48 protein-coding genes and 4 tRNA genes (1 of these 52 running past the window's edge) are annotated in these 56654 nt (G+C 67.9%); 27 read left to right on the top strand and 25 right to left on the bottom strand.

Going from position 1 to position 56654, the window contains the following annotated elements:
* From AC5P56_RS07720 to ahpC, 3 genes are all read right to left on the bottom strand, one after another.
* Positions 1–448: the 5' end (the start) of a LysR substrate-binding domain-containing protein gene (locus tag AC5P56_RS07720; protein WP_014646003.1), read on the bottom strand. Its footprint begins 515 nt before the window's first position; only the first 448 of its 963 coding nucleotides appear in the window; the start codon lies at positions 446–448; its stop codon lies beyond the left edge, outside the window.
* 85 nt (positions 449–533) lie between these two features.
* Positions 534–2126 carry an alkyl hydroperoxide reductase subunit F gene (ahpF, locus tag AC5P56_RS07715; RefSeq protein ID WP_014646004.1) on the bottom strand — a complete coding sequence of 531 codons (1593 nt, stop codon included), beginning with the start codon at positions 2124–2126 and terminating at the stop codon, positions 534–536.
* A gap of 224 nt (positions 2127–2350) precedes the next feature.
* On the bottom strand, positions 2351–2914 hold the full coding sequence (gene ahpC / locus AC5P56_RS07710; protein WP_005408159.1) for an alkyl hydroperoxide reductase subunit C: 564 nt from the start codon (positions 2912–2914) through the stop codon (positions 2351–2353).
* A gap of 322 nt (positions 2915–3236) precedes the next feature.
* On the opposite strand from ahpC, the gene prmC reads away from it, so the two are divergent.
* Genes prmC through AC5P56_RS07695 form a run of 3 tightly spaced genes read left to right on the top strand, consistent with a single transcriptional unit; the run spans position 3237 to position 5256 of the window.
* Positions 3237–4094: a peptide chain release factor N(5)-glutamine methyltransferase gene (gene prmC / locus AC5P56_RS07705; RefSeq protein WP_495231524.1), complete on the top strand. Its 858-nt coding sequence runs from the start codon at positions 3237–3239 to the stop codon at positions 4092–4094.
* 48 nt (positions 4095–4142) lie between these two features.
* Entirely contained in the window at positions 4143–5084 is a 942-nt protein-coding gene (gene pip / locus AC5P56_RS07700) for a prolyl aminopeptidase (protein WP_495231523.1), read from the top strand.
* A 31-nt stretch (positions 5085–5115) separates the two neighbouring features.
* A complete protein-coding gene (locus tag AC5P56_RS07695; protein WP_154583309.1) occupies positions 5116–5256 on the top strand; it encodes a hypothetical protein in 141 nt (46 codons plus the stop codon).
* 142 nt (positions 5257–5398) lie between these two features.
* On the opposite strand, the gene AC5P56_RS07690 is transcribed toward AC5P56_RS07695, so the two are convergent.
* Positions 5399–6283, bottom strand: a complete 885-nt coding sequence (locus AC5P56_RS07690) for a LysR family transcriptional regulator (protein ID WP_014646007.1) — start codon at positions 6281–6283, stop codon at positions 5399–5401.
* A gap of 105 nt (positions 6284–6388) precedes the next feature.
* Here AC5P56_RS07690 and AC5P56_RS07685 point away from each other — a divergent pair, with 105 nt between their 5' ends.
* A complete protein-coding gene (locus tag AC5P56_RS07685) occupies positions 6389–7807 on the top strand; it encodes an MFS transporter (RefSeq protein ID WP_032956978.1) in 1419 nt (472 codons plus the stop codon).
* A gap of 136 nt (positions 7808–7943) precedes the next feature.
* Here AC5P56_RS07685 and AC5P56_RS07680 read toward each other — a convergent pair whose 3' ends face one another.
* Genes AC5P56_RS07680 through AC5P56_RS07665 form a run of 4 tightly spaced genes read right to left on the bottom strand, consistent with a single transcriptional unit; the run spans position 7944 to position 10798 of the window.
* Positions 7944–8741: an N-formylglutamate amidohydrolase gene (locus tag AC5P56_RS07680; protein WP_032956976.1), complete on the bottom strand. Its 798-nt coding sequence runs from the start codon at positions 8739–8741 to the stop codon at positions 7944–7946.
* Positions 8734–9288, bottom strand: coding sequence for an NUDIX hydrolase (locus tag AC5P56_RS07675; RefSeq protein WP_049408489.1), 555 nt, complete (start codon positions 9286–9288; stop codon positions 8734–8736). Before AC5P56_RS07675 ends, AC5P56_RS07680 begins: the two co-directional genes overlap by 8 nt.
* On the bottom strand, positions 9285–10220 hold the full coding sequence (locus AC5P56_RS07670) for a 5'-3' exonuclease (RefSeq protein ID WP_014646011.1): 936 nt from the start codon (positions 10218–10220) through the stop codon (positions 9285–9287). Before AC5P56_RS07670 ends, AC5P56_RS07675 begins: the two co-directional genes overlap by 4 nt.
* Entirely contained in the window at positions 10217–10798 is a 582-nt protein-coding gene (locus AC5P56_RS07665; RefSeq protein WP_014646012.1) for a nitroreductase family protein, read from the bottom strand. The genes AC5P56_RS07670 and AC5P56_RS07665 overlap by 4 nt, the downstream gene beginning before the upstream one ends.
* Positions 10799–11129: 331 nt before the next feature.
* On the opposite strand from AC5P56_RS07665, the gene pacR reads away from it, so the two are divergent.
* A complete protein-coding gene (gene pacR, locus AC5P56_RS07660; protein WP_041863077.1) occupies positions 11130–13451 on the top strand; it encodes a PacR family protein in 2322 nt (773 codons plus the stop codon).
* 52 nt (positions 13452–13503) lie between these two features.
* Entirely contained in the window at positions 13504–14583 is a 1080-nt protein-coding gene (locus AC5P56_RS07655) for an NAD(P) transhydrogenase subunit alpha (RefSeq protein ID WP_262216491.1), read from the top strand.
* Positions 14584–14703: 120 nt separating this feature from the next.
* Here AC5P56_RS07655 and AC5P56_RS07650 read toward each other — a convergent pair whose 3' ends face one another.
* From AC5P56_RS07650 to AC5P56_RS07640, 3 genes are read right to left on the bottom strand one after another with little or no spacing between them, the layout of a single operon-like run.
* Positions 14704–15156, bottom strand: a complete 453-nt coding sequence (locus AC5P56_RS07650) for a DUF3106 domain-containing protein (RefSeq protein WP_014646015.1) — start codon at positions 15154–15156, stop codon at positions 14704–14706.
* A gap of 3 nt (positions 15157–15159) precedes the next feature.
* Positions 15160–15489, bottom strand: coding sequence for a membrane protein (locus tag AC5P56_RS07645; protein ID WP_032956964.1), 330 nt, complete (start codon positions 15487–15489; stop codon positions 15160–15162).
* Positions 15486–16070, bottom strand: a complete 585-nt coding sequence (locus AC5P56_RS07640) for an RNA polymerase sigma factor (RefSeq protein WP_080052964.1) — start codon at positions 16068–16070, stop codon at positions 15486–15488. The genes AC5P56_RS07645 and AC5P56_RS07640 overlap by 4 nt, the downstream gene beginning before the upstream one ends.
* A gap of 98 nt (positions 16071–16168) precedes the next feature.
* Between AC5P56_RS07640 and AC5P56_RS07635 the strand changes: the two genes are divergently transcribed.
* Together AC5P56_RS07635 and AC5P56_RS07630 are read left to right on the top strand one after the other, a co-directional pair.
* A complete protein-coding gene (locus AC5P56_RS07635; RefSeq protein ID WP_014646018.1) occupies positions 16169–16489 on the top strand; it encodes an NAD(P) transhydrogenase subunit alpha part 2 in 321 nt (106 codons plus the stop codon).
* Positions 16486–17946, top strand: a complete 1461-nt coding sequence (locus AC5P56_RS07630; RefSeq protein ID WP_014646019.1) for an NAD(P)(+) transhydrogenase (Re/Si-specific) subunit beta — start codon at positions 16486–16488, stop codon at positions 17944–17946. The genes AC5P56_RS07635 and AC5P56_RS07630 overlap by 4 nt, the downstream gene beginning before the upstream one ends.
* A gap of 180 nt (positions 17947–18126) precedes the next feature.
* On the opposite strand, the gene AC5P56_RS07625 is transcribed toward AC5P56_RS07630, so the two are convergent.
* Entirely contained in the window at positions 18127–18546 is a 420-nt protein-coding gene (locus AC5P56_RS07625) for a hypothetical protein (protein WP_046429036.1), read from the bottom strand.
* Positions 18547–18668: 122 nt separating this feature from the next.
* Here AC5P56_RS07625 and sufT point away from each other — a divergent pair, with 122 nt between their 5' ends.
* The 3 genes from sufT (at position 18669) to AC5P56_RS07610 (ending at position 22586) form a co-directional block, all read left to right on the top strand.
* The gene (gene sufT, locus AC5P56_RS07620) at positions 18669–19220 is read left to right on the top strand and encodes a putative Fe-S cluster assembly protein SufT (RefSeq protein ID WP_005415385.1); all 552 of its coding nucleotides are present in this window, start codon (positions 18669–18671) and stop codon (positions 19218–19220) included.
* 59 nt (positions 19221–19279) lie between these two features.
* Positions 19280–20374 (top strand): branched-chain amino acid aminotransferase, encoded by a 1095-nt coding sequence (locus AC5P56_RS07615; RefSeq protein WP_014646022.1) that lies wholly within the window; start codon positions 19280–19282, stop codon positions 20372–20374.
* A 469-nt stretch (positions 20375–20843) separates the two neighbouring features.
* A complete protein-coding gene (locus tag AC5P56_RS07610) occupies positions 20844–22586 on the top strand; it encodes a S8 family peptidase (RefSeq protein WP_049440131.1) in 1743 nt (580 codons plus the stop codon).
* 88 nt (positions 22587–22674) lie between these two features.
* Here the strand turns inward: AC5P56_RS07610 and AC5P56_RS07605 are convergent, their stop codons facing one another.
* From AC5P56_RS07605 to wrbA, 3 genes are all read right to left on the bottom strand, one after another.
* Positions 22675–23160: an asparaginase domain-containing protein gene (locus AC5P56_RS07605; RefSeq protein ID WP_010481766.1), complete on the bottom strand. Its 486-nt coding sequence runs from the start codon at positions 23158–23160 to the stop codon at positions 22675–22677.
* A 79-nt stretch (positions 23161–23239) separates the two neighbouring features.
* The gene (locus AC5P56_RS07600) at positions 23240–23575 is read right to left on the bottom strand and encodes a DUF2069 domain-containing protein (RefSeq protein ID WP_014646024.1); all 336 of its coding nucleotides are present in this window, start codon (positions 23573–23575) and stop codon (positions 23240–23242) included.
* The gene (gene wrbA / locus AC5P56_RS07595; protein WP_014646025.1) at positions 23572–24165 is read right to left on the bottom strand and encodes an NAD(P)H:quinone oxidoreductase; all 594 of its coding nucleotides are present in this window, start codon (positions 24163–24165) and stop codon (positions 23572–23574) included. Before wrbA ends, AC5P56_RS07600 begins: the two co-directional genes overlap by 4 nt.
* Before the next feature lie 77 nt (positions 24166–24242).
* On the opposite strand from wrbA, the gene AC5P56_RS07590 reads away from it, so the two are divergent.
* Together AC5P56_RS07590 and AC5P56_RS07585 are read left to right on the top strand one after the other, a co-directional pair.
* Positions 24243–25517, top strand: a complete 1275-nt coding sequence (locus AC5P56_RS07590; protein ID WP_288496546.1) for a YihY family inner membrane protein — start codon at positions 24243–24245, stop codon at positions 25515–25517.
* Entirely contained in the window at positions 25514–26089 is a 576-nt protein-coding gene (locus AC5P56_RS07585; RefSeq protein ID WP_049408756.1) for a TlpA family protein disulfide reductase, read from the top strand. Before AC5P56_RS07590 ends, AC5P56_RS07585 begins: the two co-directional genes overlap by 4 nt.
* A 497-nt stretch (positions 26090–26586) precedes the next feature.
* On the opposite strand, the gene ppk2 is transcribed toward AC5P56_RS07585, so the two are convergent.
* From ppk2 to hemA, 4 genes are read right to left on the bottom strand one after another with little or no spacing between them, the layout of a single operon-like run.
* Positions 26587–27369, bottom strand: coding sequence for a polyphosphate kinase 2 (gene ppk2, locus AC5P56_RS07580; RefSeq protein ID WP_032956942.1), 783 nt, complete (start codon positions 27367–27369; stop codon positions 26587–26589).
* 46 nt (positions 27370–27415) lie between these two features.
* The gene (locus AC5P56_RS07575; RefSeq protein ID WP_288496547.1) at positions 27416–29122 is read right to left on the bottom strand and encodes an O-linked N-acetylglucosamine transferase, SPINDLY family protein; all 1707 of its coding nucleotides are present in this window, start codon (positions 29120–29122) and stop codon (positions 27416–27418) included.
* A gap of 5 nt (positions 29123–29127) precedes the next feature.
* Positions 29128–30210: a peptide chain release factor 1 gene (gene prfA / locus AC5P56_RS07570; RefSeq protein ID WP_014646030.1), complete on the bottom strand. Its 1083-nt coding sequence runs from the start codon at positions 30208–30210 to the stop codon at positions 29128–29130.
* Positions 30188–31471 (bottom strand): glutamyl-tRNA reductase, encoded by a 1284-nt coding sequence (gene hemA / locus AC5P56_RS07565; protein ID WP_262225172.1) that lies wholly within the window; start codon positions 31469–31471, stop codon positions 30188–30190. Before hemA ends, prfA begins: the two co-directional genes overlap by 23 nt.
* A 63-nt stretch (positions 31472–31534) precedes the next feature.
* Between hemA and AC5P56_RS07560 the strand changes: the two genes are divergently transcribed.
* From AC5P56_RS07560 to ychF, 8 genes are all read left to right on the top strand, one after another.
* Positions 31535–33220 carry a tetratricopeptide repeat protein gene (locus AC5P56_RS07560; RefSeq protein ID WP_172601383.1) on the top strand — a complete coding sequence of 562 codons (1686 nt, stop codon included), beginning with the start codon at positions 31535–31537 and terminating at the stop codon, positions 33218–33220.
* A complete protein-coding gene (lolB, locus tag AC5P56_RS07555; protein ID WP_014646033.1) occupies positions 33217–33876 on the top strand; it encodes a lipoprotein insertase outer membrane protein LolB in 660 nt (219 codons plus the stop codon). The genes AC5P56_RS07560 and lolB overlap by 4 nt, the downstream gene beginning before the upstream one ends.
* Positions 33873–34742 (top strand): 4-(cytidine 5'-diphospho)-2-C-methyl-D-erythritol kinase, encoded by an 870-nt coding sequence (gene ispE, locus AC5P56_RS07550; protein WP_014646034.1) that lies wholly within the window; start codon positions 33873–33875, stop codon positions 34740–34742. Before lolB ends, ispE begins: the two co-directional genes overlap by 4 nt.
* Positions 34743–34753: 11 nt before the next feature.
* Positions 34754–34830 (top strand) — tRNA-Gln (locus AC5P56_RS07545).
* Between the two features lie 140 nt (positions 34831–34970).
* Complete coding sequence (locus AC5P56_RS07540; protein WP_005415400.1) at positions 34971–35930, top strand: ribose-phosphate diphosphokinase; 960 nt, start codon at positions 34971–34973, stop codon at positions 35928–35930.
* Positions 35931–36037: 107 nt separating this feature from the next.
* Positions 36038–36655, top strand: coding sequence for a 50S ribosomal protein L25/general stress protein Ctc (locus AC5P56_RS07535; protein ID WP_010481743.1), 618 nt, complete (start codon positions 36038–36040; stop codon positions 36653–36655).
* Positions 36656–36703: 48 nt separating this feature from the next.
* Entirely contained in the window at positions 36704–37282 is a 579-nt protein-coding gene (pth, locus tag AC5P56_RS07530; protein WP_069118555.1) for an aminoacyl-tRNA hydrolase, read from the top strand.
* A 223-nt stretch (positions 37283–37505) separates the two neighbouring features.
* Positions 37506–38597: a redox-regulated ATPase YchF gene (gene ychF, locus AC5P56_RS07525; protein WP_014646036.1), complete on the top strand. Its 1092-nt coding sequence runs from the start codon at positions 37506–37508 to the stop codon at positions 38595–38597.
* Positions 38598–39100: 503 nt separating this feature from the next.
* Here the strand turns inward: ychF and AC5P56_RS07520 are convergent.
* The 6 genes from AC5P56_RS07520 to AC5P56_RS07495 all read right to left on the bottom strand — a co-directional run bounded on the left by AC5P56_RS07520 (position 39101) and on the right by AC5P56_RS07495 (position 53555).
* A complete protein-coding gene (locus AC5P56_RS07520; protein WP_288496548.1) occupies positions 39101–42409 on the bottom strand; it encodes an autotransporter family protein in 3309 nt (1102 codons plus the stop codon).
* Positions 42410–42671: 262 nt separating this feature from the next.
* Positions 42672–43313, bottom strand: coding sequence for a response regulator (locus tag AC5P56_RS07515; protein ID WP_014036089.1), 642 nt, complete (start codon positions 43311–43313; stop codon positions 42672–42674).
* Positions 43310–46537: a hybrid sensor histidine kinase/response regulator gene (locus tag AC5P56_RS07510; protein ID WP_288496549.1), complete on the bottom strand. Its 3228-nt coding sequence runs from the start codon at positions 46535–46537 to the stop codon at positions 43310–43312. Before AC5P56_RS07510 ends, AC5P56_RS07515 begins: the two co-directional genes overlap by 4 nt.
* 127 nt (positions 46538–46664) lie before the next feature.
* Positions 46665–47885: an EAL domain-containing response regulator gene (locus tag AC5P56_RS07505; protein WP_142235466.1), complete on the bottom strand. Its 1221-nt coding sequence runs from the start codon at positions 47883–47885 to the stop codon at positions 46665–46667.
* The gene (locus tag AC5P56_RS07500) at positions 47882–50653 is read right to left on the bottom strand and encodes a response regulator (protein WP_241887127.1); all 2772 of its coding nucleotides are present in this window, start codon (positions 50651–50653) and stop codon (positions 47882–47884) included. The genes AC5P56_RS07505 and AC5P56_RS07500 overlap by 4 nt, the downstream gene beginning before the upstream one ends.
* 163 nt (positions 50654–50816) lie before the next feature.
* Positions 50817–53555 (bottom strand): TonB-dependent receptor plug domain-containing protein, encoded by a 2739-nt coding sequence (locus AC5P56_RS07495; protein ID WP_142235467.1) that lies wholly within the window; start codon positions 53553–53555, stop codon positions 50817–50819.
* A 169-nt stretch (positions 53556–53724) separates the two neighbouring features.
* Here AC5P56_RS07495 and AC5P56_RS07490 point away from each other — a divergent pair, with 169 nt between their 5' ends.
* The 6 genes from AC5P56_RS07490 to AC5P56_RS07465 all read left to right on the top strand — a co-directional run.
* A complete protein-coding gene (locus AC5P56_RS07490; RefSeq protein ID WP_495231522.1) occupies positions 53725–54744 on the top strand; it encodes a cyanophycinase in 1020 nt (339 codons plus the stop codon).
* 109 nt (positions 54745–54853) lie between these two features.
* Positions 54854–55870 (top strand): isoaspartyl peptidase/L-asparaginase family protein, encoded by a 1017-nt coding sequence (locus tag AC5P56_RS07485; RefSeq protein ID WP_495231521.1) that lies wholly within the window; start codon positions 54854–54856, stop codon positions 55868–55870.
* Between the two features lie 137 nt (positions 55871–56007).
* Positions 56008–56093 (top strand) — tRNA-Tyr (locus AC5P56_RS07480).
* Positions 56094–56117: 24 nt separating this feature from the next.
* Positions 56118–56191, top strand: a tRNA-Gly gene (locus AC5P56_RS07475).
* Between the two features lie 49 nt (positions 56192–56240).
* Positions 56241–56316 (top strand) — tRNA-Thr (locus AC5P56_RS07470).
* 41 nt (positions 56317–56357) lie between these two features.
* Positions 56358–56654 (top strand): GTP-binding protein (locus AC5P56_RS07465; protein ID WP_032956906.1); only part of this gene is annotated, 297 nt, incomplete at its 3' end.

Genomic DNA, 56654 nt, shown 5'->3' with positions numbered 1-56654 from the left:
CCGGCAGGGCCAGCAGTGCGGCGTCGAGCTTGCCTTCGCGCAGGCGGTCCAGCAGCACGTCGCTCTTTTCCTCGACCAGCAGCAGTTCCAGCTCCGGGAAGCGCTCGCGGATGCGCGGGATCACATGCGGCAGCAGGTACGGGCCGAGGGTCGGGAAGATGCCCAGGCGCACCGTGCCGGCTTCCGGATCGCGGCTGCGTCGCGCCGCCTCCTTCAGCTGTTCCACCTCAGACACGATCACCCGCGCCCGCGCCGCCGCTTCCTGGCCGGCCGGGGTCAGCATCACCTTGCGCGGTGCGCGTTCCACCAGCGGCAGGCCCAGCTCTTCTTCCAGCTTGCGGATCTGCGTCGACAGCGTGGGCTGGCTGACGAAGCAGGAGGCGGCAGCCCGGCCGAAATGCTTGTGGTCGGCCAGGGCTACCAGGTACTTCAGATCACGTAGGTTCATCCTTACACCCCAGGGGTAACGGACCGGCTGACGGCGTGGTTACCCGACAGGCAGACAATGTTCCCGGTGATCTGGGAACGGTGGATCAGGCTGCTTCAGCAACGGCACCGCTGCTGTTGCTCACCGACGAGCGGATCAGGTGGTCGAACGCACTCAGTGCGGCGGTCGAGCCGGCGCCCATGGCGATGATGATCTGCTTGTAGGGCACCGTCGTGCAATCGCCAGCGGCGAACACGCCCGGCAGGTTGGTCTGGCCGCGGTCGTCGATGACGATCTCGCCGCGCGGCGACAGCGCCACCACATCCTTCAGCCACTCGGTGTTGGGCAGCAGGCCGATCTGCACGAAGATGCCTTCCAGCTCGACGCGGTGGGCATCGCCGCCGACGCGGTCCTTGTAGACCAGGCCGGTGACGCGGCTGCCGTCGCCCAGCACTTCGGTGGTCTGCGCGCTGGTCAGCACGGTCACGTTGCCCAGGCTGCGCAGCTTCTTCTGCAGCACTTCATCGGCGCGCAGGCTGGAATCGAACTCCAGCAGGGTTACATGCGACACGATGCCGGCCAGGTCGATGGCCGCTTCCACGCCGGAGTTGCCGCCGCCGATCACCGCCACGCGCTTGCCCTTGAACAGCGGGCCATCGCAGTGCGGGCAGTACGCCACGCCCTTGTTGCGGTACTGGTCTTCGCCCGGCACGTTCATCTGCCGCCAGCGCGCGCCGGTGGACAGGATCACCGAACGCGACTTCAGTACCGCGCCGTTTTCCAGCTGCACCTGCACCAGGCCGTCTTCGCCGGCCGGCACCAGCGCACTGGCGCGCTGCAGGTTCATGATGTCCACCTCGTACTCGCGCACGTGCTGCTCCAGCGCCGTGGCCAGCTTGGGGCCCTCGGTCTCCTTCACCGAAATGAAGTTCTCGATCGCCATGGTGTCCAGCACCTGGCCACCGAAACGCTCGGCGGCGATGCCGGTACGGATGCCCTTGCGTGCGGCGTAGATCGCCGCTGCAGCGCCGGCCGGGCCACCGCCCACCACCAGCACGTCGAAGGCGTCCTTGGCGGCGATCTTCTCGGCATCGCGCTTGCCGGCGTTGGTGTCCAGCTTGGCCACGATCTGCTCGAGGGTCATGCGGCCCTGGTCGAAGATTTCACCGTTGAGGTACACGGTCGGCACCGACATGATCTCGCGCTTCTCGACTTCGTCCTGGAACAGGGCGCCATCGATGGCCACGTGCTGGATGCGCGGGTTGAGCACCGCGGCCAGGTTCAGCGCCTGCACCACGTCCGGGCAGTTCTGGCAGGACAGCGAGAAGTAGGTCTCGAACCGGTAGTCGCCTTCCAGGTTCTGCACCTGCTCGATCAGCTCGGCGGTGGCCTTGGACGGGTGCCCGCCGACCTGCAGCAGCGCCAGCACCAGCGAGGTGAACTCGTGGCCCATCGGCAGGCCGGCGAAGGTCAGGTGGATGTCCTGGCCCGGGGTGCCCAGGTCGAAGGACGGCACGCGGCCCTGGCCATCGCGCAGCACCTGCAGCGAGATCTTGTCCGACAGGCTGTCCAGGGTCTGCAGCAGTTCCAGCATTTCCTGCGACTTGGCGCCGTCGTCGGCGTGCGCGGTGATCTGGATCGGGCGGGTCACGCGCTCCAGATAGGTCTTCAGCTGCGACTGCAGGTTGGCGTCCAACATCGGTCTTCTCCTGGCTTCAGGCAAACAGAGGGCGTGGCACCGCTGTACAAGGTAGCGGACCAGCTGGGGGTAGGGGTGAACCCAAGACAGCGACCGTGGAAGGGGCTGGCTGGCCAAGGCGGGCGAGCGTTGGCTGTCTTGGGTTCACCCCCACGCCGGCGGGGGGACCGGCACGGGGATGAAGGGCGCGCCGCGGCGTGGGGCCACGGCAGGCCGGTACTGCCTTAGATCTTGCCGACCAGGTCCAGCGACGGGGTCAGGGTCTTCTCGCCTTCCTTCCACTTGGCCGGGCACACCTGGTTCGGGTTGGCGGCGGTGAACTGGGCAGCCTTCAGCTTGCGCAGGGTCTCGGACACGTCACGGGCGATCTCGTTGGAGTGGATCTCCAGGGTCTTGATCACGCCTTCCGGGTTGATGATGAAGGTGCCGCGCAGGGCCAGGCCTTCTTCCGGAATGTGCACGCCGAAAGCGTTGGTCAGCTGGTGGGTCGGGTCGCCGACCAGCGGGAACTGGGCCTTGCCGACGGCCGGCGAGGTCTCGTGCCACACCTTGTGCGAGAAGTGGGTATCGGTGGTGACGATGTAGACCTCGGCGCCGGCCTTCTTGAACTCGGCGTAGTGGTCAGCTGCGTCCTCGATCTCGGTCGGGCAGTTGAAGGTGAAGGCGGCCGGCATGAAGATCAGGACGGACCACTGGCCCTTCAGGCTGGCGTCGGAAACCTTGATGAACTCGCCGTTGTGGTAAGCGTTGGCTTCGAACGGCTGGATCTGGGTGTTGATGAGGGACATCATTTTTCCTCTTGGTGAAGGGGAGTGGGTGAATCGACAGGAGCTAGGTTACCCATTCGCTGGCGATAAGAACAATGCATTGATTGCATCTATTTGATAGATGGAGTCTATCAAAAGGCACTTAGCAGGCACTGAACCCGGCCGCTTTCATCCTGCAACTGACTGTGTGACAAGGAAAATCTCGCCGGACCGCTGCCTGGGGCCGATAGCCCCTCCTTATCCCGTCCGGAGGAAACTGAACGGATTCCGATTTTGTAGAGCCGAGCCCATGCTCGGCTGTTCCAGAAGCAGCCGAGCGTGGGCTCGGCTCTACAATTGCGGAATGCCTTTCCAAACCGAACCCACCCTGCGCCAGATCGTGGCCGACGCCAGTGCCCGCTTGGGCGGCGTCGAAGCCCGCCACGAGGCGGAGCTGCTGCTGCTGCATGTGCTGGACCGCCCACGCAGTTGGCTGTTCGCGCATGCCACCGATCCGCTGGCCGCCGCCGACCAGGCCGCCTTCGAGACGCTGTTGGCCCGCCGCGTGGCCGGCGAGCCGGTCGCCTACCTGACCGGCCGCCGCGGATTCTGGACGCTGGATCTGGAGGTCGATCCGGCCACGCTGATCCCGCGCCCGGAGACCGAACTGCTGGTCGAGCTGGCGCTGGAACGCCTGCCGCAGGACCGTGCGCTGCGGCTGGCTGACCTGGGCACCGGCAGCGGCGCGATCGCCTTGGCGCTGGCCAGCGAGCGGCCACAGGCACAGGTGCTGGCCACCGATGCCAGCCCGGGTGCGCTGGCCGTGGCCGCGCGCAATGCCGCGCGCCATGAACTGCGCAACGTCCGCTTCGCCGAGGGCGGGCACGATTGGTACGCGCCGTTGCAGGGCATGCGCTTCGACCTGATTGCGAGCAATCCGCCGTACATCGCCAGCGACGACCCGCACCTGCGACAGGGCGACTTGCGCTTCGAACCGGCCTCCGCGCTGGCGTCCGGTGTGGACGGCCTGGATGACATCCGCCGCATCATCGACGGCGGCCAGGCGCATCTGCTGCCCGGTGGCTGGTTGCTGATCGAGCACGGATGGGACCAGGGCGCGGCGATCCGCGCGCTGTTCGACGCCGTCGGTTTTGCCGAGGTGCAGACCGTGCAGGACCTGGAGCAGCGCGACCGCATCACCCTGGGCCGGCGACCGGCCTAGAATGGGGGTTCTCCTGCCCCGGCAGGGCATCACCCTGGAGCTGCAAGCATGCGTACGCTGTACCCCGCCATCACCCCCTACGACGTCGGCACCCTGAAGGTCGACGACCGCCACACGCTGTATTTCGAACAGTGCGGCAACCCGGACGGCAAGCCGGTGGTGATGCTGCACGGTGGCCCGGGCGGTGGTTGCAGCGACAAGATGCGCCAGTTCCACGACCCGTCCAAGTACCGCATCATCCTGTTCGACCAGCGTGGTGCGGGTCGATCCACCCCGCACGCGGACCTGGTGGACAACACCACCTGGGACCTGGTCGCCGATATCGAGAAGCTGCGCGAGCACCTGAAGGTCGATCGCTGGCAGGTGTTCGGTGGCAGCTGGGGCTCGACCCTGGCCCTGGCCTATGCCGAGACCCATCCGCAGCGCGTGACCGAACTGGTCCTGCGCGGCATCTTCATGCTGCGCCGCTGGGAGCTGGAATGGTTCTACCAGGAAGGCGCCAACCGCCTGTTCCCGGATGCGTGGGAGCATTACCTGAAGCCGATCCCGTCGGTGGAGCGTCATGACCTGATCTCGGCCTTCCACCGCCGCCTGACCAGCGACGACGAAACCACCCGCCTGGAAGCCGCCAAGGCGTGGGCGGTGTGGGAAGGCGCGACCAGTTTCCTGCACGTCGATGATGACTTCATCAACAGCCACGAAGACCCGCACTTCGCCCTGGCCTTCGCCCGCATCGAGAACCACTACTTCGTCAACGGTGGCTTCTTCGAGGTGGAAGACCAGCTGCTGCGCGACGCGTACCGCATCGCCGACATCCCGGGCGTGATCGTGCACGGCCGCTACGACGTGGTCTGCCCGCTGGCCAACGCCTGGGACCTGACCAAGGTGTGGCCGAAGGCGAAGCTGGAAATCACCCCGGCCTCGGGCCATTCGGCGTTCGAAGCCGAGAACGTGGACGCGCTGGTGCGCGCCACCGATGGCTTCGCCTGATCGGTAGTGCCGGCCGCTGGCCGGCAACGCCTTGCCGGGTCGTTTCGCCGCCGCCCGATGTGGCTCGCCGGCCAGCGGCCGGCGCTACCGGATAGCCAAGGCCTCGGGCCATTCGGCGTTCGAGGCCGACAACGTGGACGCGCTGGTGCGCGCCACCGATGGCTTCGCCTGATCGGTAGTGCCGGCCGCTGGCCGGCAATGCCTTGCCGGTCCGTTTCGCCGCCGCCCGATGTGGCTCGCCGGCCAGCGGCCGGCGCTACCGGTACCCAAGGGTTCTGACCCCGCCGAAACCTTCATCCACGCATGGCGTGGATTTACCAATCCCCGGCCAGCAACGCGTCGGCCAGCACCTGCAGCTTCGGCGAGTGCTGGCGCGACGGTGGGTAGATCAGCGACAGCGCGCGGCTGCGGCCTTCAAGCGGCTGCAGCACGCGTTGCAGGCGGCCGTCAGCCAGCGCGTCGGCCACCGCGAAATCCATCACCTGCACGATGCCGATGCCGGCGATGGCCGCTTCCACCAGCGGATCGCCGCTGTCGAACACCATCCGCGTCGGTGGGGTGAAGTCGCGCAGTTGGCCCTCCTGCAGGAACTGCCAGTCCACCAGCCGGCCACTGCGCAGGTTGCGCACCGCCAGGCACGCGTGATCCCGCAGCGCGGCCACATCGTCCGGTGCGCCACAGCGGGCCAGATACGCGGGGCTGGCCACCGTCACCCAGCGCAGCGGACGCAGCGGGCGCGCGACGATGCGCTGGTCGGCGATGACGCCGGTGCGCAGGGCGGCATCGAAACCTTCCTCGACCAGATCGACCAGACGGTCACTGAGCACGGCCTCCACCTGCAGTTGCGGGTGCTGTTGCAGCAACGGCGCCAGCAGCGGTACCAGCACCTTGCGCCCGAACATCGAGGGCGCGCTGATCTTCAGGGTGCCCGCGGGCGTGCAGGGACGGTCGGCCAACTGGCGTTCGGCATCCTCCAGGCCACACAGCAGCGGTGCCACCTGATCGACGAACTGGCGGCCATCCGGGGTCAGCGCCACGTTGCGGGTGTTCCGCTGCAGCAGCTTCACCCCCAGCGTGGCCTCCAGCCGGCCGATCGCGCGCGACAGGCCGGACTGGCTCAGGCCCAGCTGCCCGGCGGCGACGGTGAAACTGCGGGCTTCGGCCACCTGCACCAGCATGCGCACTGCATTGAGGTCCATCGAAGTTCCATTCATGATGAAAATCATGACAGATATGGCTGGCAGGGGGTTTATTGATTCGGTCGCATCAATGAGACTGCGCTCCCCCACCGCGCCAGACCGCCGATGCCTCCCCTCAAGTACCCGCGCTGGGCGCTGACCCTGCTGGCCACTGCCCAGCTGATCATCGCCCTGGATGCCACCATCATCTTCGTCGCCCTGCACGACATGGGCCGCGCGCTGCAGATCAACGCGCAGCAGCTGCAATGGGTAGTCAGTGCCTACACCGTGGCGTTCGGCGGCAGCCTGCTGCTGGGCGGGCGCGCCGCTGACCTGATCGGCCGCCGCCGCTTCTACCGGCTGGGCATGCTGCTGTTCGCGCTGGCGTCGCTGTTCGGCGCGCTGGCGCCGAATGCCACCCTGTTGATCATCGCGCGCGCGGCGCAGGGCATCGGTGCCGCGTTGCTGTTCCCGGCCACGCTGGCGCTGATCAACACGTTGTATGCGGAAGGCCCGGTGCGCAACCGCGCACTGGCGATCTGGAGCATGGCCAGTGCGGTCGGCCTGGCGCTGGGCACGCTGCTCGGTGGCGTGCTGACCCAGGCGTTCGGCTGGCCGGCGGTGCTGGCGGTGATCGTTCCGCTGGCCACCGCCTGTGCAGTCGCGGCCGGCGCGTGGTTGCCGGCCGATGGCCCGCGTGTGCAGGGCCGTTCCTTCGATCTGGCCGGTTGCCTCACCGTCACCGCCGGCGGCAGCCTGCTGGTCACCACCCTGGTGCAAGGGCCGGAGTGGGGCTGGACGGCACGGGCCACGCTCATCTGCCTGCTGCTTTCAGCCGTGCTGTTGACGGTGTTCGTACAGATCGAAAAGCGCAGCCGTGACCCGCTGATGCAGTTTGCGCTGCTGCGCCTGCCCGGCCTGCGCGCGGCACTCGGCCTGACCTTCGCCTTCATGAGCAGCTATGGCGTGCAGTACTACTTCCTGGCGCTCTACTTCCAGGATGGTTACGGCTGGAGCCCGCTGCAGGCCGGCATGGCCTTCCTGCTGCCGACCGTGGTGTGCACCTTCGGCATCCGCATTGCCGAACGCATGCTGCGGCGCCGTTCGCCACGGCAGGTGCTGGCCTGGGGCTTCGCGGCCGGTGCCATCGGCATCACTGCGGTGGCGCTGGCGATGCCGCATGGCGCCGGTTACTGGCCGCTGCTGCCGGGCATCGTGGTGCTCAGCGTGGGCCAGGGCATGAGCTGGACGGCGATGTGGATCGTGGCCGGGCAGGGCGTGCCGGGGCCGCAGCAGGGTGTGGCGTCCGGCATGGCCGCCACCGCACAGCAGATCGGCGGCGCGTTGGGACTGGCGGTACTGGTGATGGTGGCCAACGCCGCGCGCGGCACGCAGGAGGCAACCAGCCCTGATGCGCTGCAGGGCATGGTCAATGCGCAGTACGGCGCCGCGCTGTTCGCCGCGCTCGGCGTGGTGATCGCGCTGGGCCTGCGCCCGGCGCCGGTCGAATCGGCTGCTGCCGTCTGCCCGGTCAACGAGGCATGATTGAAGGCGCTGCCGTGGGTGGATGTGCCACGCCTGCGGTGGTGCCGGCCGCTGGCCGGCAACCTCGGGGTGGTTGGATCATTGAGGTTGCCGGCCAGCGGCCGGCACTACCGATACGGGATGGAACCACGCGCGTTCAACCCAGCGCCAGCAGCTCCGGTTGCAGCGCGCTGAAGATCCGCGCCAGCCGCTCCGCCCACGCCTGCTGCCCGGCGGCATCGGCGATCAGGTCCTGGCGGATCTCCAGTTCCACGTGCACCAGGCCGCGCCCTTCGCCATGCACCGGTACCGCGTAGTCGCTGGTACTGCTGACCGAATACGGTTCGTTGTCACCCACCACCAGGTCGCCTTCATCGCGCAGTGCCTGCAGCAGTGCATGCGCAAAGCGCGTGTCCTGGTGGTACAGCACGCCGGCGTGCCACGGCCGCTGCGTGCCGTTCATCACTGGCGTGAAGCTGTGCATCATCACCAGCAGGGTGGGGCGGCCGGCATCGCGGCGTGCATCCAGTTCCGCGTCGATGCGCGCATGGTAGGGCGCGTGGATCGCATCGATGCGCTGCTGCCGCTGTGCAGCCGACAGCCTGGCATTGCCCGGGACCACGGTGTGGTCGCTCACTTCCGGAATCAGCGTCGGCGAGGCCAGTGGGCGGTTGCAGTCGATCAGCAGCCGCGAATAGGTCTGTTCGATCGCCCATGCATCCAGCCGTTCGGCCAGTGCGCGGGTGGTGCCGGCGATGCCGATGTCCCAGCCGATATGGCGGTCCAGCTCGGCCTGGGCCAGGCCGAGCCCGGTCAGCGCGCGTGGCACCTGCTGGCCGGCGTGATCGGCCAGCAGCAGGTAAGGCGAGGCGCCCTGCGGCCGGTGGAGGGTATAGATCGCCGGGTCGTCGGCGCCCAGCAGCGCCGGCAGTACGTGCAGATCGGCGTCAGCCACGCGGGCGCCCGTCCAGGTGGTGCTCGATCATCCACAGGCCCGCCCAAAGCTTGGCATCCAGCTCATAGCCTTCGCCCATCTTCTGCACCAGCCAGGCCGCCGCCTGCGCGCGCGGAATCTCGTGCACGGTGATGTCTTCGCTGTCATCGCCGCCACCGTCGCCGATCCGGCGCAGGCCGGTGGCGCGTACGAAGGCGATCTTCTCGCTGCTGGCGCCGGAGGACGTCGGGCCGATCATCAGCACTTCGGCGTGATCGGCGGTCCAGCCGGTTTCTTCTTCCAGCTCGCGCACGGCCGAGACTTCGATCGATTCGCCGGCGTGGATGTCGCCGACCAGGCCGGCCGGCATCTCGATGGTGGGGGCCTGCAGCGGCACGCGGAACTGTTCGACGAACAGCACCTTGTCCTCCGGGGTCACCGCGATGATGATCGCGGCCAGGCCACCGGCATGGGTACGTTCGCTGTATTCCCAGGTGCCGCGTACCAGCATGCGCTGGTACTTGCCTTCATAGACGACACGCGGGGCTTCGGTGTTGCGCTGGCTCATGCGGGCTCGCTGTGGGTGGGAAGAATATCGGGTACGCCAGCGGCATCGAACAGCCGGCGGCGGGTCATCGGGCCGAAGCGCAGGGTCTGGCACAGGCCGCCGAGCAGCTCGGGGTCGGCGGTCTGGCGCAGCAGGCCGGGTTGGCTGCCTTCCAGCGGCGCGTCCAGCGCGATGGTGGTCAGCTGGCGCCAGAGCAGGGCGTGCTCGCGCTGCTCGCGCAGGCGCACCGCCATCTGGGCGGCACCGCGCAGGCGCAGGAACGGCACTTCGTCCAGGCGTTCGTACAGCGCATCCAAGCTGCCGAAATGGGCCAGCAGCACGGCGGCGGACTTGCTGCCGACACCACTGACACCGGGAATGTTGTCCACCGCATCGCCGCACAGCGCCAGGTAATCGGCAATCTGGTGCGCGTGCACGCCGTGCCGTGCCTTCACGCCGGCCACGTCCCAGCGCTGGTTGCGGGCGTAGTCCCACTGTTCGTCGTGATCCAGCAGCAGCTGCGACAGGTCCTTGTCGGCGGAGATGATCACCCCGCGATGGCTGCCGCGGTGCACGTGCAGTGCGCTGCCGATCAGGTCGTCGGCTTCGTAGTCGTGGTGGGCGAGGACGGCAAGGCCCAACGCCGCGCACAGCGCCTTGCAGTGCACGAACTGGCGCTTGAGCGCTTCCGGTGCCGGATCACGGTTGGCTTTGTAGGCCGGATACAGGCGGTGGCGGAAGCCGCTGTCGAGCGCTTCGTCGAAGGCAATGGCGATGTGCCGCGGGCGCTCGCGCTCCAGCAGGTCCAGCAGGAAGCGGGCGAAGCCGTGCACAGCATTGGTCGGCCAGCCCTGCGCGTCCTGGAACTGGTCCGGCAGCGAGTGCCAGGCGCGGAACACGTAGATGCTGGCATCGACCAGGTACAGCGACGGCGGCGGTGCCGGCAGGGTCATGCCGGCGGCGTCCAGTCCTGCAGCAGGGTCGCTGGGTCGGGGCGCTCGCGCTCGGGCACGTCGGCCTTGGCGGTGCCGATGTGGATGAAGCCGGCGATGCGTTCACCCTCGACCAGGCCCAGATGGGCCTGCACGACCGGATCGAAGGCCATCCAGGCCGTCAGCCACTGTGCGCCGAAGCCAAGCGCCTGCGCGGCCTGCAGCAGGGCGAAGCAGACGCAGCCGGCGGTCATCAGCTGTTCCTGTTCTGGCACCTTCGGGTCCGGGCGTGGGCTGGCGACCACCACGATCACCAGCGGGGCGTGGCTGAAACGCTGGCGGTCCTTCTCGAACACGGCCTCGCCGGCATGCGGGTCGCGCTGGCGGCTGCGCTTGGCCAGGAAGTCGCCCAGAGTGTGACGTGCATCGCCGGCGATCTTCAGGAAGCGGAACGGCACGCGTTTGCCGTGGTCGGGCACGCGCACGGCCGACGCCAGCATCCGCTGCAGGGTGGCCGGGTCCGGGCCGGGCTCGCCCAGTTGCCGCGAAGGCACTGAGCGGCGGGCATCCAGGGCGAGCAGGGCAGCGGGGTCGGGCATGGAGTCTGAACCGGTCATCACGGGTGTTTGATTATAGTCGGGGTGGTCAATGACGCCGTCTGTGTCGCGTCCGGCCCCTGAATACCAAACTGTGATGAACATCATGCCACTGGCGGGAAACGGACAGCCGCTTCCCCTCGCCTCGTGGGCCTTGCACGGCTTACGATACCCCTCTTGCCGGGCCGCCGGTCATGAGGTTTGAAGTGAGGACTGTTTCACTGTCCGTGACGGGCTGGCCGGCCTACCATCGACGTTCCGGTACATGGGGTGTGCCGGTCGTCGCGATGTCCATGCTGTCTGTCGTACCAGAGAAGGTGGGGAGCCTTCCCGAATGATGAGCGTGCCCACACCGATGGGATCGCCGGGCCGTGACCCGGCCCAGCTCCAGCTTGCCCGGGACATGGTCCTGCCCGCGCTGTGCCAGGCCTTCGGGGCCGCGCTGGCGCGTTTCGACGATGCCCTGTTCGACCGCGCCGGCAATGCCGGCTCGTCGCAGTTGCTGTTCCTGGACGCGATGCGCGAACTGCGCCGCCGCCGTGAGGAGATCGCTGCCGCCTTCGCCGGCCACCTGCAGCAGGCGTGGGCCGCATTGGCGGCCGGTGAGCCGCTGTCGGCCGAGGCGACCCTGTCCGGGCCGGCCGAGGATGGCCTGAGCCTGCTGGCCGAACACGTACTGGAATCGCGGTTGGCGGTGCGCAATTTCGCCACCGTGCTGCTGCGTGACTTCAAGCCGGTGCTGGCGCGGCTGGACCGCCGCCTGGGCCGGTTGATCGGCGGCGTGGAACTGGACGCCGACCACAATCCCATCAGCCCCGAACATCTGGGCGTGGCCATCCACGAGGCCTTTGCCGGCTGCGAACTGGCCCCGGAAGTGCATCTGGTGCTGATCAAGCTGTGCGAGCGCGACCTGCGTGCACCGGTCGGCCGCATCTACGAGAAGCTGGACGAGCAGCTGGCCGCAGCCGGCGTGATGTCGCAGATGGGGGCTCCGCAGCGCCCACAACCGCCGGCACCGGATCCGCGCATGACCGGGATGCTGGATGACCTGGTCGAGCATCGCCACGGCGCGGGCGTCGATCCGGGGTTCAGCGATGACGAGCAGGCCGCACCGGCTTGGGCGCAGCGCTTTGCCGCCCGCTGGTCCGAGCGCCGCGGGCATATGCAGCAGCACCTGGGCGGCGATGATGGCGCCGCCGGCGAGGCCTACGCCGGCCAGCAGGGCATGCTGCTGGAAGCGTTGCACGAACTGCTGCAGCAGACCCGCCATGTGCGTGAGGACGCCACGTCTGCGGCACAGGTGGCGGTCGGCCAGCAGCGCCCGCTCAGCCAGCGCGAAATGATGTCGGTGCTGTCGCTGCTGCAGGCCACGCCGAGCGCGACGCTGCGTGCAGCCATCGGCGAGGACGGCGAATCGCTGGCGCAGCGGCTGAAGAGCGAAGTGCTGTCCAGCGCCACCCAGCTCGGCGTCGATCCGGGCCAGACCCGGCTGGACCCGCAGGATGAGGATGCCATCGACCTGGTCGGCATGCTGTTCGACGTGATGCTGGACGAGCGTGAACTGGAAGGCCGCTCGCGCGAACTGATCGGCCGCCTGGTCGTGCCTTTCGTCAAGGTCGCCATGCTCGACCGCCGCATGTTCGTGCAGAAGACCCATCCGGCGCGCAAGCTGCTCAATTCGCTGGCCGAGGCCTGCGAGGGCAACACCGGCGAGAGCCAGGCCGAGCGCATGCTGATGGCCAAGGTCGAGGAGATCATCGAGCGCCTGGTGGCCGAGTTCAACGAAAACCTGGCGATCTTCCTGACCCTGGAAGAAGAATTCCGCGAGTTCCTGGTGCAGCATCGCCGCCGCGTGGAAATCGCCGAGCGTCGCGCCGCAGAAACGCAACGCGGCCAGGAAAAGCTGGAAATGGCCCGCACCCGGGCCGGTGCGGAACTGGATCGTCGCATCGGTGATGCCACCCTTCCGCCGGCCATTGCCGAGTTCCTGCGCCAGCCCTGGCAGCACCACCTGACCCTGGCGCTGCTGCGCGAGGGCGAAGAAGGCGCGTCGGTGGCCGAGGCACTGAGCCTCGGCGACGGCCTGCTGGAGGAAGTGGCCGAGGCACGCCGGCAGATTGTCGGCAAGCCATGGCTGCAGGCCTGGCAGCCGGTGCTGGCCAAGGTGTTTGCCAGCGTCGGTGTGCACGGCGATGCGGCTACCGGTGCGATCGACGCCCTGCACGACACGTTGCAGGGCATCGCCGAGTCGCGGCCGGAACTGCAGCGCGCGCTGCCCGAGCTGCCGCAGGTCGCGCTGCCGGCACCGCCGGTGGCCGAATCGCCAGCGGTGGAACTCAGCGGGCAGATCGATGCCGACGATTTCGACAACGCCGATGCCGACCGCTTCCGACGCATGGAAATCGGCAACTGGTTGGACTTCGTCGACAAGGACGGCAAGGTCCAGGCGGGCAAGCTGTCCTGGGTCAGCCCGATTTCCTCGCGCCTGCTGTTCGTCAACCGTCGCGGCGTGCGCTTCTGCGTGGCCTCGCCAGAAGAGCTGGCGGTGATGGTGCGGCTCGGCCGCCTGCGTGCCCACGTTGACGATGGCGCCTTCGACAGCGCCATGCAGGGCGTGATCGACCGCCTCGACCCGGGCAGCACCACCCTGCACTGAGTGCTGGCTGCCTGCTAGGATCGGGAAAACTCACCGATCAGCGGGGACCTGCATGGCCGTGGCGTTGCTGGGGATCAAGGAGACCGCGCCGGGTGAACGGCGCGTGGCGTTGACACCGGAAACCGCGCGCAAGCTCGGTGCCCTCGGCATTACGGTCTGGTACGAGGCCGGCGCCGGGCTGGCCGCCGGCTTCACCGATGCCGCCTATGACGACGCCGGCGCACGTGTCTTCGACGCGGGCCGCTGGGCCGAGATCGATATCCTGCTGTGCGTGCAGGCACCTCCTGCGACGGTGCTGGAGCAGCTCAGGCCCGGTGCCAGCGTGGTTGGCCTGCTGGCACCGGCCAACGATCCGGCGCTGGCCGCGCTGGCGGCCGATGATCGCCTGCAGCTGTTCCCGCTGCAGCAGCTGCCGCGCACCACCCGCGCGCAGGCGATGGATGTACTCAGTTCGCAGGCCGGCATGGCCGGCTACAAGGCAGCGCTGATTGCCGCCGAACGCGCGCCGCGCTTCTTCCCGATGCTGACCACCGCCGCTGGCACCGTGCGGCCGGCCAAGGTGCTGGTGATCGGTGCCGGCGTGGCGGGCCTGCAGGCCATCGCCACCGCGCGGCGCCTCGGTGCACAGGTGGAAGGTTTCGATGTGCGCCCGGAAACCCGCGAGCAGATCCAGTCACTGGGTGCGCGCTTCCTCGATCTTGGCGTGAGCGCGGCCGGTGAAGGCGGCTACGCGCGTGCGTTGACCGACGAGGAGCGCGCCGAGCAGCAGCGTCGGCTGGCCGACCACCTGCGCAGCGTGGACGTGGTGATCTGCACGGCTGCCGTACCCGGTCGGCCGGCGCCGACCATCGTGACCGCCGCGATGGTGGAGGGCATGGCCACCGGCAGCGTCATTGTCGATCTGGCGGCCGAGAGCGGCGGCAACTGTGCACTGACCCAGCCGGGGCACTGCATCGAACACCAGGGCGTGACCATCGATGGTCCGCTGGGCCTGGCCAGTCGCGGCGCGACCCAGGCCAGTGAGATGTATGCGCGCAACCTGCTCAACTTCGTTGCGCTGTTCGTGCGCGAGGGGCGGCTCGGTTTCGACTGGGACGACGAGCTGCTGGCAAAGACGCGCTGGCAGGCATGAATGACGTGGGGTCAGATCCCTTTGCCTCTGGCAAAGGGATCTGACCCCGATCTCCCGCAATCTGCCAGGGGTCGGATCCCTTTGCGTCAGCAAAGGGCTCTGACCCCGTTCCCCGGGGCCTTACCGCGGCTTCGCCGGCGGCGGGTTGTCGCGCACCCAGTCCCGACGCTGCTCCGGCGTCATCTGCGACCAGCGCTCGCGCAGCGCGTCGCGCTGTGCCGGCGGCATGTTGCGCATCTGCCCGAACAGGGCGCGTGCCTGTTCACGCTGTTCCGGGCTCATGTGCTCGAAGCGGCGCAGGCCGCGGCGGGCCTTGTCGCGCTCCTCCGGGCTCATCGATTGCCAGCGCTGGCCGTGCGAGAGCATGCGCTGGCGCTGGCCGGCATCAGCGCTGTTCCAACGGTCGCGCAGCGGCGCCAGCAGGGACTCTCGCTGGGATTCGCTCAATTGCTCCCACGCAGGCAATGGCGCGACCGGTGCGGCAGGGGCGGGCGTGGCGTTCTGCGCCAGCGCCGGAACGGCCGGCAGCAGCGCCAGGGTCAACAGCAGTGGCAGGGCAAGCAGTCGGGACATGATTTACTCCATCGCCAGGTCGGTATCGCCCAGCCACAGGTACAGATCGGGATTCTCGTCGTAGAGCGCGCCGTTGTCTTCCACTGAAGCAAGCACGGGGTCCGGCGGCGGACCCGCAAGCGTGCCATGGCCGGTGAACTGCAGGCCAATGCCCAGTGCAACCACCAGTGAGCAGGCGCTGGCCAGCCACCAGCGCCAGCGCCCACGATGGGTGGTGGCCGTGGCGCCGTGGCGAGCTTGGCGCAGCCGGGCCAGCGTTGCCGGCGACAGCGCCTGCAGCGACTGCGCGTGCAGGCGGCGCAGGGTGTCATCGGAAGGCAGGGAGCGGTTCACGGGTGGGTCTCCAGGTAGTCCTGCAGCGCCTGCCGGGCGCGTGCCAGATGGGTTTTTACCGCGCCTTCGCTGCAGCCCATGGCGCGGGCGGTGGTGGCCCCGTCCAGGTCCTGCAGCACGCGCAGGGTGAAGGCCTCGCGCTGGCGGGCGGGCAGGGTGCGCAACGCGTCCACCAGCTGCTGGTACTGCTGGCGCTGCTCATGTGCCTGTGCCGGGTCCGGGCCGGGATCGGCCCAGTCGATCTCGCCGCCTTCCGCGTCCTGGTTGTCGCGCCAGAACGGCAGGCGGAAGCGGCGCCGGCGCTGCAGGTCGATCACCCGGCGGCGCAGGATGCTCCAGAACAGCGGCGCCCATTCGGCGGCCGGCTTGTCGGTGTAATCCAGCATGCGCAGCAGCGCGTCCTGCACCGCATCCATGGCGTCTTCGCGCTGGCGCAGGCCGGCCTCGGCGAAGCGGAACGCACGCGGGCCGACGCTGGCCAGGAATGCCTCCAGCGATGCCGGCAGGGCATCGGTCTCGGCGCTCGGGGGGGCGGGGCTGCTCACCAGCACAGGGTACGGTTCCTCGCTCGGGGTCACCATCGACAACGCGTGAGCGGCGCTCCGGTTGACGCCGGGTGCGCGCCGGGTTCAGCCCATGGTTATGATGGGCCGACGAAGACAGAGCAGGAGCGTTGCCGGTGAGTGACGGGTTCGTAGCGCTGTACATCTTCATGCTGGCAGCCATCGCCGGCCACGTGATCATTTCGCGGGTGCCGGTGATCCTGCATACCCCGCTGATGTCGGGCTCCAACTTCATCCACGGCATCGTGCTGATCGGCGCGATGGTGGTACTGGGGCATGCGCAGACGCCGCTGGAGAAGGCACTGGGCTTCCTGGCCGTGGTGCTCGGCGCCGGCAATGCCGCCGGTGGCTACGTGGTCACCGCGCGCATGCTGGAAATGTTCAAGCCGAGCGCGCCCAGGGGCGGCAAGGACGAACCGAAGGAGCCGCAGGCTTGAACATCAGCACCGTCGAACTGCTCGACTGGCTGGTCAAGGCCAGCTACCTGGTCGCCGCCACGCTGTTCCTGCTCGGCCTGCAGCGCATGGCCTCGCCGCTGACCGCGCGCAGCGGCATCCGCTGGGCCGGGCTGGGCATGCTGCTGGCCACCGCGGCCACCTTCTTCCTGCCCGAACTGCACAACGTGCCGTTGATCCTGGTGGCACTGCTGCTGGGTGCGGGCCTGGCCTGGTGGTCGGCCGGCAAGGTTGCCATCACCGACATGCCGCAGATGGTGGCGCTGTACAACGGCATGGGCGGCGGCTCGGCGGCGGCGATCGGCGCGGTGGAACTGCTGCGCTATGCCTTCCTGGCCCACCGCGATACCAGCCACTGGAGCGCGCAGGCGCTGGCCGACCTGGCCGCGCGCCAGCCGTCCGGCACGATGCTGCTGCTGGCGGTGGTCGGCGCGGCGATCGGCGCGGTGTCGCTGTCCGGCTCGGTGATCGCCTGGGCCAAGCTGGATGGACGCCTGGACAAGCGCGTGACCTGGCCCGGCCAGCAGGTGATGAACCTGCTGGTGGCGCTGGCGGTGGTGGTGCTGGCGATCATCGCGGCCAGTACGCTCAGTGCCTGGGCGATCGTCGCCTTCTTCGTGCTGGCACTGGCGCTGGGCGTGCTGATGACGCTGCCGATCGGCGGTGCCGACATGCCGGTGGTGATCTCGCTGTACAACGCGTTCACCGGCCTGGCAGTGTCGTTCGAAGGTTATGTGCTGGGCAACGAGGCGCTGATCATCGCCGGCATGATGGTCGGCGCGGCCGGCATCCTGCTGACCCGGCTGATGGCCAAGGCGATGAACCGGCCGATCCGCAACGTGCTGTTCTCCAACTTCGGCGGCGGTGCTGGTGGCGAAGCGCAGGCGATCAGCGGCGCGCAGAAGCCGATCGAAGCCCCGGATGTCGCGGCGATGATGGCCTACGCCGAACGCGTGGTGATCGTGCCTGGATACGGCATGGCCGTGGCCCAGGCCCAGCACAAGATCTGGGAACTGGCGCAGCGGCTGGGCCAGCGCGGGGTGAAGGTGAAGTTCGCCATCCACCCGGTCGCCGGGCGCATGCCCGGGCACATGAACGTACTGCTGGCCGAAGCGGGCGTGCCCTACGACCTGATCGCCGACATGGATGACATCAATCCGGAGTTTGCCAACACCGACGTGGTACTGGTGATCGGTGCCAACGACGTGGTCAATCCGGTCGCGCGTACTGATCCGGCCAGCCCGATCTACGGCATGCCGGTGCTGGACGTGGTCAACGCGCGCAACGTGGTGGTGATCAAGCGCGGCAAGGGCACCGGCTTCGCCGGTATCGAGAATGCGCTGTTCTACGCTGACAATACCCGCATGCTCTATGGCGACGGCGCCGAAGCGGCCGCCTCGCTGGTGAGCGAGCTGAAGGCGCTCGACGGCGGGCATTGAAGACCGGGGTCGGATCCCTTTCCGCAGGACAGGGCTCTGATCCCTTTCCCGGCCAGCGGCCGGCACTACCGGATCCGCGCGTGGTGGTTGCATCTGGTAGGTGCGGGCCTTGGTCCGCACGCTTTTGCCGGCCAGCGGCCGGCACTACCCCCCATCCGCGCGTGGCGTGGATCTACGCGCTCAGCGCGCCAGCCAGGCGCCGACGACCACGGCCACGGCCAGCCACAGCCATTCCATCGCGCCATTGGCCAGGTTGATCAGGGTCCAGGCCAGGTGCGGGCCCATCCGCGTGGTGGCATCCCACAGGTCCAGACCGATCGAGCCGCCCATCCAGGCGCTGGCGATGGCCCAGTTGGCCACGGCGGCCACCAGCAGAGTGCCGAGCACGACCAGGGCGATGCGCAACCGGCCCGGGCCCAGTGTGCCCAGGCGCAGCATGAACACCAGTTCCAGGGCGGACACTACCGCCATCCAGCCGACCTGTCGGCCGGTCATCAGCGCCAGGACCATCCAGGCGAGGGGAGCAACAAGCAGACCCAGCAACAGCATGAGGGACCAGAGCCAGGTGACGGTCCTGGCACGCGTGGCAATGGAGGACATCGAAGCTCCCTGAAGATCACCCACAGGATACTGTGGTTTGCCGCAGTGCACCGGCGGTGCCGGGGCGGCTGGGCTAGAATGCCGTCTTGCGTGGCCCCGGCCACGGCCCCATATCGGTCCCCATGTATTCCCGTAGCAGCGAACCTGTCCACTTCGAACGCGATTGCGAGGCCGTGATGGTCCCGCAGGGCGATACCGTGACCCTGCCTGCCGGCAGCTATGGGTACATCACCCAGGCGCTGGGCGGCAGCTATTCGGTGTTCGTCGAGGGCAACCTGTTCCGCATCGCCGGCAAGGACGGCGACGCCATCGGCAAGGAGGCGCCGGCACCGCTCGAGCTGCCGGCCGACGCCACCGATGAGCAGGTGGAACAACTGGTGTGGCAGCAGCTGCGCACCTGCTTCGACCCGGAGATTCCGGTCAACATCGTTGAACTGGGCCTGGTCTATGAAGTCGAGATCAAGCATCTGGACGAAGGCAAGCGCGAGATCGACGTGAAGATGACCCTGACCGCACCGGGCTGTGGCATGGGCGAGATCCTGGTCGACGACGTGCGCAGCAAGCTTGAAATGATCCCGACGGTGGCCGAGGCCGACGTCGACCTGGTGTTCGACCCGCCGTGGAACCAGCACATGATGTCCGAGGCGGCGCGGCTCGAGACCGGCATGCTTTGACCCAGGGCCCGCAGTGACGCGGGCCCGGCACTACCCGCAACCAGAACAGGAATCCTCCGGTGTCCCAGTCCATTCCCAGCTTCGCCGTCACCCGTTCGGACCACCCGCGCAGCGCTGAAGAGCGCGCCAAGATCCTGGAGAAGCCGGGCTTCGGCCTGCACTTCACCGATCACATGGTGGAAGTGCGCTGGGACAAGGATGCCGGCTGGCACAACGCCAGCGTGCGTGCCTACGGCCCGCTGCAGCTGGACCCGGCCGCGGCCGTGCTGCACTACGGCCAGGAGATCTTCGAAGGCATCAAGGCCTACCGCCATGCTGACGGCTCGATCTGGACCTTCCGCCCGGATGCCAACGGCCGTCGCCTGCAGCGTTCGGCGCAGCGCCTGGCGCTGCCGGAACTGCCGGTGGAGATCTTCGTCGAATCGCTGAAGCAGCTGATCGCCGTCGACAGCGAGTGGGTGCCGTCGGCCGACGAGTCGAGCCTGTACTTCCGCCCGTTCATGATCGGCGACGAAGCCTTCCTCGGCGTGCGCGGCGCGCACAAGGCCGGCTACTACGTCATCGCCAGCCCGGCCGGCCCGTACTTCGCCAAGGGCGTGGCCCCGGTGTCGATCTGGCTGTCCACCGAATACGCGCGCGCGGCCAAGGGCGGCACCGGCGCCGCCAAGTGCGGTGGCAACTACGCCGCCTCGCTGCTGCCGCAGCAGAAGGCGCAGGCGCAGGGCTGCTCGCAGGTGCTGTTCCTGGACCCGGTCGAAGGCAAGTACCTGGAAGAACTGGGCGGCATGAACGTGTTCCTGGTCTACAAGGACGGCACGCTGGTCACCCCGGAACTGTCCGGCAGCATCCTCGAGGGCATCACCCGCGAGAGCATCCTGCAGCTGGCGCGCGACCGTGGCATGAAGGTCGAAGAGCGCAAGGTCAGCATCGACGAGTGGAAGGACGGCGTGGCCTCCGGTGCGATCAGCGAAGTGTTTGCCTGTGGCACTGCGGCGGTGGTTACCCCGATCGGCCAGCTGAAGGGCGAGGGTTTCTCGGTGGGCGACATCAACGCGCCGGCCGGCGAAGTGACCATGTCGCTGCGCAAGGAACTGACCGACATCCAGTACGGCCGCCTGCCGGACCGGCACAACTGGCTGGTCAAGCTGGGCTGATCGCTCACGCTGAACTGTAGAGCCGAGCCCACGCCCGGCTGCGTTTCTGGAAAGCCCGTCCCTGTGACGGGCTTTCTGCGTTGTGGACAGGTGGGTGGGGTCAGATCCCTTTTCCGTGGGAAAAGGGATCTGACCCCGGCTCCGACCCCGAATCGGCGGATGCCGATGTCGGCAAAGTCATCGCAGGACAGGTGATGACCCAGTCAGGTATGTGCAGGAGATGAGAAAGTTCCTTCACCTTCACAAACCCTCGACCCGGGAAGTCTCAGAACGAACATTTCATCTTGCTGAAAAGACGCTGAAAATCTTGTGGTGTCCGGTTTTGGTCATTAGCGTCATCTGCACGGCGGATCGATAGGGGGATCCGCTGACTCGCCGGACTTCGAACCTCGCCAACGCAAGCCAGCCCATGGTTCGGGCCGGTGCTTCTGCCGATTCCGGCATTCACACCACTAGAAAGGGAAATACGATGTCCCAGGTAACGCAACCGCGTGTGCGTCGAGTGTGGGTGGTCCTTGGTGCGTCCGTTCTGTCATCGCTGCTGCTGGCCACGCCTGCGCTGGCCGGTGACGTCCAGCTCAGCGGCCTGCAGTCTGCGCCGACGCACCAGCGCTTCATCGTGAAGTACCGCGACGGCAGTGCGCCGGTGGCCAACACCACCGCACTGGCCTCTTCGCTGAAGAGTGCCGCCGCCGGCCTGGCCAGCAGCCAGGGCCGTGCGCTGGGCCTGCAGCAGGTCCGCAAGCTGGCCGTCGGCCCGACCCTGGTCAGGACCGACCGCCCGCTTGACCAGGCTGAATCCGAGCTGCTGATGCGCAAGCTGGCCGCCGACCCGAACGTGGAATACGTCGAAGTCGACCAGATCATGCGTGCGACGCTGACCCCGAATGACACCCGCTTCAGCGAACAGTGGGGCTTTGGTACCTCCAACGCGTCGATCAACGTGCGGCCGGCCTGGGACAAGGCCACCGGCACCGGCGTGGTGGTGGCCGTGATCGATACCGGCATCACCAACCATCCCGATCTCAACGCCAACATCCTGCCCGGCTATGACTTCATCAGCGATGCCGCGATGGCGCGCGATGGCGGTGGCCGCGACAGCAACCCGAACGACGAGGGCGACTGGTATGGCGCCAACGAGTGCGGCTCGGGCATCCCGGCGTCCAACTCCAGCTGGCACGGCACCCACGTCGCCGGCACCGTGGCGGCGGTGACCAACAACAGCACCGGCGTGGCCGGCACGGCGTTCAACGCCAAGGTCGTCCCGGTGCGCGTGCTCGGCAAGTGCGGCGGCTATACCTCCGACATCGCCGATGCGATCGTGTGGGCCTCCGGCGGCACCGTCAGTGGCGTGCCGGCCAATGCCAATCCGGCGGAAGTCATCAACATGTCGCTGGGCGGGGGCGGCACCTGCTCGGCCACCTACCAGAACGCGATCAACGGCGCGGTCAGCCGCGGCACCACCGTGGTGGTCGCCGCTGGCAACAGCAACACCAACGTGTCCTCGTCGGTGCCGGCCAACTGCGCCAATGTGATCGCAGTGGCGGCCACGACCTCGGCCGGTGCGCGGGCCAGCTTCTCCAACTATGGTGCCGGCATCGACATTTCCGGCCCGGGCCAGAGCATCCTGTCCACCCTCAACACCGGCACCACCACGCCGGGCAGCGCCAGCTACGCGTCCTACAACGGCACCTCGATGGCGGCCCCGCATGTGGCCGGTGTGGTGGCCCTGATGCAGTCGGTGGCGCCGAGCCCGCTGAGCCCGGCGCAGGTCGAGAGCATCATCAAGAGCACCGCACGCCCGCTGCCGGGCGCCTGCTCGGGGGGCTGCGGCGCCGGCATCATCGACGCCAACGCGGCGGTCACCGCAGCGATCAACGGCGGTGGCAACCCGAACCCGGGTGGCAACGTGCTGCAGAACAATGTGCCGGTGACCGGCCTGGGCGCCGCGACCGGTGCCGAGCTGAACTACACCGTCGCCGTCCCGGCCGGCAGCACCCAGCTGCGCGTGGCAATCAGTGGCGGCAGCGGTGATGCCGACCTGTACGTGCGCCAGGGCAGTGCCCCGACCGATACCACCTACACCTGCCGTCCGTACCTGAGCGGCAACAGCGAGACCTGCACCATCAACAGCCCTGCCGCCGGCACCTGGTATGTGCGGGTGAAGGCGTACAGCACCTTCTCGGGCCTGACCCTCAGCGCCCAGTACTGAGCCCAAGTCCCTCTCCAAGGGCACGCCCTGGCTTCGGCCGGGGCGTTTTTGTCCGGGTGGGTGCCGACCTCGGCCGGCACGCTGTTCCTCAGACCGACTCGAAACGGTTAGCCGCCACGTTCTTGCGCACGTGCTGCGGGTCGAAGATCCGCCCGTTCATCGCGATGTACACGCCGCTCGGCAGCGACTGCACCGCACCGATCGCACAACCGATGTTGAACTCCGCATCCGAGCCGCGGAAGCGTGCCGGGCTCAGCGCACCGGTCATCACGATGGTCTTGTCCGGGATCGTCGCCAGCACCTTGCCGGTCTGCACCATCGAATCGGTGCCGTGGGTCACCAGCACGTGCCGGGTGGGCTGCGCGGCGATGGTGGCGCGGATCAGCTCGCGGTCTTCGTCGTTGATGTGCAGCGAATCCTTGCGCAGGATCGGAATCACGTTGAAGCGGAACGTCACGCCCAGCTCGCGCAGGATCATGCCGATCTGCGGATCGCCGATCTGGTAGTCCGACTTGTCGTCGAAGTAGATCTTGTCGATCGTGCCACCGGTGGTGACGACCAGGAGCTCTTCCATCATGTGCATGCGCGAAACCAGGACAGGGACTGCGGCGCGGGGCCAGGAATGCAGATGATAAGGCCCTGGGCGCGCAGCGTCAGCGCCGCTTGCCGAAGCGGGCGCGCAGGCCGGGCAGGCTGGCGCTGAAGATCACCAGCAGCGCCAGCGCGATCTCGATCAGCGCCAGCCAGCGCGTCTCCGGGTGGCTCCAGGCGCTCATCACGCCGTGGCTGAACCAGCCCAGCGCCAGCACCGAGGCCCAGAAGCCGGCCTTGCGCCAGCCCAGGCGCACGGCGATGGCCAGCGCCAGCGGTGGCGCGGTGAACACCAGTTGGGTGGCCAGCCAGTGCCTGTCATTGATGAACCAGCCTGCGAACAGCGCGGCCAGCCCCATCAGGGCCAACAGCAGGACCGTGCGCGGCGCGCGGTTCATCGGGCCAACCGCTGCGCGATGTCGGCCACCCGGCGCCCCAGCGCGCGCGCCAGCACCGCTTCGTCGTCGGTCGGCTGCGGATCGTCGGCGGCACCGGCCACGTGGCTGGCGCCATAGGGCGTGCCGCCACTGGTGGTGTGGCTCAGCGCCGGTTCGGTGAACGGGATGCCGACGATCACGCAGCCGTGGTGCAGCAGTGGCACCTGCATCGACAGCAGGGTCGATTCCTGGCCGCCGTGCATCGAGGCGGTGGACGTGAACACGCCGGCCGGCTTGCCGGACAGGGTGCCATTGACCCATTCGGCGCCCAGCCCATCCAGGAAGTGCTTGACCGGCGCGGCCATGTTGCCGAAGCGGGTGGGGCTGCCGAGCAGCAGGCCCTGGCAGTCGACCAGGTCCTGCACGCTCACGTAGGGGGCGCCATCGTCGGGTACCGGTGGCTGCGCGGTCTGGGTCACGGCGGCCACCGGCGGCACCGTGCGCAGGCGCGCGGTCATGCCCGGCACTTCGCCGATGCCCCGCGCGATCTGGCGCGCCAGCCGTGCCACCGAACCGCCCCGGCTGTAGTACAGGACCAGAATCTCGCCCATCGTGCCCGCTTCTCCTCGTCGTGTGGCTACCAGTATGGCTATCCTGCCAGCATTCCGCATCGGGTACCCTTCCACCGATGGAACCTTTGGATACGCTCAACCTGTGGATGGAGCGCGCGCGGGATCGCGCACGGGCCATCAGTTTCGGCCGCTTCCTGTGGCATCGCTTCCTCGACGACCGCCTGTTCCAGGCAGCGGCGGCGCTGGCCTACACCACGGTGTTCGCGCTGGTACCGCTGGCGATCGTGGTATTCGGTGTGCTGTCGGCCTTCCCCGTCTTCGACCGCTGGAGCGATCAGCTCAGCGACTACGTATTCTCCAACTTCGTGCCCTCCGCGGCGCGTGCGGCCGAGGGCTACCTGCGGCAGTTCTCGGCCAGTGCCGGCCAGCTGACGGCGGCCGGCTTCATCGCACTGGTGGCCTCACTGCTGATCACGCTCAACAGTGTGGAAGAGACCTTCAACCAGATCTGGCGGGTCGGCTCGACCCGGCCCAAGCTGACCCGCTTCCTGGTCTACTGGACCGTGCTGACCTTGGGCGCGATGCTCGCCGCCGCATCGCTTGCGGTATCGGCGCGGGTGTTCGCGATGCCGTTGTTCGGTACCCAGGAGGGCCGTTGGTTGGCCGAGCTGGCGCTGCGGCTGGCGCCGATCCTGATCGAGTTCGTCTGCATCACGCTGATGTTCCGGGTGGTGCCGCACCACACGGTGAAATGGCGGCATGCCGTGCCCGGCGCGATCCTGGCGGCGGTCATCCTGGAACTGGTGAAGTGGGGCATCGGTGCCTATCTGGGCAGCTTCCAGTCCTACCAGAAACTGTATGGCACGGTGGCGTTCGTGCCGATCCTGCTGCTGTGGATCTACCTGTGCTGGGTGGCGGTGCTGCTGGGGGCGTCGCTGGCTTCTTCGATGGCCGCCTTCCGCTACCAGCCGGTGGAACTGCGCCTGCCGCAGGGGTATGAGTTCTATGGACTGCTGCGCCTGCTTGGCCGCTTCCAGCATGCACGGGCCAAGGGCAAGGGCCTGGCCGATGACGAGATCCTGCGGCTGGAGCCGATGCTGACCGATTCACTGCTGCAGGACATGATCTGCAACCTGCAGGAGATCGACCTGCTGCGCCGCGACGAGCGGGGCGAGTGGCTGCTGTCGCGTGACCTGGACCAGGTCAGCCTGGCCGATCTGTACGAATGCACCCAGCTGCGCATCCCGGTGGCCGAGCAGCACCTGCCGTACCGTGATGACAGCCTGGGCCGTGCCGCACTGGCGGCGCTGGACGATCTGCGGCTGCCCCTGCGCGAACGCCTGAAGCGCAAGGTCAGTGATATCTATACCGACTCTGGAGACATGCCATGACCCGCAAGACGCCGTTGCCGCTGCTGCTCCCGTTGACCCTGCTGCTGGCCCTGGCGGCCTGCAAGCCGGCCCAGGAGCCGACACCGGCCAGCAGCCAGCCGCCGGCACAGGCGCCGACGCCGACCACTCCGGCACCGGTCGATGAAACCCCGGCCGAGCGCACCACTGCCGAATTCCCGACCTTGAAGATGAAGGCGGTGGATGGCAGCGACTACGATCTGGCCGCGCATCGTGGCAAGTGGGTGGTGGTGAACTTCTGGGCGACCTGGTGCGCCCCGTGCCGCAAGGAGATGCCCGAGCTGTCGGCGCTGCATGCGATGCGCAGCAACATCGAGGTGGTCGGCCTGGCCTACGAGGACATCGAAGTGCCGGAAATGCAGTCGTTCCTGACCAAGCATCCGGTGACCTATCCGATCGTGATCGTGGACCCGTTCGATCCGCCGGCCGACTTCGCCACGCCGCGAGGCCTGCCGTTGACGCATCTGCTGGATCCGCAGGGCAAGCTGGCCCACACCTTCCTTGGCCCGGTGACCGCCGCCGACATCGAAAAGCAGATCGCTGCTGGCAAATAGTGGGGTGGTCGGCAGGGCCTGCGGCCCTGCACCTCGGTACGCGCCATCGCATGCGCGCTGCCGCTCCCACGCTTCGCTGCGCGAACCGCAGGCCCCACTTACCAACACCCAAACCCCCGCCGCTTCGCGGCCGCCCCCTGACTCAGGGGGCTCTGCCCCAGACACGATCCGACGCCCGCCAGGCCAATGGGATTGCCGATGGGGTCAGATCCGCTTTCCGCAGGAAAACGGATCTGACCCCGGTTCCATTTCGATATCTGACAGATGTGTCGACCAAGGTCGACACCTACCAACAGCCGCAGGGATCTGTCAGGGGCGGGGCGGTTGGGTAGGTGGGTAGGACACGCCGTAGACCCGTCCATGGGGGCCCGATGTCGCCATCCATGGCGCCAACGGTCGTGCCCACCCACCGCGCCGCCATCCCGCGGATGCCAGCTGTTGCTGTTGCCGTTGCCGTTGCGTTGAGCAGGTGCAGGGTGCAACCCTGCCGAACAACCCTAATCCTCGACCGGGAAATCCTCGATGGGCTTCAGCACATCGTAGTGCTCGCGATGCAGCTTGCCCTTCAGCTTCGGCAGCTCCGGCAACGGCGCATCCACCCGTGTGTCCGGCAACCGGTCCAGCAGGTTGCGCACCAGGGTCAGTCGCCCCAGCCGCTGGTCGTTGAAATCCACCAGCGTCCACGGCGCAGCCTCGCGATGCGTCGCGCGCAGCATCGCCTCGCGGGCTTCGGTATAGGCGCTGTACTTGCTGCGCGATTTCAGGTCGACCGGGGACAGCTTCCAGCCCTTCAGCGGATCGAGGTGGCGTTCGGCGAAGCGCTTCTCCTGCTGCTCCTGGTCCACGCACAGCCAGTACTTGAACAGCAGGATGCCGTCATCCACCAGCAGCTGCTCGAACACCGGTGCCTGGCGCAGAAACTGCTGGTACTCGGTTTCGCTGCAATAGCCCATCACCCGCTCGACGCCTGCGCGGTTGTACCAGCTGCGGTCCATCAGCACGATCTCGCCGGCGGCGGGAAGATGCGAGGCATAGCGCTGGAAATACCACTGCGTGGCTTCGCGGTCGGTAGGCTTGGGCAGTGCTACCACCCGGCATTGGCGTGGATTGAGATGCTGGCTGATGGCCTGGATCGCGCCGCCCTTGCCTGCCGTATCCCGTCCCTCGAACAGCACCAGCAGGCGTTGCCCGCTGAGCTGCACCCAGCGCGCCATCGCGGTCAGTTCCAGCTGCAGCGGCAGCAGCAGTTCGTCGTAGTCCTTGCGCTTGAGCTTGGCCATCGTCACACCACGCGGGGAGGAAGCCCGAGCGTAACGCAGGGGTCGCTCAGGTGCTGTCGAGGCCCTGCCAGCCGTGTTCACCGGCAAGCCGCTGCAGCAGGGCCGACAGGTCGCGGGCAAACCCGGCCATGTCGAACAGGCCACTGCGGTCGCGCGCCTGCGCCAGCTCGGCGCGAAGCGAGGCCAGTGCTGCGGGGTCATTGCCCAGTGCGCTGGCGGTGGCGATGAACGCCGCATCATCGGCGACATTCATCCGGGCCAGCCCCAGATGGTGGTTGAGGCTGCCGGCCACGCGCGCGGCGAAGGTGTCGCCCGGGCAGGTCAGCACCGGACAGCCGGCCCACAGTGCATCGGAGGCGGTGGTATGCGCGTTGTACGGATGCGTGTCGAGGAACAGGTCGGCCAGTGGGTAGCGGGCCAGGTACTGCGGATGCGGCAGCTTGGCCATGAACACCAGCCGCGCCGGGTCCAGGCCGGCAGCCTGCGCGGCGGTGCGCAGGCGGGCGTCGGCCTGGCCGGGGCCGGACAGCAGCCACAGCACGCTGCCGGGCACGGCCTGCAACACTGCGAAGGCGCGGCCCATGCTGCGCGGGTTGAGCTTGTAGCTGTTGTTGAAGCAGCAGAACACCACGCCGTGCTCGGGCAGCCCGCACTCGGCGCGGGACGGCGACGGCTCCAGCGTGCGGGTGTTGTCCGAGGGCTGGAAGGCCCGCGGAAGGCGCAGGACGCGTTCGCTGAAGTGCGGTTCCAGCGCTGCCGGCAGTACGAATTCGTCGGCGACCACGGCGTCCAGCCAGCGCGCGCCCGAGGTGCCGGGGTAGGCCAGCCAGTTCAGCTGCAGCGGGGCCGGGCGCATCGCCAGCACTTCGGGCGTGCCGCCGCCGCCCCAGCCGCGCAGGTCGAACAGCAGGTCGATGCCCTGTGCGCGGATGCGGGCCGCGATGTCGGCATGCCGCAGTGCGGCCACCTCATGCAGCCGGGTCGCGGACTGCAGGCGTTCGCGGATGCCGCTGCCATCGGCGCGGTTCAGCGCGAACAGGTGCAGCTGCAACGCCGGGTCATGACGCAGGTGTTCGAGCAGGGCCACGGTCAGCAGCCCGGTGGGATGGGCGCCGAAGCCATTGGAAAGGAAGCCGACGCGCAACGGGCCGCGCGCGCGTACCGTCACTGCCGGCAAGGGCCGGACCGAGGCGGCGATCAGTGCGGCGCGCGCACGTGCACAGGCCAACTGCTCGCCCGCGCTGGCGTCTTCGCTGAGGAAGGCGAAGGGTTCCACCGCACCGTGGCCGGCGGCGAGCGCGGCGCGTACCTGCGCAGCCAGCGTGTCCACGTCCTGCCAGTCGCACAGGCGGCGCTGCCATGCCAGGCGCTGCGCGGCGATGTAGGGTTCATCCGGCATCAGCGCATGCGCGCGGCGATAGGCCGCTGCTGCGCCTTCGGCATCGTCGGCGTCTTCCAGCGCATGGCCCAGCCACAGCGCGATGCCCGGGTGCTGCGGGGCCAATGCCGAGGCCTGGCCAAGCAGCTTCGCCGCGTCGGCGTGCGCGCCGGCCATCCAGGCCACGCGGCCCAGGCGCGCCAGGGCCTCGGGGTGGTTCGGGCGCAGCTGCAGCGCGCGTCGTGCCGCCTGCTCGCCGGCGGCGATGTCGCCGGCTTCCAGTTCCAGGTCGGCCAGCATCACCCAGGCGACGAAATCGCCGGGCTGGCGTGCGATCGCCTGCTGCAGGTGCTGTCGCTGCTGCCAGGCCGACATCGTGCTCAGCCCGCCGACAGCTGGGCCAGGGCATCGACCTGGTGTTCGTGGCTGAGCCGCTGCAGCAGCGGGTCGAGGTCGCCGGCCAGGATGTTGGGCAGGTCGTACAGGGTCAGGCCTTCCACGCGGTGGTCGGTGATCCGGCCCTGCGGGAAGTTGTAGGTGCGGATGCGCTGGCTGCGGTCGCCGCTGCCGACCTGCAGGCGCCGCGATTCGGCCTGCGCGGCGTCCTGGCGCTGGCGCTCGGCATCGAGCAGCTGCGCCTTCAGGCGCTTCATCGCCTTGTCGCGGTTGGCGTGCTGGCTGCGCTCGGTCTGGCACTCCACCACTACGCCGGTCGGCACGTGGGTGATGCGGATGGCCGATTCGGTCTTGTTGACGTGCTGGCCGCCGGCACCGGACGAGCGGAACGTATCCACCTTCAGGTCGGCCGGGTTGATGACGATGTCATCGACCTCGTCGGCCTCGGGAATGATCGCCACGGTGGCCGCCGAGGTGTGGATGCGGCCCTGCGATTCGGTGGCCGGCACGCGCTGCACGCGATGCGTGCCCGATTCGAACTTCAGGCGCGAGAACGCACCACGGCCGACCACGCGCGCCACCACTTCCTTGTAGCCGCCATGCTCACCGGGGTTGTCCGATTCGATCTCGACCTTCCAGCCTTGGCGCTCGGCATAGCGGGCGTACATGCGGAACAGATCGCCGGCGAAGATCGCGGCTTCATCGCCGCCAGTGCCGGCGCGTACTTCCAGGAACAGGTTGCCTTCGTCGCGCGGATCGCGCGGTACCAGCAGCAGGGCCAGTTCTTGTTCCAGTTCCTGCAGGCGCGCCTGCGCCGCGGCGATTTCCTCGTCTGCCAGTTCACGCAGGTCGGGGTCGGCGCGCATGCCTTCGGCGGCGGCCAGGTCGGCCTTGGCACGGGCTTCCTCGGCGAGCGCGGCAGCGACCGGTTCAAGTTGGGCGAATTCGCGCGAAAGGTCGCGGAAACGGGTGTTGTCGGCGACCACATCGGGTTCGGCGAGCAGGCGTTCCAGTTCTTCGCGGCGCTCGGCCAGCGCTTCCAGCTTACGGCGCAGGGTCGGCGTCATCGGGTCTCACGGGTGGGTGGCGGTAACCCGGCGTGGCCGGGAACAGGCGCTCGGCGGCGCGGGTCAGGTCGGCATCGCCACTCAGCGCGGCCGCGCGCAGAGCGGCGGTCGGCGGATGCAGCAGGCGGTTGGTCAGGCCATGGGCCAGCAGTTCCAGCACTTCGTCGGCGGGCTTGCCGTTGGCCAGCTGCTGCCGTGCGCGCTCCAGCAGTTCGGCGCGGGTCGCTTCGCCGAACGCACGCAGCTGCCGCAGCGGTGCCTGGTGGGCGCTGGCCTGCTGGGTCTCGATGAAACGCGACACCTGCAGGTCGATGATCGCCTCGGCCTCGGCGGCGGCCTCGCGGCGGCCACGACGGTTGTCTTCCACCGCGCGTTCCAGGTCATCGACGGTGTAGAGGAAGGCGTCGTTGAGCGTGCCGACCTCGGCTTCGATGTCGCGCGGCACGGCCAGGTCGAACAGCAGCATCGGCTTGTGCCGGCGCGCGCGCAGTGCCTTGTCCACCATCTCGCGATGGATCACAGGTTCGCGCGCGGCGGTGGCCGAGAACACGATGTCGGCCTCGCCGAGATGGCGGTCCAGTTCGGTCAGCGGCAGGGCCACGCCGCCATGGCGGCTGGCCAGTTCCTGCGCGTGGGCGAGGGTGCGGTTGGCGATCAGCAGCCGCCGCACCTTGCCCTCACTCAGGTGGCGTGCAGCCAGCTCGATGGTCTCGCCGGCACCGACCAGCAGCACGGTGGAGTCATCCAGGCGCGCGAAGGCGTTCTGCGCCAGGCGCACCGCCGCCGAGGCCACCGACACCGGGTTGGCGCCGACCTGGGTATCGGTGCGCGCACGCTTGGCTACCGAGAAGGTCTGCTGGAACAGGCGGTCCAGGCGCTGGCCGAGCAGGCCGTGGTCACGCGCGGTCGACCAGGCATCCTTTACCTGGCCGAGGATCTGCGGTTCGCCCAGCACCATCGAGTCCAGCCCGGTGGCGACCCGGAACAGGTGGCGCACGGCCTCGGCATCGGCATGCTGGTACAGGTAGCCCTGCAGGTCGCCTGCCTGGCTGTGCAGCCACTGGTCCAGCGCCTGTGCCGACTCGGCCACGGCATACAGTTCGGTGCGGTTGCAGGTGGACAGCAGCACTGCCTCGGCGATCTGCGGGGTATCGCGCAGCGAGCCCAGCGCACGCGGCAACGCCTCACCGGCGAAGGCCGCGCGCTCGCGCAGCTCCACCGGTGCGGTCTGGTGATTCAGTCCGAGCACCCACAGGGTCATTGTTCAGTTGCTTGCGATAAGCTGCTGGCCATTGGACGACATTTTAAGGCCCCGATGCCGACGATGCCCGCATTGATTCGCATCCCCAGTGTTCTGCTGCTGTCCCTGGCCTGCACCCAGGCCCTGGCGGCGGTGCCGGCCAAGGCCCCCGTGCGGGCCGCGGCCACTGAGGAACTGGCGCTGGAACCGGTGATGGCCGGTGAGTTCGCCCTGCAGGCCGGCAAGCTGGCCGAGGCCGCGCGCTGGTACCTGCAGGCCGCGCAGCAGACCGACGGCGACGCCGGCCTGGCCGAGCGCGCGACCCGTATCTCCATGCTGGCCAACGATGATGCCAGCGCCGCCAAGGGCCTGGCCCTGTGGCAGCAGCGCGCCCCGCGCTCGTTGACCATGCGCAGCGCCGCCGGTGCGCTGGCCATGCGCCAGGGCGATGTGAAGGCTGCCCGCACCGAGCTGCAGGCGCTGCTGGCCGACCCCGACGAGCGCGGCTGGAAGTTCGCCCTGGCCGCGCTGATCGGCGGTGGCCGCGACCCGGCGGTGCCGGCGCAGGTGCTCGGCGAGCTGGTCGATGCCAATGCGATTCCGCCGAAGATCGAGGCCTGGCAGGAGTTCGGTCGCCTGGCCCTGCGCATGGACAAGCCCGAGCTGGCGCGGCGCATGATCGATGAAGTGGTCAAGCGCTTCCCGGAAGAACCGCGCGTAGCGTTGCTGCGTGCCAGCCAGCTGCAGCAGGCGGGCGAGACCGACAAGGCATTGTCGCTGCTGCACGACGTCGAGCCGAAGACCCGCCAGGACCCCGAGCTGCGCAATGCGGTGGCCATCGCCTACGACAGCCTGGGCCAGCCGGCTGCGGCCGAGCGCGTGTTGGCGTTCGGCCCGCAGGACGTACAGACCTGGGGCATGCGCGCCTCGCTGCTGGCCAAGCAGGGCGACAAGGCGGCGCTGTCCAACCTCTACAACGAGCTGTCGCGGCAGGCGGCCAAGCCGGATCCGGCGCAGCGCCTGTTGCTGGGCAAGATCGCCGAATACCTGAAGCGTTACCCCGAGGCGGTGCAGTGGTACCACAGCGTGCCCGGTGGCGATGAGCTGAGCGAAGCGCGCCTGCGCGCGGCCAATGCCCAGGCCCTGGCCGGGCGCCTGCCGCTGGCGCTGGAGGAAGTGCACGCGATCCAGTCCGACGCGGTGGTCGACGACGATGTGCGCCGTGACGCCTACCTGCTGGAAGCTGAACTGCGCCAGCGTGGTGACGACAGCGCCGGTGAACTGGATGCGCTGGCCCGCGGCCTGGCCGCCTACCCGGACGACAACGGCCTGCTGTACGCACGTGCGCTCACCTGGGAGCGCCGCGACGACATCCCGCGCGCCGAGGCCGACCTGCGCAAGATCCTGGTGACCGACCCGGAAAACGTGCCGGCGCTGAACGCGCTGGGCTACACCCTGGCCGATCGCACCGGCCGCCTGCAGGAAGCGCTGGAGCTGATCGACCGCGCCCGCGTGGCCGAGCCGGACAACGCCGCCATCGTCGACAGCTATGGCTGGGTGCTGTATCGCCTGGGCCGCAAGGAAGAGGCACTGGTACAGCTGCGCCGGGCCTGGACCCTGGCCAAGGACCCGGAGATCGCTTCCCACGTCGGCGAAGTGCTGTGGGTGCTGGGCAAGCATGACGAGGCCCGCCACTTCTTCGACGAAGCGGCCAAGCTCGACCCTGAAAACCGCGCGCTGCTGCGCGCCCGTGAGAAATTCAATCCATGAGTGGTTCCCTGATCCGGCCGCTGCTGTTGGCGACCGTGACCCTGGCGGTGAGCGCCTGTACCAGTGTCGGCACGCAGAAGACCCCGGCGCCAGCGGTGGTCGAGATTGTTTCGGCTGAAGCGGCGCAGGCCGAGGCAGCGCGCGTGGCCGCGCTGCAGGCACAGCCGGACTGGGCCTTCCAGGGGCGGGTGGCGGTCAGCAAGGGCAAGGACGGCGGCAGCGGTCGCATCGACTGGAAGCAGGACGGCCGCCGCTACGTGGTCGAACTGAGCGCGCCGGTGACCCGGCAGAGCTGGAAGCTGACCGGCGACACCCATTCCGAAGCCGGTCGCCTGGAAGGGCTGTCCGGCGGTCCGCGCGATGGCGAGGACGCCCAGCAGCTGCTGCTGGAAGCGACTGGCTGGGACATCCCGGTCAATCAGCTGCCGGAGTGGATCCGCGGCCTGGTGGCCGGGGATGCTGCCGGTCCGGAAAAGGTCGAGCGCGACGGTGAAGGCCGGCCGCGCCGCATGCAGCAGATGGGCTGGCAGGTGCAGTACCTGGACTGGTACCCGGCCGACGCCGGACGACCGGCGCTGCCGCGACGGATCGAGGCCAGCAATGGCGACGCCAAGGTGCGCCTGCTGGTGGACCAGTGGGGGCAGGGCACGCCATGAGCGCCGGGCGCGACGACGCGGGCTGGTCCTGGTGGCCGGCCCCGGCCAAGCTGAACCTGTTCCTGCACATCACTGGCCGCCGGGCCGACGGCTACCACGAGCTGCAGACCGTATTCCGCCTGCTGGACTGGGGGGACCGCATCGGCCTGCGCCTGCGTGAAGACGGTCAGGTGCGTCGGCAGGGCGAGGGCCTGGCCGGCGTGGCCGAGGCCGATGACCTGGCGGTGCGGGCCGCGCGCCTGCTCCAGGATGAGGCGAAGGGCGCGCAAGGTGCTGACATCATCGTCGAAAAGCACGTTCCTGCCGGTGGTGGCTTCGGCGGCGGTTCGTCCGATGCGGCCACCGTGCTGGTGGTGCTGAATCGGCTCTGGCGCGCCGGCCTGGACGAGGATGCCCTGGCCGCGCTGGCCCTGCGCCTGGGCGCCGACGTGCCGGTGTTCGTGCGTGGCCACAACGCCTGGGCCGAAGGGGTGGGCGAGCGCCTGCAGCCGATCACGCTGGCGCCGGCCTGGTATGTGGTGGTTGAACCGGGTGTTCATGTTCCTACGCCGGTCCTGTTTGCAGACCCGGATTTGACGCGCGACAGCCCAGTGGCGAAAATAGAGGACTTCGCTTCCGGGACCCTGGTCGGGAACGCGTTCGAACCGGTGCTGCGCCGCCGTGAGCCTGCCGTCGAGGCAGCGCTTGCCGCGTTGAGCGACATCGGCGCGGCGCGGCTGACCGGTTCGGGAAGTGGTTGTTTCGTCGAGTTCGCATCGCAGGCTGCTGCAGAGCAGGGGCGGTCGAAGTTGCCGAAGGAGTTGCGGGCAAGGGTGGCAGCGGGCGTTGCGCGTTCGCCACTGCTGGATGCACTCGAGCAACACTGATTTATCAATGCAGGGGCGTCGCCAAGAGGCCCAAGGCACCAGGTTTTGATCCTGGCATTCGTAGGTTCGAATCCTACCGCCCCTGCCAATAGCGGCTGTGTCCGCGCCTTCCAGCGCATCGCCCGCGCGGGACGTGGAAACAACCGCGGTGTTGTCAGCAGCAAGGGTCCATCGGGGTCCTTGCCGACTCCGGATCCCCGCCACTCGTCCCCGCCCGAGACAATCATGATGCAAGAGTCCCCGAACCTGCTGGTCTTTTCCGGCAACGCCAACAAACGTCTGGCGCAGAACATCTGCAAGGAACTGGGGGTCCGCCCGGGCAAGGCGCTGGTGTCGCACTTCTCCGATGGTGAAGTGCAGGTGGAAATCGAAGAGAACGTCCGCAAGCAGGACGTGTTCGTGATCCAGCCGACCTGCGCGCCGAGCGCGGAAAACCTGATGGAACTGCTGGTGCTGATCGACGCGCTCAAGCGCGCATCGGTGGCCAGCGTGACCGCCGTGGTGCCGTACTTCGGCTACTCGCGCCAGGACCGCCGCATGCGTTCCTCGCGCGTGCCGATCACCGCCAAGCTGGCGGCCAAGATGTTCAGCACCGCTGGCGCTGATCGCGTGCTGACCGTCGACCTGCACGCCGACCAGATCCAGGGCTTCTTCGACATTCCGGTGGACAACGTGTATGCGTCCCCGCTGCTGCTGGCCGACATCTGGCGCGCCTACGGCACCGAGAACCTGATTGTTGTCTCGCCGGACGTGGGCGGCGTGGTCCGCGCCCGTGCGGTGGCCAAGCGCCTGGATGACGCCGACCTGGCGATCATCGACAAGCGCCGCCCGCGCGCCAACGTCTCCACCGTGATGAACATCATCGGTGACGTCGAAGGCAAGACCTGCGTGATGGTCGATGACATCGTCGATACCGCCGGCACCCTGTGCGCCGCTGCCGCTGCCCTGAAGGCGCGCGGTGCGCTCAAGGTCGCCGCCTACTGCACCCACGCGGTGCTGTCGGGCCCGGCGGTGGACAACATCACCAATTCCCAGCTCGACGAGCTGGTGGTGACCGACACCATCCCGCTGAAGGACGCAGCGCGGGTGTGCAGCAAGATCCGCCAGCTGAGCGTGGCGGAAATGCTGGCCGAAACGATGCGCCGCATCGCCTTCGGCGAGTCGGTCAGCTCGCTGTACGTCGACTGAGTTTTCGTCCCTGCCGGCAACGGGGGGACATACCCGGATGCTTCTGGTCGCGGAAGCATCTTCAACCGCCACGCCGCAGGGCGCGGCAACAACCTGAGTAGTCGAAAATGTCGAAGACCCATGAAATCAAGGTCACCAAGCGTGAACTGCAGCGTAAGGGTGCGAGCCGCCGCCTGCGTCACGCTGGTGTGATCCCGGCCATCGTGTACGGCGGCAACGCCGAGCCGGTCGCCATCAGCCTGGACCACAACGAAATCTGGCTGGCCCAGCAGAACGAGTGGTTCTATGCCTCGATCCTGGACCTGAACCTGGATGGCCAGGTGCAGAAGGTCCTGCTGCGTGACATGCAGCGCCACCCGTACAAGCAGCTGATCATGCACCTGGACTTCCAGCGCGTGAACGAGAACGAAGCCCTGACCGCTTCGGTCCCGCTGCACTTCGTCAACGAAGACACCTCGCCGGCCGGCAAGGCTGCCGACGTCGTGGTCACCCACGAACTGAAGGAAGTGACCATCACCTGCCTGCCGAAGGACCTGCCGGAGTCGATCGAAGTCGACCTGGGCGAGCTGAAGGCCGGTGACGTCGTGTACCTGTCCAACATCAAGCTGCCGAAGGGCGTGGAAATCCCGGCGCTGGCGCTGGGCAAGGACCACGACGACGCCATCGTCACCGCCAAGGCCGGCAAGGCCGACGAGGCTGACGAAGAAGCGGCTGCCGCCGAGTAATACCGTTACGGTGCCTGCCTCCGGGCAGGCACCGTACTGGAAGGAACCATGGCAGGACTGCGACTGATCGTCGGTCTGGGCAATCCCGGATCGGAACACGCCCGGACCCGGCACAATGCCGGGTTTCATTTCGTTGAGGCCCTGGCGGAAAAAGCCGGTGCGCGATGGAATGTGGACAGCAAGTTGTTCGGCGAGACCGCCAAGGTCGAGATCGCAGGGCAGACGGTGTGGCTGCTCAAGCCCGCCACCTTCATGAACCTCAGCGGCAAGTCGGTCACCGCCGCGCAGCGGTTCTGGAAGATCGAGCCGGAGGAAACCCTGCTGGCCCACGACGAGCTGGACCTGCCGCCCGGTGCGGCGCGGCTTAAGTTCGACGGTGGCCACGGCGGCCAGAACGGCCTGCGCGACACCATGCGCCTGCTGGGTCATGGCAAATTCCACCGCCTGCGCGTGGGCATCGGCCATCCCGGCCACAAGGACCGCGTGGTGGGTTGGGTGCTGGGGCGCCCGTCCAAGGAGGATGACGTGCTGATCGCGCGCGCCATCGACGATGCGATCGACGTGCTGCCGCTGGCGGTGCAGGGCGATTTCAACGAAGCGATGAAGCGGCTGCACACCCCGAAATAACCGGTAGGTACCGACCGTTGGTCGGTACGGAACCAACCAGAGCGGTAGGTATCGACCGCTGGTCGATACGGAGCCAACCAGAGCGGTAGGTATCGACCGTTGGTCGATGCGGAGCCAACCAGAGCGGTAGGTATCGACCGCTAGTCGATATGGAGAATGATTGGAAAAGCAGCGCCCAGGCCGCTGTTTCCCCAATCACTTTCACCCCAGAGAGCTGTCACCCATGGGTATCAAATGCGGCATCGTCGGCCTGCCCAACGTCGGCAAGTCGACCCTGTTCAATGCGCTGACCAAGGCGGGCATCGCCGCGGCGAACTTCCCGTTCTGCACCATCGAACCGAACGTCGGCATCGTGCCGGTGCCGGATCCGCGCCTGAACGAGCTGGCGGGCATCATCAACCCGCAGAAGGTCATCCCGACCGCGGTCGAGTTCGTCGACATCGCCGGCCTGGTCGCCGGTGCCGCCAGCGGTGAGGGCCTGGGCAACAAGTTCCTGGCGCACATCCGCGAAGTCGATGCGATCACCCACGTGGTGCGCTGCTTCGAGCACGGTGACATCGTGCACGTGGCCGGCAAGGTCGACCCGATCTCGGATATCGAAACCATCGACACCGAACTGGCGCTGGCCGACCTGGACAGTGTCGAGAAGGCGCTGAACCGTGCCGAGCGTGCGGCCAAGGGCGGCGACAAGGATGCGGCGGCGCGCAAGCCGGTGCTGGCCAAGTTGCAGGCTGCACTGTCGGAGGGCAAGGCTGGGCGCTCGGCCGGGCTGGACGAGGAAGAGAAGGCGCTGGTGCGCGACCTGTTCCTGCTGACCCTGAAGCCGGTGATGTACATCGCCAACGTGCTGGAAGACGGTTTCGACAACAACCCGCACCTGGAAGCCGTGCGTGCGCATGCTGCCGCCGAAGGCGCGCAGGTGGTGCCGGTGTCGGCCGCGATCGAAGAAGAGCTGTCCCAGCTCGACGACGAAGACCGCGATACCTTCCTGGCGGACCTGGGCCTGAGCGAGCCGGGCCTGAACCGCGTGATCAACGCGGCCTACAGCCTGCTCGGCCTGCAGACCTACTTCACCGCCGGCGTGAAGGAAGTCCGTGCGTGGACCGTGCGCAAGGGCGCCACCGCCCCGCAGGCCGCGGCGGTCATCCACACCGACTTCGAGAAGGGCTTCATCCGCGCTGAAACCATCGCGTATGACGACTTCATCAAGTACAAGGGCGAAGCCGGCGCCAAGGAAGCCGGTCGCCTGCGCCTGGAAGGCAAGGAGTACCGCGTGCAGGAAGGCGACATCCTGCACTTCCGCTTCAACGTCTGATCCTGCGGCATCGGATCGACCCCGGACGCCCCGCCCTGTGCGGGGCGTTCGCGTTTCCGGTGATGGACAAAAAAACACCAGGCTGCGAAACGCTTGCGGTGTGACGTTCGCCGGTACTTGTCCACAGCAAACTCCCATCGCTTTCCACGTCGGGTGTGGAAAACCCCGCGCGCCTCTGTAGAGCCGAGCCTGCGCTCGGCTCAGGTTGGCATCAGCCAAGCATGGGCTCGGCTCTACGAGGCTTGGCGGTGCGGTGTGGACAAATTTTCACCACGCTTCGAAACGCCTGCGGTGCAATGCTCACAACTACTTGTCCACACCTAGTTCCCATCGCTTTCCACGCGCGTTGTGGAAAAGAACTGCAGACGTGGACAAAAACTCACCACGCCCGGAAGCGCCTGCCCCGCAACGCTCGAACCCACTTGTCCACACCAAACCCCCATCGCTTTCCACGCCGCATGTGGAAAAAGTGCCCGGCATTCCCTTGCCGGGCACGTCCCGCGTCACCAGGTGTACGACACGCCCAGCTGGGCACCGACGTCGTGGAAGCCCATGCCACCGCTCTGCCGGCTCAGTTCACCCCAGCCGCGCCAGCCGCCGGACAGATCCACCTGCACGCCGGCCTTGGCTTCGTAGATGTCACGCGGCAACTGCCGCTGCAGGCGCTCGCCGTCCATCGCCAGGCCCGCACCATTGCCGCCGGACCACCAGTTCACCGCCACGTACGGGTGCACCTGGCCCTGCGCCGGGCTCAACCCACGGCTGTACAGGCGCAGGCCGAGGCGGGTGCTGGTCTCGCCACCACCGCGGTCGTCGACTACCGTGCCGTTGGCCTCGACCACGCGGTCGCTGTCATAGCGGCTGTGCACCACCTGCACCTGCGGTTCCAGGTAAATGCCGCGCTGCGCGGTGCGCCGCAGGGGCAGCACATAGCCGGCCTCGGCCGACGCACTCCAGTTGCGGGCGTCATAGCGCTCCTTCTGCAGGCCTTCGCCCTGCACACTGTTGCGGAAGCGGCCGTATTGCAGCCAACCATCCACATAGGCGCCGCCTTGCATGTGCGCATCCTGCAGCCAGGTAGCATAGGCACCCACGCTGGTGCCGGTGACCACGCCACGCGCGGTGTAGCCGGTCACCTGCGAGCGGCTGTCATTGCGCGCGCGGCCGTGGCCGAGCATCGCACCGGCCTGCAGCTCGCCCGTGCCACCCACTTCGAAGCGGCGGCCGACGCCGACCAGCACGCTGCTGATCTGCCCATCGACCTGGACCTGGCGGTTGCGGTCGTGGCTGTCGGGCTGCGCGCTGCGAAGGTGCATCCAGGCCACGGCATCGCCGCTGGCACTGGCCACGGCGGCGGGATCACCGGCGCGGTCGTGCAGGCTGTGCCGGAACATGCCCAGTGCGGCGCTGCGGTTGGCCAGGTAGGCCGCCGGTTCCGGGCGTTCCACCTGCGGGCGCGGCGGATCGATCGGCGGCTCCGGCGGCAATGGTGGATCGATCGGCGGCTCCGGCGGCAACGGCGGATCGATCGGCGGCTCCGGCGGTGACGGTGGGTCGACCGGCGGTTCCGGCGGCTGCGGCGGGTCGACCGGCGGATCCGGCGGCTGCGGCGGGTCGATCGGGGGATCCGGCGGCTGCGGCGGATCGACCGGCGGCACGTATTCCGAGCGCAGGTACCAGTTGCCATCGTCCGGGGTCGACACACCGCCCTTGAACAGGAAGTAGTCGTAGGCACCGGCAACCGCGCGCCCCTGCAGGCTGAATTGTGCATCCGACTGGCCGGCCACGGTGATCAGGCGGATGCCCTCCTGGGTCAGCGCACCGGCGCCGCCGGCATTGCGCACACTCACGCTGGCGGTGCCGCTGCTGTTGCCGTTGATCACCAGCTGGTCGCCCAGCGAAGTGTCGTCGCCCAGCGCGCGGTTGAAGATCCACTGGCCACCGTTGCCCACGTAGTCGCCGCTGACGGTAACGGTCTTGAAATCGCCGGCCGCCGGCGCATCGAAAGCGATGGTGCCGGCGTGTTCGAGCGTGCCGACGCTGGAACTGGCGCGTACGTTCCACTGGCTGCTGCCATCCAGCGCCAGCTGTGCGACCTGGTAGCCGGAGTCGTTGCGCAGGGCGCCGCTGAACGTGGTGCCGTTGCCCAGCACCATGTGCACCTCAGCCGTTGCGCTGTCGACCACCACGTCACCGCGCAGCATGCTGGCGTCGGCACTGAAGTCGATGCGGCTGGTCGCCACGCTGCTGCCGTCGGTGAACACGGTGTCGCTGACCCGCAGCAAGCGGCCACTGCCGTCGCCCGCAGTCACGTCGCTGCCATTGACGGTCAGTGCGTGATTGCTGCCCTGCAGCCAGAACGCGGGGCCACTGGCGGTCTCGATGTGGCTGTCATTGAAGGTGGCACGGTTCCAGTACGGGCCGAACGCGGTCAGGTAGGAGCGGTAGCCGCCGCTGTTGCTGCCGGTCATGCGGATGTCCAAGCGGTCGGCCTGGGTCAACCGCGCGGTGTTCATGTGCACGATGCCGAACACGTTCTCGCCATCGCTGCGGATCGCAACGGTATCGAGCAGCGCGGTGGCGGTGGAGCCGCCGATGAACACGCCACCGCCGCCGTTGCCGCGCACGTCGATCACGCTGCCGTTGGCTTCGATGCGGCTGGCGGTACTGCCGGTGGAGCCGGTCACGCGCACGCCGTAGGTCGCATCACCGTGCGTGGTGATCCGGCCACCCTGCACGGTGGCAACGCCGCCGGCGATCTCAACGCCATAACCGTAGGTGTCGGTCCAGGTGTCGATGCTGCTGTCGGTCAGCTGCAGGCGCGACTCATCGCTGGCCAGCCAGAATCCGGAGTAGCCATCACGAACATCGAACGCGGCATCGCTTGCGGTCAACTGTCCCCAGCTGTTGATGTTCACGCCATAGCCACCGACGGTGTAGAAGCTGCCGCCGTTGATCACTGCACTGGAATAGGTCTTGCTGATGCGGCTGCCGAGCAGGCGCATGCTGCCGCCCACCGAATGGGCTTCCACGTTCTCCAGCAGCAGGCTGCCGCCGCTGTCGATATCGAACCAACCGCCCTGCAGGTAGGTGTCGTACAGCTCGGCGCGGCTGCCCACGCCGTTGGCCGCCACGCCGGCAAGGATGCCACCGGGGGCGAGGGTGATGCGGCTGTTGCGGATCGTCAGCAGGCCGGCACTGTCGGCGCGCAGGCGGGCACCGCCGTCGGCGCTCATCCGCAGATCGGCCAGGTGCAGCTCGCTGCCCTTGCCGGATGCACCGGCCAGCGTGCCACCGGTCCCGGTCATTGAAAGACTGCCCCCGGCATAGTGGATCACGCCACCGTTGTAGGCCTGCACGCTGCCGAATCCGCTGCCGTTGCGCGTGGCATCGATGTCGACATCGCGCGCATCGATCACGCTGCCGGCACCATTGGCATACAGCGCATAGAAGCCCGTCCCGGTCGCCGGTGCGATCGACAGCGTTGCGTCGCGCAGCTGCACCTGGCCACCATTGGCAGCGGACACGCCGCTGCCATTGCCGGTCACGTGGATGCGGCTGCCGTCGATCAGCGCATTGCTGCCGGTACCGGTGACCGCAAGTGCGAAGCTGCCCGCACTGTGGGTGAGGACGTCGTCGGCACCCAGCTGCAGGGTGTCACCGTCGTTGACCAGCAGCGGGCCGGTGAGGTCTGCGGCATGCGCCGGCAGGGCTGCCCACAGCGCAGTGGCCAACAGGCTGGGAATGAGGGGTACGCGCTTTCCGTGCGCGCGCCCGTACGCACGGCCGTGCCGTGTGGGGGAGGCGTTCATGCTGATGGACTTCCTGTGGCAGGGCGCAGCGAGGCTGCGCGGACTGACGCGGCAGGGCCGCGTCGCTGCGGAAGTCCCACGCCACGGCAATTGCAGGCGCCATCGGACTTCCGTCCCCCACGGCGATGCGGCAACAGCCGGCAGGCGCACCTTGGCGGGATGTCTCCAGCCTAGAAATCGGCACTGTCCGATGGAATCAGGCGTTTCCTAAAGCGGTTGCAGGCCCCGTCGCAGGGCCGGCGGGATTCAGCCGGGAGTGGCCTCAGCCGAACAGCGAGGCCTGCAAGCAGTACTCGATCAGCGCCTGGTCGCTGTCCACACCGAGCTTGCGCATCGCGCTGATCTTCTGCGTGCTGACCGTCTTGGCGCTGCGCTGCAGCTGGCGTGCGATGTCGCCCACGCTCATGCCACTGGTGAACAGGCGGATCACCTCCAGCTCGCGCGGCGACAGCCGCGCACGGACCGCATCCGCATCGGCCGGTTCGCTCGCAGCTACCGGCAGCAGTCCCGGGGGGCGGTAGACGCGATCGGCCAGCACCACGCGCAGGGCCTGTACCAGGCTGCCCAATCCATGGCTCTTGAGCACCACGCCACCGGCGCCGGCGGCATACATCGCCGCGACCAACGACGGATTGGACACCATCGTCAGCACCAGCAGGCGCGTCTCCGGGAAGCTGCGGCGCAGGAACGAGATCAGCTTGATGCCGTCCCCGAAGCGATCGCCTCCCGGCATGCTGTAGTCGGTGATCACCGCCTGTGGCCGGGTCCGGGTCATCAGCTCGATCAGCGTCGCCGGATCGGCCGCTTCGCCCACGATGTCCAGGTCCAGTTCCCCGGCCAGTACGTCGCGGATGCCGGCAAGCACGATCGGGTGGTCGTCGGCGATGAGGATCCGTGTGGTCATGGCAGGGTCGGGTCGTCGGGAAGGGAGGGGGATGCAGCGTCGCGCAACGGATGCAGCAGCTGCTCGAGGCGTCGCTGGAACCCGGCAAGAGCGGCCGCCTGGGTGGCCAGGTCATCGCCGCCGGCAAGGCACTGTTCGATCTGCAGGCCGCTGTCCACCAGCGCAGGTGCACCGACGATCACCAGCGCGCCGCGGATGCGGTGCAGAACCTGCGCCACCCTGGCGGGATCGGCAGCGGCGATCGCCTGTCGCAGGCTGTCCAGGTCGGCCTGCATGGTCTGTACGAACAGCGACTGCATCTTCGCGGGAACCTGCAGCGGGGGATCCTTGTCGTGCGACGCAGTGGACGCAGGGCGCTCCTGCATCGCGACGGCCGGTGCATCGCCGTCGGTGATCCGGGTCAGCAGGCGCTGCAGGACTTCCAGCGTGATCGGCTTGACCAGCACGCCCTGCATGCCCGATTCCTGGCAGCGTTGGCGTTCGGCCGGGTCGGCATTGGCCGTGGCGCCGTGGATGGGCACGCTGACACCCCGTGCCCGCAAGGCACGGGCCAGGCCGTAGCCATCCAGCCCGGGCATGTTCAGGTCGGTCAGCACCAGCGCGAACGCCCCTTGTTGCCAGTAGCCCAGCGCTTCATTGCCATCGCTGGCGACCACGGCGCGGCAGCCGAGCTGTTCCAGCTGGTCGCGCAGGATCGCCTGGTTGATCGGGTTGTCCTCGGCGACCAGCACCTGCAGGCCGAAATGACGCGTCGCCGGCAGGCGCCCTTCGGCGCTGGCCGCCAGCGGTTGGCCGCTGGCCGCGGCCAGGGCCAGCACGATCGCGTCGAATCGATGCAGGCCGACCTGCCAGGCGCCATCGACCTGCTGTGGCCGCACCCCGCCTTCGCGGCAGGCGATCACGCGCGGTCCACCCGCCCATGCGGGCAGAGGGTCGTCCAGGACCAGCTCGAGCAGCACGGCGGACGATGGCAGGCCTGCTGCGCTGTCCTCCCGGTACACGCTGGCCTGTGCACCGCGCTGCTGCAGGCGCTCGCACAGCGATTGCACCAGTTCGCGCACGCTGCCCCGCACCTGTACCTGCAGGCCGGCGGGTAGTTGCGGCGGCGGGGCCTGCTGTGGATCCGGTGGAGCCGAGGGCAGCGGCAGTTCGACGCTGAAGCTGCTGCCCAGGCCGCTCTCGCTGACCACGCGCAGCTGGCCTTCCATCAACGCCACAAGATGCGCGCAGATGGCCAGCCCCAGGCCGGTGCCGCGCATCGCATCGGTGCCCGGGTTGGCCTGGAAAAATGGCTCGAACAGATGCGCCTGGTGTTCGCTGGCAATGCCGATACCGGTATCGGCCACCTGCCATTGCAGCCAGCAGCGTTGCTCCTGCCAGCGTGCCGAAACACGGACCACCACGCGCCCGCTGTCGGTGAACTTCAGTGCGTTGCTGATCAGGTTGTTGAGCACCTGTCGGATCCGCGCGGCATCACCGCACACCCCGGGCGGTACGTCGCCATCGATGCAGGCGTAGAACTGCAGCCCCTTGTTGGCGGCCGCGGCAGCATACGAGTCGAGCGCGTCCTCGGTCAGCCGCACTGGATCGAATGGGCTTGGCTCCAGGCTCAGTTGCCCGGCCTCGGCCTTGCTGACATCCAGGATGTCGCTGATCAGCTGCATCAGGGTCGAGGATGAACGCTGGATCGTTGCAAGGTAGTCCTGCTGCCGTGCATCCAGTGGCGTCAGCCCCAGCAGTTCAAGCGTGCCGAGCACACCGTACAGCGGCGTGCGGATCTCATGGCTCATCGTGGCCAGGAACTGGCTCTTCGCGCGGTTGGCCTGGTCGGCGGCGCGGCGCGCCTGCTGCAGCACCTGTTCGGCTTCATGCTGGCTGCTCAGGTCAATGAACAGGCACAGCACCGCCGGCTCACCGCGATAGCGCGCCGGTGTCGCCGTTACCAGCAGGTGGCGGCCTTCGGGCGTGGCGTAGGCCAGGCCATCGCCCAGCGTGGTGCCGCCGGCAGCCAGTACGCTGCGCCGCCACGGGCCATGCCAGCCGCCGGCATGATAGTCCTCGCCCAGCCAGCGGCGGGCGAGGGCGTTGTCCAGCAGCACATTGCCATCGGTACGACGCAGCAGGCACAGCCCGATCGGCGCGTTGTCCAGGATCGTGCGACTGAAGGCTTCGCTTTCCAGCAGGCGCGCGTGGTTGCTGCGCAGCGGCTCGATGACCGAACGCCGGTACGCGCGCAGCACCAGCGTGCCGCCCAGTGCCAGCAGCAGGGCGACCACGGTCGCGCCCAGCAATGGCCCCTGCGGGTGCTGAAACACCTGCCGCCAGCCGACGTGGTAGACCGCCAGCCAGCCGCGCTCGCTGCGCATGCGGAACTGCAGGCCAGCGAGGCCGGCCTGCCAGGAGGTGCCAGCCTCGCTGGCATCGGCTGCATCGCCCAGCAGGCGCTGGCCGTTGGCATCGAACAGCGACAGCCGCTGGAACACCGGGACACCCAGCACCTGGCGATAGTCATCGACACGGCCAGGATCGAGCAGGCAGGCCAGTGCGGCCTGCGAGTCCTTGTCGTCCTCACCCCACAGGCGCGCATCCTGCGGGGCGTGGGCGATGGCCAGCAGCCAGGTCTGCCGGTCGCGCCATGGCACGCCCACCCAGACGATGCCACCACGTTGCACCGCCGGTCGCGTACCCAGCACCCGGTGGATGTCGGCGATCGCCGGGCGCAGGTGATGCGGGCTGTTCTGGCTCGCGTCGGTACCGGCGATCTGTACCGGTGCCAGCAGCCCGCGCGTGCCTTGGCCATCGACCAGCAGGCATTGCGGCGGTGGATAGCGCGAGGCCGACCAGAACGTGCCGTAGAAGCGCAGGAAACGGTCGCCCAGTTCAGTCGGTGGCGAAAGACTGGCCCCCTCGCTTCCGATCACCGCAAAGTTGGCGAACAAGGGCCCGCGTTGCAGCTCCACGCTGGCATCGGCCACCGGCTGCCCATGCGTGCCGACATCATGCAGCCGCCACTGGCGCAGGAAGCGCTCCTGCTCGCGCAGCGTGCCGTCCAGGCGGCGGAAGTGGTACTCGATCTTGCTGCGCTCTTCGTTGAACAGCTGCGAGCCGGCCGACAGCAGCAGTCCGGCCTGCAGCGTGGCCAGCACCACAACGCCGATCAGCAGGGCGTGGACGCGCAGTGAGCGGCGAGCGAGTCGGCGTACAGGAGCGGCCTCGGCCGGCATGGCAGGTCTCAGGGCAGGGAGCGGTCAGCGGCACCATGGGCAGCAAAGGAGGGACATCCGCCACCGCTGCACAGACAGGATCGTCAATGCCACTTGATGATTTCGTGAAGCGGACGTGGAATCCGTGTCAGCGCAGGTCGGCTCGCGGCGACTCGTCCAACTGCGGCGCTTCTTCGTCCAGCAGGCGGGTGAACTCGTCGGACGGCAGCGCCTGCGAGATCAGGAAGCCCTGCACCTGGCTGCACCCCAGCTGGCGCAGGGCAGCCAGGTCGGCATCGCTTTCCACGCCCTCTGCCACGATGGTCAGGCCCAGCTGGTTGGCCAGCGCGATCACCGTCGACAGGGTCAGGTGCAAGGCCGGGTCGCGCGCGCATCCGCTGACCAGCGCGCGGTCGATCTTGACCTCGGTGAAAGGGGTATTGACCAGGTTGTGGACCGAGCTCAGGCCCTGCCCGAAATCGTCCTGGGCCAGGCCGAAGCCCTTCATGCGCAGGCGGCAGGCGCCGGCATAGAAGTCGCTGACGTGCCGCGTGGTGCTGTTTTCCATCAGTTCGAAGCACAATTCACCGGGCGTACCGCCGTTGGCCAGGGTCAGTGCCAGCAGTTCGTCGGGCAGGTCCGACTGCTCCAGCAGGTGAGGGGGCAGGTTGATCGATACCGGTACCCGGAACCCTTGCTTGCGCCAGCGTGCCTGCGCGCTGATGCTGGCCTTGAGCATCATCCGCAGAAGATCGCCCTCCAGCCCGTAGCGGCAGATTGCCGGCAGGAAGCTGCCAGCGGCCAGCGTGCCCAGCTGCGGATGTCGCCAGCGCACCAGTGCTTCGGCCGCCACCACGCGTCCTGACTGCAGTGACTTCTTCGGTTGGAACCAGGCCGTCAGGCTGCCATCGGCCATGGCCTGGCGCAGCTGCGATGCATCCGGTTCGGGCGCAGCCGCCGCGCGCGTAGGGGCCTCGCCGGCGGCCGGACGCGCCTGCGCCAAGGCCTCGAACAGGGCGTCCACGTCGGCGGCCGCCACCGGCTTGGGCAGCAGGCCGACCACATCCAGCCCCAGCGATTCGGCCATCAGCCGTGCCGAGGTCATCATCCGCCGCGGGGCCGCGCTGACCACCGCGAGGCGTGGCGGGCGCGGCTGTGCCGCCAGCGCCTGGATGAACTGGATGCCGTCCTGCCCGGGCATCAGCAGGTCGCTGACCACCAGATCGTAGGGCTGGCACGCACACAGCGCGATGGCCGCATCCACGTCTTCGCAGGCGTCGACCTGCACGCCTGCGTGGCTGCCGAACAGATTGGCCAGGAAACCACGCTGGAAGGGCTGGTCTTCCAGGATCAGGACACGCTGGGTCATGCGAGGTCTCCTTGGCGCAGTGAGGTGAGCGCCTTGCGCAGGCGTGCGATGTCGATGGGTTTGCTCAGGTAGCCCTGCATGCCACTGGCCAGGCAGCGCTCGCGCTCCTCGGCAGTGGCATTGGCGGTGGCGCCGATCACCGGCACCGGGTTGCCGTCCTCGCGCAGCTGCCGGGCCAACGCGTGGCCGTCCATGCGCGGCATGTTGATGTCGGTCACCACCAGGTCGAAAGACTGCTCTCGGCATCGCTGCAGGGCTTCCACGCCGTCCTGTGCCAGCTCCACGTCGCAGCCGAGGGTGCGCAGCTGCTCGGCCAGGATCACCCGGTTGATCGGGTTGTCTTCGACGGCCAGCACGTGCAGTCCCAGCGGCATCGGCGTTGCCGCGCGCGATGTTTCCGGCAGCGCCGCACGTTGCTGCTGCACGTTGGCCAGTGCATTGCCGATCGCGGTCATCCCATGCAGGGTCACCACCAGGCTGCCATCGGCGGCAACGGTGGGCTGGTCGCCGCCGTCGATCGATGCCACCACGCGAGGGCCTGCCCAGGCCAGCGGCATCCCGGCCTCGCCGTCCATCAGGATCGCGCCGTCATGGTCCAGCAGTGCAGGGTCGCCCTGCAGGGGCTGTGCGTTGGCACCCCAGCGACGCAGCCAGCCGCAGGCACTGTCGACCAGTTCGCGATCACGGCCGCGCACCAGGATCGGCGGCTCCGGCAGCAGGGTCGGGCCATCCTCGGCGGCGGCCAGCACCGGCAAGGGCAGGCGCACGCTGAAGCTGCTGCCCAGGCCGGGCTCGCTCACCACCTGCAGCTCGCCGCTCATCAGGCGCACCAGGCGGTCGCTGATGGACAGGCCCAGCCCGGTGCCCTGTGCACTGGCCGCGCCACGGACCTGGCGGAATGGTTCGAACAACCGCGCCTGTTCCTCCGCGGCGATGCCCACGCCGGTATCGGTGACCTGCCAGGCCAGCACGCTCGATTCACCTTCGCGCTGTACCTGGCGCACGCGCAGTACCACCCGGCCATGCTCGGTGAACTTGATCGCGTTGCTGAGCAGGTTGCCCAGCACCTGGCGGATGCGGTCGGCATCACCCAGCACGCGCGTGGGCAGGCGCGGGTCGGTGCAGACCAGGATCTGCAGGCCCTTGCAGGTGGCCGAGGCAGCGAAACTGCGCAGCACGCTCTCGGTCAGCTCGCGCGGCGAGAACGGCGCCGGCTCCAGGCTGAGCTGCCCGGATTCGATCTTGGAAACATCCAGCACATCGCTGATCAACTGCAGCAGGACCGATGAGGAACTCTCGATGGTGCGCAGGTACTGCGACTGCCGGGCGTCCAGCGAGGTGTGCCCGAGCAGCTCCAGCGTGCCCAGCACGCCGTAGAGCGGAGTACGGATTTCATGGCTCATGGTGGCCAGGAACGCGCTCTTGGCCTGGTTGGCCGCATCGGCGGCCTGGCGTGCCGACGACAGCGCGGCCTGTGCCTGGCGGTGCCGGGAAATGTCATGGAACACGCACAGCAGCACGTCGTCGCCCTGGTAGCGGCAGGCCGCGTGCAGCACCTGCAGCTGACGACCGTCGCGGGTGGTGAATTCCAGTCCACGCCCGCGCTCGCCGGCATGTCCGCGCCATGGCGCCTGCCAGTCGCTGTGTTCGCCTTCTTCGCCAAGCCAGTCGCGTAGCAGCTGGTTGGAGAGCAGCAGCGCGCGGTCGCTGCGGCGCAGGACGCAGATGCCGACCGGCGCCATGTCGATCACCGTCGAACTGAAATCCAGGTTCTCCAGCAGCCTGCGCTGTTGCTGCAGGGCCGGCTGGATCAGCTGGAGGTCCACGCGATGCCGCAGCAGGCGCAGCGCGACGCCGGCCAGCAGCAGCAACAGCGCGCAGACCAGCAGCGGCACCGCCAGGTCACCCAGCAGCAGTTGCGACGGCAGGTGGTAGACCAACCGCCAGCCGTCGTTGCCGACACTTTTCACCAGCGCTACACCGCGCGGAAGCCCGCCACTCCACAGCGTGCCGAAGCTGTCGTCCTGGCGTTCCCGCAGGGTCTTCCAGCCCGCACCATCCAGGCGCGGGGTCTGGCTGGACAATGCCGGCTGCCCCGCACGGTCGAGCAGCGCATAGCCGCCGATGCCCTGGCCGTCGATCATGCTCGCCGCCGCCGCGCCATCGAGCAGCAGCACCAGCCACTGCGTCGGATGCGGGCCGGCCTGTACCGGCTGCGCCAATGCAACGCCACTGTCACCCGGGCGCAGCCAGTGCACCGGGTCGGCCGCCTCCAGGCTGCCGCTGCGTGCCTGCAGCGCACGCAGCGATGGCAGGTGCGCCAGGTCCACGTCGACCTCGCCGCCGGCCAGCCAGTGCGTGCCGTGCGCATCGACCAGCAGCAGATGCGTCTGCAGTGCCTGCAGCGTGTGTTCGGCGCGCGCTGACAACAGCAGCCGCTGGCCCGGTTGGCCGCCAGCACCATCCAGCGGCACCTGGCGCATGCCTTCGCTGTCCGCCGCAGGTGCATCCGGGTTGCCCCTCACCACCGAATCGCCCAGATAGCGCAGCAGGGCTTCGCGCTGGTCGAAATAGATCTGGGCCCTGTAGGCCGCTGCATTCATCTCGCGGCGATGGGTCGAGATGTCCTCGGTGAATGCCGTGAGCAGGTAGAAGCCGGCCGCGGCGGCCAGGCAGACGAAGACGCACACGGTCAGGCAGCGCAGCAGCACCGACGCGGTGGTCGATGGCACGGCCTGCTCCAGCGAAGGGCGGGGGAAGCGGAACATGCAACGATGCTAGGGAGCGGCGCGCGCGGCGCGGAATCAGCTGTTTCCTAAAATCCCCGGCTGGCCGGTCGGGCCGGAGCCTGCGCGCGGGTGCCGTTCAGGCGGCGGAAAAAAAGAACCCCCGCCGAAGCGGGGGTCTCCTGTATCTGCGCTGGCCGGGCGCTTACAGCGCGCTGCCACCGAACTTGTGGGTGTACTGCAGGTTGATCGTGCGCCCCACGCTGTCGAACCAGGACACGTCGTAGTACGGGTATGCAGTGTAGGTACGGTCCGTCGGCGGCATCTTGTTGAACACATTGACCACCGACAGCGACAGGCGCGAGTGGTCGTCGAAGCGGTACTGCAGCGAGGCGTTGTAGCGATAGGTCGCCTTCACGTACGGGCTGTCGCCGCTGTCCCAGTCGAACACCTGGTCGTAGCTGTCCGAGGTCGGCAGCTTGCCCAGGCGCGAACCGTACACCGTTGCCGACCACGCATCCTTTTCCCAGGTCACGCTCAGGCTGGTCTTGGTGCGTGGGATGTCGAAGCCGCTGTTCACTGCGAACTGGTCTTCGGTGCGGTCGCCCGGGTAGCGCTGGAAGTCATGCTTCTTCACCCAGGTGTGGGTGCCGTTGAAGATGAAGTCGCCGATGCCCGTCTGCAGGCGGTAGCGCAGGCCGACGTCGATGCCGGAGGTGGATTCGCGGGCGACGTTGATCGGCGCCACGCGCACGCCATACAGGCGCCCGTCGTTGCTGCGGGTGATGCGGGCGAGTGCATCCACGCAGGTCGGCGAGGTGATGTCGGCGCTGCCCAGGCGGCAGTTCGCTTCGTTGGCCAGGATCGTGCGCACGTCCATGTCCTGCACCTGGTCGCGCATGTCGATGTCGAACCAGTCCACCGACAGGTCCAGGCCGACGGCCGGCGACCAGACGAAGCCGGCACTCCACGAGGTGCTGGTTTCCGGGTCGAGCTGGCGGTTGCCGGTGCGGCTGCGGATCAGGTTGCGCTCGTAGTCGGCGCAGTCGGTGGCGCCGTCGGCGCGGCAGCTGTACAGGTCTTCGGCGGTGGTCTCATCGTTGCCCGGGCCGGCGAATACATAGTGCAGGTCCGGCGCACGGAACGCGGTGCCATACGAACCGCGCACCAGCAGCGTGTCGATCGGGCGCCATTCCAGGCCACCGCTCCAGGTCGCCTTGCCGATGGTGTGGCCGGAATAGCGGTACTGGTCGTAGCGGCCGGCCACGCTCAGGTTGACCGTTTCGTGCAGCGGCATGCGCAGCTCGGCCGCCGTAGCCCAGCGGTTGCGCGAACCTTGGCCGTCCGAATCCTTCCAGCTGTAATAGTAGTACTGGGTCGCCAGCGGATCAGGATTGAGCGAGTACGCCTGCTGGCCCACTTCCACGGTCGCGGCGAAACCGGCGTCACCGCCGGGCAGGCCGAACAGCGCGGAATTGGTCAGAGTGAATGCCGCCGTCTCCGTGCGCGACTTCGGCGTGTAGGTGGTACGCGCGGCGATCGAATCATACTCGGCGCGGGTCAGCGGCCGGTACAGGCGTGACGGGTCGGCGTTGTAGATCGGGAAACCGTCGTCATCCACGCCCAGCTGCGGGCCGAGGAACAGGTCATTGGCCTTGGCGGCGATGATCTGCGCCCAGCTGATCCGCGACTGGTACTGCGAATGGCTCAATGCCGCTTCGTAGTCCCAGTTGCCGGCCAGGTTGCCCTTGAAGCCGGTGGTCACGCTGAAGGTCTTCTGCGTGCTGCGCACCATGGCATTGCGCAGGCCACCCATTTCCTCGGGCGAGAACTGGCGCTGCCAGAACTCGATCTCGCCGGTGGCTTCGTTGTTGAAGTAGCCCGACTCATCGCCGTTGGCGTCCATGCGGCCCCACTTGGTGACGTCGCGCATCAGCGACATCGTGTGGTAGCCCAGCTGCACGTCGGCGAACCACTGCTGGCCATTGTCGAAGTCATGGCTCAACGACGCGTAGCCGTTGGCACCGCGGCGCTTGCTGAGGATGGTGCCGTAGCCGATCGAGCTGTCGCTGCCACAGTAGTAGCCGTACTTCGGGCGGTAGGCGCGGTAGGTGCTGCCCTGGTTCTGGCCGGACAGCGCTTCGCAGGTGGCGGCGCCGGGGTCCAGATAGTCATCGTTGTAGTCGGTGCGCAGGTACGCACGGCGCGCGATGCGCGAACCCTCGGTGGGGCCGTCCTGGGTCGAGTCCTGGATGTCGCGCTCATAGGCCCACAGCGGCGTCTGCGACTGCAGTTCCACGCTGTACACCGCGTTGAAGTTGCCACGGCTGAAACCGCTGGCGATGCTCATGTCGAACGACTCGCCACCGCCTTCAGTGGTGGTGCCCATGCGCATGTCGATCGTGGTGCCGTCGGCCTTCTTCTTCAGGATGAAGTTGACCACGCCGGCGATCGCGTCCGATCCATAGATGGCCGAGGCGCTGCCGGTCAGTACTTCAATGCGCTCGATCATCCCCAGCGGAATGTTGGAGACATCGGTGAAGTTGCTGCGGCCCTTGAACGGCATCGGGAAGTCGGCGATACGGCGGCCATTGACCAGCACCAGCGTGTGGTTCGGGCCCAGGCCGCGCAGGTCCACCTGCTGGGCACCCGGCGAGAAGTCGGCGCCGCTGGAAGACTGCTGGCTCTGCGTCTCACCGCCGTTCTGGGTCATCGCACGCAGCACGTCCGGCACGCTGGTGAAGCCACTGGAGCGGATCTGTTCGGCGTTGATCACCGTGATCGGGGCGGGGCCTTCCACCTGGGCGCGCGGAATGCGCGAACCGGTGACCTGCACCGCGTCCAGTTGTTGTACCGGAGAGGACGCCGGAGCCTGGGCGGCCGCGGAAGCAGCCACACCCATCAACGCTAGCTGGATCGACCACGCCATCGCCTTTCTACGCATGAGGAATTCTCGGAAATGAAGCCGGCCCGCAGAGGAGGGGCCTGTCCCCCATTCAGATTTCCGGAATGGGCGCGCGCATTTAACGCCTTTTTTATGTCCTTGACTACTGGGTCCCTATCTGGCAAAGAGTGAAAACGCTTGCAAGTCGATTTTGTTCAGGGAGATCAAGATGCGACGCGTTCACCGGACCCTGCGTACCCCTGTTGCCTGGCTGGCGCTGCTCATGCTGGCCTGGCCGTCGGCCGCGCCCGCGCAGGATCTGCAGGGCCCGGGCTTTTCCTATTACGAGGTCGGCGACCTTGAGGCCCCACGTCCCGGGCCGCGTGCATCCGCGATGATGCTGATGGGCGGTGGCGAGTGGGTGCCGGATGCCTTCCAGTGGTGGTTGAAGCAGGCCGGCAATGGCCGTGTACTGATCCTGCGTGCCTCCGGTGGCGATGAACTGCAGGACCGCCTGTACCACGAGATCGGCGGCACCACCGCGGTACAGACGCTGGTCTTCGACAGCCGCCGCGGTGCCGATGATCCAGCCGTGCTGCGCGTGGTCGCTGCGGCCGATGCCATCTTCATTGCCGGCGGCGACCAGTCGCGCTACATCCGCTTCTGGAAGGGCACCGCACTCAACCGCGCGCTCAACGCCCATGTACGCGCCGGCAAGCCGATTGCCGGTACCAGCGCTGGCCTGGCCATCCTCGGCGGCTATGCCTATGGCGCCATGGATGGCGGCAGCATCAGCTCGGCCGGTGCGCTGGCCGATCCGATGGGCAGCGCAGTCACCATGGACAGTGGCTTCCTGCAGATGCCCTACCTGCAGCGCGTGGTCACCGACACCCATTTCGACAAGCGTGACCGCCTTGGCCGCCTCATCGTGTTCGTGGCACGCGCCGCGCAGGACAGCGGCGACCCTGACATCGTCGGCATCGGCGTTGATGAGGACACCGCCCTGTGCGTGGAGCCCGATGGCCAGGCCCAGGTCTACAGCGCTGATGGCGAGGGCAAGGTCTGGGTGGTCAGCCCCGGTCGTGATGCCGATCGCCTGGTCGAGGGCGAACCATTGCGCTTCCATGCCGTTCCGGTGACCGTGGTCTCCAGTGGCAGCCGCATGCGCCTGGACGATTTCCAGGCCGAGGCCGACTACCAGGCCGTGGCCGACATCAGCGACGGCGAGATCGAGTTCACGCTTCGGTAGCGCCGGCCGCTGGCCGGCAACTCACTTTCCCTGAGCTGATGCGCCCCTTGCGGCCAGCGGCCGGCGCTACCCTGCAATCCATTTCCTTGTCCTGCTGGAGACGTACCTGATGAAACTGCGCCTGGCGCTGTCCGCGCTGCTGTCCTTGCCATTGATCGCCCAGGCCGCCCCGGCTGCGTCGCCATTGCTGGTCATCCATGGCGGCGCCGGCGTCGAACGCAAGGACCTGTCGCCGGCCGAAGAGAAGGCTGCGCGCGATGCGTTGCGCGCCGCACTGCTGAAAGGCCATGCCGAACTGGCGGCCGGTCGTCCGGCGCTTGCAGCGGTCACTGCGGCAATCACCGTGCTGGAGGACGATCCGACCTTCAACGCTGGCAAGGGCGCAGTGTTCACCCATGACGGCCACAACGAGCTGGATGCGGCGGTGATGGACGGTGCATCCCAGGCAGCAGGTGCGGTGGCCGGCGTGCAGCGGGTGCGTAACCCGATCCTGCTGGCGCAGACCGTGATGCAGAAGTCCAGGCACGTGATGATGGTAGGGCAGGGTGCCGAAGCCTTCGCGGTGGAGCAGGGCATTGCTCTGGTTGATCCCTCCTACTTCCGCACGGAGAAGCGTTGGCAGCAGCTGCAGCGCGCGCTTAAGGAAGAGGCCAATGGCCAGGCCCATGCCGACCTGGAGACCGCAAAGCACTTCGGTACCGTCGGTGCGGTCGCGCTGGATGCGCAGGGGCAGCTGGCCGCCGGCACCTCCACGGGCGGCATGACCAACAAGCGCTATGGCCGGGTGGGTGACTCGCCGATCATCGGCGCCGGCACCTGGGCCGATGCGCGCTGTGCGGTGTCGGGCACCGGCTGGGGCGAGTACTACATCCGCACCGCGGCCGCGCACGAGATCTGTGCGCGCATGCGCTACCAGGGGCAGAGCCCGGAGCAGGCCGGCAAGGGCGTGATCAACGAGACGATTCCGCAGATGGGCGGCGACGGTGGTGCGATTGTGCTTGCCGCGGACGGCAGAATGGCCACGCCGTTCAACACCCAGGGCATGTATCGGGGCTGGATCGGCGCCGACGGAGTCCCCCATGTCGCAATTTTCGCCAGCGAGACCCTGCCGGTCCCCGGTCAATAACCTTGCGTATCAATGGGTTTGCGACAACGTGTGAAAAAGATGGAAAAAAGCGTTGACAGCCCCCCGTCCCATCAGCAGAATAAGCGGCTCACCACCACACACCGCAACGCTTCGGCGGCAACGGAATGGGGTGGTAAGGAGGGATACCCAAGCGGCCAACGGGGGCAGACTGTAAATCTGCTGGCTTACGCCTTCGGTGGTTCGAATCCACCTCCCTCCACCAGTTTCACGTTGTGACATTCCCGGCGCGGGAGTAGTTCAATGGTAGAACCTCAGCCTTCCAAGCTGATGGTGCGGGTTCGATTCCCGTCTCCCGCTCCATTGAATGAACTTTGAATCTTATCGAGTTCATGTCATAATGCAAAACTCGGCTCACGTAGCTCAGTCGGTAGAGCACTTCCTTGGTAAGGAAGAGGTCGAAGGTTCGATTCCTTTCGTGAGCACCATCTTAAGCATCACCTCTCAGACGAATTCGAGATAAGCAGCCATGGCCAAGGGTAAGTTCGAGCGCACCAAGCCGCACGTCAATGTCGGCACCATCGGTCACGTCGACCACGGCAAGACCACGCTGACCGCCGCACTGACCAAGATCGGTGCCGAGCGCTTCGGTGGCGAGTTCAAGGACTACTCCTCGATCGACGCCGCGCCGGAAGAAAAGGCTCGTGGTATCACGATCTCGACCGCGCACGTCGAATACGAATCCCCGATCCGTCACTACGCCCACGTTGACTGCCCGGGCCACGCTGACTACGTCAAGAACATGATCACCGGTGCCGCCCAGATG

It is taken from the genome of Stenotrophomonas sp. YJH_SMC_131 (assembly GCF_059367975.1).
Note: the sequence above shows the minus strand (reverse complement) of the source record. Positions and strands in the feature narration are given on the sequence as shown.

Excerpts from the sequence above, each read along its gene's own strand:
- AC5P56_RS07590 (WP_288496546.1), top strand. The coding sequence starts at position 24,243 with ATGGAACCTTTGGATACGCTCAACCTGTGGATGGAGCGCGCGCGGGAT.
- lolB (WP_014646033.1), top strand. The coding sequence starts at position 33,217 with ATGAGTGGTTCCCTGATCCGGCCGCTGCTGTTGGCGACCGTGACCCTG.
- AC5P56_RS07560 (WP_172601383.1), top strand. The coding sequence starts at position 31,535 with ATGCCCGCATTGATTCGCATCCCCAGTGTTCTGCTGCTGTCCCTGGCC.
- AC5P56_RS07600 (WP_014646024.1), bottom strand. The coding sequence starts at position 23,575 with ATGAACCGCGCGCCGCGCACGGTCCTGCTGTTGGCCCTGATGGGGCTG.
- sufT (WP_005415385.1), top strand. The coding sequence starts at position 18,669 with ATGTATTCCCGTAGCAGCGAACCTGTCCACTTCGAACGCGATTGCGAG.
- AC5P56_RS07520 (WP_288496548.1), bottom strand. The coding sequence starts at position 42,409 with ATGAACGCCTCCCCCACACGGCACGGCCGTGCGTACGGGCGCGCGCAC.
- pth (WP_069118555.1), top strand. The coding sequence starts at position 36,704 with ATGGCAGGACTGCGACTGATCGTCGGTCTGGGCAATCCCGGATCGGAA.
- pacR (WP_041863077.1), top strand. The coding sequence starts at position 11,130 with ATGATGAGCGTGCCCACACCGATGGGATCGCCGGGCCGTGACCCGGCC.
- wrbA (WP_014646025.1), bottom strand. The coding sequence starts at position 24,165 with ATGGGCGAGATTCTGGTCCTGTACTACAGCCGGGGCGGTTCGGTGGCA.
- AC5P56_RS07670 (WP_014646011.1), bottom strand. The coding sequence starts at position 10,220 with ATGACCCTGCCGGCACCGCCGCCGTCGCTGTACCTGGTCGATGCCAGC.
- AC5P56_RS07610 (WP_049440131.1), top strand. The coding sequence starts at position 20,844 with ATGTCCCAGGTAACGCAACCGCGTGTGCGTCGAGTGTGGGTGGTCCTT.
- AC5P56_RS07685 (WP_032956978.1), top strand. The coding sequence starts at position 6,389 with ATGCCTCCCCTCAAGTACCCGCGCTGGGCGCTGACCCTGCTGGCCACT.
- AC5P56_RS07515 (WP_014036089.1), bottom strand. The coding sequence starts at position 43,313 with ATGACCACACGGATCCTCATCGCCGACGACCACCCGATCGTGCTTGCC.
- AC5P56_RS07640 (WP_080052964.1), bottom strand. The coding sequence starts at position 16,070 with ATGGTGACCCCGAGCGAGGAACCGTACCCTGTGCTGGTGAGCAGCCCC.
- pip (WP_495231523.1), top strand. The coding sequence starts at position 4,143 with ATGCGTACGCTGTACCCCGCCATCACCCCCTACGACGTCGGCACCCTG.
- AC5P56_RS07655 (WP_262216491.1), top strand. The coding sequence starts at position 13,504 with ATGGCCGTGGCGTTGCTGGGGATCAAGGAGACCGCGCCGGGTGAACGG.
- hemA (WP_262225172.1), bottom strand. The coding sequence starts at position 31,471 with ATGACCCTGTGGGTGCTCGGACTGAATCACCAGACCGCACCGGTGGAG.
- prfA (WP_014646030.1), bottom strand. The coding sequence starts at position 30,210 with ATGACGCCGACCCTGCGCCGTAAGCTGGAAGCGCTGGCCGAGCGCCGC.
- AC5P56_RS07540 (WP_005415400.1), top strand. The coding sequence starts at position 34,971 with ATGCAAGAGTCCCCGAACCTGCTGGTCTTTTCCGGCAACGCCAACAAA.
- AC5P56_RS07605 (WP_010481766.1), bottom strand. The coding sequence starts at position 23,160 with ATGGAAGAGCTCCTGGTCGTCACCACCGGTGGCACGATCGACAAGATC.
- AC5P56_RS07535 (WP_010481743.1), top strand. The coding sequence starts at position 36,038 with ATGTCGAAGACCCATGAAATCAAGGTCACCAAGCGTGAACTGCAGCGT.
- AC5P56_RS07625 (WP_046429036.1), bottom strand. The coding sequence starts at position 18,546 with ATGTCCTCCATTGCCACGCGTGCCAGGACCGTCACCTGGCTCTGGTCC.
- AC5P56_RS07490 (WP_495231522.1), top strand. The coding sequence starts at position 53,725 with ATGCGACGCGTTCACCGGACCCTGCGTACCCCTGTTGCCTGGCTGGCG.
- AC5P56_RS07500 (WP_241887127.1), bottom strand. The coding sequence starts at position 50,653 with ATGTTCCGCTTCCCCCGCCCTTCGCTGGAGCAGGCCGTGCCATCGACC.
- ahpF (WP_014646004.1), bottom strand. The coding sequence starts at position 2,126 with ATGTTGGACGCCAACCTGCAGTCGCAGCTGAAGACCTATCTGGAGCGC.
- AC5P56_RS07650 (WP_014646015.1), bottom strand. The coding sequence starts at position 15,156 with ATGTCCCGACTGCTTGCCCTGCCACTGCTGTTGACCCTGGCGCTGCTG.
- AC5P56_RS07485 (WP_495231521.1), top strand. The coding sequence starts at position 54,854 with ATGAAACTGCGCCTGGCGCTGTCCGCGCTGCTGTCCTTGCCATTGATC.
- AC5P56_RS07690 (WP_014646007.1), bottom strand. The coding sequence starts at position 6,283 with ATGGACCTCAATGCAGTGCGCATGCTGGTGCAGGTGGCCGAAGCCCGC.
- AC5P56_RS07585 (WP_049408756.1), top strand. The coding sequence starts at position 25,514 with ATGACCCGCAAGACGCCGTTGCCGCTGCTGCTCCCGTTGACCCTGCTG.
- ychF (WP_014646036.1), top strand. The coding sequence starts at position 37,506 with ATGGGTATCAAATGCGGCATCGTCGGCCTGCCCAACGTCGGCAAGTCG.
- AC5P56_RS07665 (WP_014646012.1), bottom strand. The coding sequence starts at position 10,798 with ATGCCCGACCCCGCTGCCCTGCTCGCCCTGGATGCCCGCCGCTCAGTG.
- ispE (WP_014646034.1), top strand. The coding sequence starts at position 33,873 with ATGAGCGCCGGGCGCGACGACGCGGGCTGGTCCTGGTGGCCGGCCCCG.
- ppk2 (WP_032956942.1), bottom strand. The coding sequence starts at position 27,369 with ATGGCCAAGCTCAAGCGCAAGGACTACGACGAACTGCTGCTGCCGCTG.
- AC5P56_RS07495 (WP_142235467.1), bottom strand. The coding sequence starts at position 53,555 with ATGCGTAGAAAGGCGATGGCGTGGTCGATCCAGCTAGCGTTGATGGGT.
- AC5P56_RS07675 (WP_049408489.1), bottom strand. The coding sequence starts at position 9,288 with ATGAGCCAGCGCAACACCGAAGCCCCGCGTGTCGTCTATGAAGGCAAG.
- AC5P56_RS07510 (WP_288496549.1), bottom strand. The coding sequence starts at position 46,537 with ATGCCGGCCGAGGCCGCTCCTGTACGCCGACTCGCTCGCCGCTCACTG.
- AC5P56_RS07575 (WP_288496547.1), bottom strand. The coding sequence starts at position 29,122 with ATGTCGGCCTGGCAGCAGCGACAGCACCTGCAGCAGGCGATCGCACGC.
- AC5P56_RS07505 (WP_142235466.1), bottom strand. The coding sequence starts at position 47,885 with ATGACCCAGCGTGTCCTGATCCTGGAAGACCAGCCCTTCCAGCGTGGT.
- ahpC (WP_005408159.1), bottom strand. The coding sequence starts at position 2,914 with ATGTCCCTCATCAACACCCAGATCCAGCCGTTCGAAGCCAACGCTTAC.
- prmC (WP_495231524.1), top strand. The coding sequence starts at position 3,237 with ATGCCTTTCCAAACCGAACCCACCCTGCGCCAGATCGTGGCCGACGCC.